At 60.2% G+C, this 56,409-nt stretch carries 56 protein-coding genes and 4 pseudogenes (1 of these 60 only partly in view); 29 read left to right on the top strand and 31 right to left on the bottom strand.

Features of this window, described 5'->3' with window-relative positions; all coding sequences use genetic code 11:
• Positions 1-1,092: the 3' portion of a TMEM43 family protein gene (locus JWR51_RS02460; RefSeq protein WP_299743222.1), read on the top strand. Its footprint begins 90 nt before the window's first position; only the last 1,092 of its 1,182 coding nucleotides appear in the window; the start codon falls outside the window, past its left edge; the stop codon is at positions 1,090-1,092.
• A gap of 385 nt (positions 1,093-1,477) precedes the next feature.
• Positions 1,478-1,804 (top strand): hypothetical protein, encoded by a 327-nt coding sequence (locus JWR51_RS02455; protein WP_299743219.1) that lies wholly within the window; start codon positions 1,478-1,480, stop codon positions 1,802-1,804.
• A 106-nt stretch (positions 1,805-1,910) separates the two neighbouring features.
• Here JWR51_RS02455 and JWR51_RS02450 read toward each other — a convergent pair whose 3' ends face one another.
• The gene (locus JWR51_RS02450) at positions 1,911-3,065 is read right to left on the bottom strand and encodes an NADH-dependent flavin oxidoreductase (protein WP_299743216.1); all 1,155 of its coding nucleotides are present in this window, start codon (positions 3,063-3,065) and stop codon (positions 1,911-1,913) included.
• Between the two features lie 115 nt (positions 3,066-3,180).
• Between JWR51_RS02450 and JWR51_RS02445 the strand changes: the two genes are divergently transcribed.
• Positions 3,181-4,077 carry a LysR family transcriptional regulator gene (locus tag JWR51_RS02445; RefSeq protein ID WP_299743213.1) on the top strand — a complete coding sequence of 299 codons (897 nt, stop codon included), beginning with the start codon at positions 3,181-3,183 and terminating at the stop codon, positions 4,075-4,077.
• A 29-nt stretch (positions 4,078-4,106) separates the two neighbouring features.
• On the opposite strand, the gene JWR51_RS02440 is transcribed toward JWR51_RS02445, so the two are convergent.
• Positions 4,107-4,544: a hypothetical protein gene (locus JWR51_RS02440; protein WP_299743210.1), complete on the bottom strand. Its 438-nt coding sequence runs from the start codon at positions 4,542-4,544 to the stop codon at positions 4,107-4,109.
• Positions 4,545-4,736: 192 nt separating this feature from the next.
• On the opposite strand from JWR51_RS02440, the gene JWR51_RS02435 reads away from it, so the two are divergent.
• The 4 genes from JWR51_RS02435 to JWR51_RS02420 are packed head-to-tail and all read left to right on the top strand — an operon-like array spanning position 4,737 to position 8,179.
• On the top strand, positions 4,737-5,927 hold the full coding sequence (locus JWR51_RS02435; RefSeq protein WP_299743208.1) for a CE1758 family FMN-dependent luciferase-like monooxygenase: 1,191 nt from the start codon (positions 4,737-4,739) through the stop codon (positions 5,925-5,927).
• A gap of 3 nt (positions 5,928-5,930) precedes the next feature.
• On the top strand, positions 5,931-6,386 hold the full coding sequence (locus tag JWR51_RS02430) for a MarR family transcriptional regulator (RefSeq protein ID WP_299743206.1): 456 nt from the start codon (positions 5,931-5,933) through the stop codon (positions 6,384-6,386).
• Positions 6,379-7,074: a CE1759 family FMN reductase gene (locus JWR51_RS02425; RefSeq protein WP_299743203.1), complete on the top strand. Its 696-nt coding sequence runs from the start codon at positions 6,379-6,381 to the stop codon at positions 7,072-7,074. The genes JWR51_RS02430 and JWR51_RS02425 overlap by 8 nt, the downstream gene beginning before the upstream one ends.
• A 52-nt stretch (positions 7,075-7,126) precedes the next feature.
• Positions 7,127-8,179 carry an LLM class flavin-dependent oxidoreductase gene (locus tag JWR51_RS02420; protein WP_299743200.1) on the top strand — a complete coding sequence of 351 codons (1,053 nt, stop codon included), beginning with the start codon at positions 7,127-7,129 and terminating at the stop codon, positions 8,177-8,179.
• A 432-nt stretch (positions 8,180-8,611) separates the two neighbouring features.
• Here the strand turns inward: JWR51_RS02420 and JWR51_RS02415 are convergent.
• Positions 8,612-9,219 (bottom strand): annotated as a pseudogene (locus tag JWR51_RS02415) (radical SAM protein); the annotation flags it as partial.
• Between the two features lie 534 nt (positions 9,220-9,753).
• Positions 9,754-10,026 (bottom strand): hypothetical protein, encoded by a 273-nt coding sequence (locus JWR51_RS02410; RefSeq protein WP_299743198.1) that lies wholly within the window; start codon positions 10,024-10,026, stop codon positions 9,754-9,756.
• Between the two features lie 391 nt (positions 10,027-10,417).
• Here JWR51_RS02410 and JWR51_RS02405 point away from each other — a divergent pair, with 391 nt between their 5' ends.
• The 3 genes from JWR51_RS02405 to JWR51_RS02395 all read left to right on the top strand — a co-directional run bounded on the left by JWR51_RS02405 (position 10,418) and on the right by JWR51_RS02395 (position 12,328).
• Entirely contained in the window at positions 10,418-10,750 is a 333-nt protein-coding gene (locus JWR51_RS02405; RefSeq protein WP_299743196.1) for a transcription initiation protein, read from the top strand.
• 205 nt (positions 10,751-10,955) lie between these two features.
• Complete coding sequence (locus JWR51_RS02400; protein ID WP_299743194.1) at positions 10,956-11,840, top strand: hypothetical protein; 885 nt, start codon at positions 10,956-10,958, stop codon at positions 11,838-11,840.
• 329 nt (positions 11,841-12,169) lie between these two features.
• On the top strand, positions 12,170-12,328 hold the full coding sequence (locus tag JWR51_RS02395) for a hypothetical protein (protein WP_299743191.1): 159 nt from the start codon (positions 12,170-12,172) through the stop codon (positions 12,326-12,328).
• A 21-nt stretch (positions 12,329-12,349) separates the two neighbouring features.
• Here JWR51_RS02395 and JWR51_RS02390 read toward each other — a convergent pair whose 3' ends face one another.
• Together JWR51_RS02390 and JWR51_RS02385 are read right to left on the bottom strand one after the other, a co-directional pair.
• Positions 12,350-12,781, bottom strand: a complete 432-nt coding sequence (locus JWR51_RS02390) for a hypothetical protein (RefSeq protein ID WP_299743188.1) — start codon at positions 12,779-12,781, stop codon at positions 12,350-12,352.
• A gap of 79 nt (positions 12,782-12,860) precedes the next feature.
• On the bottom strand, positions 12,861-13,457 hold the full coding sequence (locus tag JWR51_RS02385; protein ID WP_299743185.1) for a LuxR C-terminal-related transcriptional regulator: 597 nt from the start codon (positions 13,455-13,457) through the stop codon (positions 12,861-12,863).
• 142 nt (positions 13,458-13,599) lie between these two features.
• Between JWR51_RS02385 and JWR51_RS02380 the strand changes: the two genes are divergently transcribed.
• Genes JWR51_RS02380 through JWR51_RS02370 form a run of 3 tightly spaced genes read left to right on the top strand, consistent with a single transcriptional unit; the run spans position 13,600 to position 16,177 of the window.
• A complete protein-coding gene (locus JWR51_RS02380; protein WP_299743160.1) occupies positions 13,600-14,316 on the top strand; it encodes a CoA transferase subunit A in 717 nt (238 codons plus the stop codon).
• A gap of 1 nt (position 14,317) precedes the next feature.
• Complete coding sequence (locus JWR51_RS02375) at positions 14,318-14,974, top strand: 3-oxoacid CoA-transferase subunit B (RefSeq protein ID WP_299743157.1); 657 nt, start codon at positions 14,318-14,320, stop codon at positions 14,972-14,974.
• Between the two features lie 24 nt (positions 14,975-14,998).
• Positions 14,999-16,177, top strand: a complete 1,179-nt coding sequence (locus JWR51_RS02370) for an acetyl-CoA C-acetyltransferase (protein WP_299743155.1) — start codon at positions 14,999-15,001, stop codon at positions 16,175-16,177.
• A gap of 506 nt (positions 16,178-16,683) precedes the next feature.
• On the opposite strand, the gene JWR51_RS02365 is transcribed toward JWR51_RS02370, so the two are convergent.
• The 11 genes from JWR51_RS02365 to JWR51_RS02315 form a co-directional block, all read right to left on the bottom strand.
• Complete coding sequence (locus JWR51_RS02365; protein WP_299743153.1) at positions 16,684-17,628, bottom strand: SMP-30/gluconolactonase/LRE family protein; 945 nt, start codon at positions 17,626-17,628, stop codon at positions 16,684-16,686.
• Between the two features lie 52 nt (positions 17,629-17,680).
• Positions 17,681-18,736 carry a sn-glycerol-3-phosphate ABC transporter ATP-binding protein UgpC gene (ugpC, locus tag JWR51_RS02360; protein WP_299743150.1) on the bottom strand — a complete coding sequence of 352 codons (1,056 nt, stop codon included), beginning with the start codon at positions 18,734-18,736 and terminating at the stop codon, positions 17,681-17,683.
• A gap of 102 nt (positions 18,737-18,838) precedes the next feature.
• Positions 18,839-20,161: an extracellular solute-binding protein gene (locus JWR51_RS02355; protein WP_299743147.1), complete on the bottom strand. Its 1,323-nt coding sequence runs from the start codon at positions 20,159-20,161 to the stop codon at positions 18,839-18,841.
• Positions 20,162-20,283: 122 nt separating this feature from the next.
• Entirely contained in the window at positions 20,284-21,132 is an 849-nt protein-coding gene (locus JWR51_RS02350; RefSeq protein ID WP_299743144.1) for a carbohydrate ABC transporter permease, read from the bottom strand.
• On the bottom strand, positions 21,132-22,094 hold the full coding sequence (locus JWR51_RS02345) for a sugar ABC transporter permease (protein ID WP_299743141.1): 963 nt from the start codon (positions 22,092-22,094) through the stop codon (positions 21,132-21,134). Before JWR51_RS02345 ends, JWR51_RS02350 begins: the two co-directional genes overlap by 1 nt.
• A 252-nt stretch (positions 22,095-22,346) precedes the next feature.
• Complete coding sequence (locus JWR51_RS02340; RefSeq protein WP_299743137.1) at positions 22,347-23,042, bottom strand: GntR family transcriptional regulator; 696 nt, start codon at positions 23,040-23,042, stop codon at positions 22,347-22,349.
• A gap of 92 nt (positions 23,043-23,134) precedes the next feature.
• Positions 23,135-23,578 (bottom strand): heme-binding protein, encoded by a 444-nt coding sequence (locus tag JWR51_RS02335; protein ID WP_299743134.1) that lies wholly within the window; start codon positions 23,576-23,578, stop codon positions 23,135-23,137.
• Between the two features lie 18 nt (positions 23,579-23,596).
• Positions 23,597-24,484 carry a 3-keto-5-aminohexanoate cleavage protein gene (locus tag JWR51_RS02330; RefSeq protein ID WP_299743131.1) on the bottom strand — a complete coding sequence of 296 codons (888 nt, stop codon included), beginning with the start codon at positions 24,482-24,484 and terminating at the stop codon, positions 23,597-23,599.
• A 38-nt stretch (positions 24,485-24,522) separates the two neighbouring features.
• A complete protein-coding gene (locus JWR51_RS02325) occupies positions 24,523-25,368 on the bottom strand; it encodes an SDR family oxidoreductase (RefSeq protein ID WP_299743128.1) in 846 nt (281 codons plus the stop codon).
• Positions 25,369-25,417: 49 nt separating this feature from the next.
• A complete protein-coding gene (locus tag JWR51_RS02320; RefSeq protein ID WP_299743125.1) occupies positions 25,418-26,215 on the bottom strand; it encodes a glucose 1-dehydrogenase in 798 nt (265 codons plus the stop codon).
• A gap of 41 nt (positions 26,216-26,256) precedes the next feature.
• Positions 26,257-27,429: a mandelate racemase/muconate lactonizing enzyme family protein gene (locus JWR51_RS02315; protein ID WP_299743123.1), complete on the bottom strand. Its 1,173-nt coding sequence runs from the start codon at positions 27,427-27,429 to the stop codon at positions 26,257-26,259.
• A gap of 300 nt (positions 27,430-27,729) precedes the next feature.
• On the opposite strand from JWR51_RS02315, the gene kduI reads away from it, so the two are divergent.
• The gene (kduI, locus tag JWR51_RS02310; protein ID WP_299743121.1) at positions 27,730-28,566 is read left to right on the top strand and encodes a 5-dehydro-4-deoxy-D-glucuronate isomerase; all 837 of its coding nucleotides are present in this window, start codon (positions 27,730-27,732) and stop codon (positions 28,564-28,566) included.
• 5 nt (positions 28,567-28,571) lie between these two features.
• Complete coding sequence (gene kduD / locus JWR51_RS02305; RefSeq protein WP_299743808.1) at positions 28,572-29,327, top strand: 2-dehydro-3-deoxy-D-gluconate 5-dehydrogenase KduD; 756 nt, start codon at positions 28,572-28,574, stop codon at positions 29,325-29,327.
• Between the two features lie 57 nt (positions 29,328-29,384).
• Here the strand turns inward: kduD and JWR51_RS02300 are convergent, their stop codons facing one another.
• The 5 genes from JWR51_RS02300 to JWR51_RS02280 are packed head-to-tail and all read right to left on the bottom strand — an operon-like array spanning position 29,385 to position 34,965.
• Positions 29,385-29,780, bottom strand: a complete 396-nt coding sequence (locus JWR51_RS02300) for a hypothetical protein (protein WP_299743119.1) — start codon at positions 29,778-29,780, stop codon at positions 29,385-29,387.
• A 1-nt stretch (position 29,781) separates the two neighbouring features.
• Complete coding sequence (locus JWR51_RS02295) at positions 29,782-30,942, bottom strand: mandelate racemase/muconate lactonizing enzyme family protein (RefSeq protein ID WP_299743116.1); 1,161 nt, start codon at positions 30,940-30,942, stop codon at positions 29,782-29,784.
• 45 nt (positions 30,943-30,987) lie between these two features.
• Positions 30,988-32,094 (bottom strand): ABC transporter ATP-binding protein, encoded by a 1,107-nt coding sequence (locus JWR51_RS02290; RefSeq protein ID WP_299743113.1) that lies wholly within the window; start codon positions 32,092-32,094, stop codon positions 30,988-30,990.
• Between the two features lies 1 nt (position 32,095).
• Positions 32,096-33,826, bottom strand: coding sequence for an iron ABC transporter permease (locus JWR51_RS02285; RefSeq protein ID WP_299743110.1), 1,731 nt, complete (start codon positions 33,824-33,826; stop codon positions 32,096-32,098).
• Entirely contained in the window at positions 33,823-34,965 is a 1,143-nt protein-coding gene (locus tag JWR51_RS02280; RefSeq protein ID WP_299743107.1) for an extracellular solute-binding protein, read from the bottom strand. The genes JWR51_RS02285 and JWR51_RS02280 overlap by 4 nt, the downstream gene beginning before the upstream one ends.
• A gap of 133 nt (positions 34,966-35,098) precedes the next feature.
• Between JWR51_RS02280 and JWR51_RS02275 the strand changes: the two genes are divergently transcribed.
• On the top strand, positions 35,099-35,818 hold the full coding sequence (locus JWR51_RS02275) for a GntR family transcriptional regulator (RefSeq protein WP_299743104.1): 720 nt from the start codon (positions 35,099-35,101) through the stop codon (positions 35,816-35,818).
• Here the strand turns inward: JWR51_RS02275 and JWR51_RS02270 are convergent.
• Both JWR51_RS02270 and JWR51_RS02265 read right to left on the bottom strand, forming a co-directional pair.
• Positions 35,751-36,074: a hypothetical protein gene (locus JWR51_RS02270; protein WP_299743101.1), complete on the bottom strand. Its 324-nt coding sequence runs from the start codon at positions 36,072-36,074 to the stop codon at positions 35,751-35,753. The two genes, JWR51_RS02275 and JWR51_RS02270, sit on opposite strands and share 68 nt — an antisense overlap.
• Positions 36,075-36,280: 206 nt before the next feature.
• Positions 36,281-36,637, bottom strand: coding sequence for a hypothetical protein (locus JWR51_RS02265; RefSeq protein ID WP_299743099.1), 357 nt, complete (start codon positions 36,635-36,637; stop codon positions 36,281-36,283).
• Between the two features lie 39 nt (positions 36,638-36,676).
• Here JWR51_RS02265 and JWR51_RS02260 point away from each other — a divergent pair, with 39 nt between their 5' ends.
• From JWR51_RS02260 to JWR51_RS02250, 4 genes and pseudogenes are all read left to right on the top strand, one after another.
• Complete coding sequence (locus tag JWR51_RS02260; protein ID WP_299743097.1) at positions 36,677-37,507, top strand: mandelate racemase/muconate lactonizing enzyme family protein; 831 nt, start codon at positions 36,677-36,679, stop codon at positions 37,505-37,507.
• Positions 37,508-37,523: 16 nt separating this feature from the next.
• Positions 37,524-38,297: a GntR family transcriptional regulator gene (locus JWR51_RS02255; protein ID WP_299743806.1), complete on the top strand. Its 774-nt coding sequence runs from the start codon at positions 37,524-37,526 to the stop codon at positions 38,295-38,297.
• Positions 38,298-38,507: 210 nt separating this feature from the next.
• Positions 38,508-38,738: pseudogene (locus JWR51_RS24020) on the top strand (ABC transporter permease); the annotation flags it as partial.
• Positions 38,724-39,224 carry an ABC transporter permease gene (locus JWR51_RS02250; RefSeq protein ID WP_299743095.1) on the top strand — a complete coding sequence of 167 codons (501 nt, stop codon included), beginning with the start codon at positions 38,724-38,726 and terminating at the stop codon, positions 39,222-39,224. The pseudogene JWR51_RS24020 and the gene JWR51_RS02250, both read left to right, overlap by 15 nt.
• Before the next feature lie 36 nt (positions 39,225-39,260).
• Here JWR51_RS02250 and JWR51_RS02245 read toward each other — a convergent pair whose 3' ends face one another.
• Positions 39,261-39,926: a TetR/AcrR family transcriptional regulator gene (locus tag JWR51_RS02245; RefSeq protein ID WP_299743093.1), complete on the bottom strand. Its 666-nt coding sequence runs from the start codon at positions 39,924-39,926 to the stop codon at positions 39,261-39,263.
• Positions 39,927-40,028: 102 nt separating this feature from the next.
• Here JWR51_RS02245 and JWR51_RS02240 point away from each other — a divergent pair, with 102 nt between their 5' ends.
• Positions 40,029-40,394 carry a VOC family protein gene (locus JWR51_RS02240; protein ID WP_299743090.1) on the top strand — a complete coding sequence of 122 codons (366 nt, stop codon included), beginning with the start codon at positions 40,029-40,031 and terminating at the stop codon, positions 40,392-40,394.
• An 8-nt stretch (positions 40,395-40,402) separates the two neighbouring features.
• Positions 40,403-41,350, top strand: coding sequence for an alpha/beta hydrolase (locus tag JWR51_RS02235; RefSeq protein WP_299743087.1), 948 nt, complete (start codon positions 40,403-40,405; stop codon positions 41,348-41,350).
• 327 nt (positions 41,351-41,677) lie between these two features.
• Here JWR51_RS02235 and JWR51_RS02230 read toward each other — a convergent pair whose 3' ends face one another.
• The 3 genes from JWR51_RS02230 to JWR51_RS02220 form a co-directional block, all read right to left on the bottom strand.
• Positions 41,678-42,853 (bottom strand): S8 family serine peptidase, encoded by a 1,176-nt coding sequence (locus JWR51_RS02230; RefSeq protein WP_299743084.1) that lies wholly within the window; start codon positions 42,851-42,853, stop codon positions 41,678-41,680.
• Between the two features lie 114 nt (positions 42,854-42,967).
• Positions 42,968-44,332, bottom strand: coding sequence for a hypothetical protein (locus tag JWR51_RS02225; RefSeq protein WP_299743081.1), 1,365 nt, complete (start codon positions 44,330-44,332; stop codon positions 42,968-42,970).
• 20 nt (positions 44,333-44,352) lie between these two features.
• Positions 44,353-45,729, bottom strand: a complete 1,377-nt coding sequence (locus tag JWR51_RS02220; protein ID WP_299743078.1) for a hypothetical protein — start codon at positions 45,727-45,729, stop codon at positions 44,353-44,355.
• A 261-nt stretch (positions 45,730-45,990) separates the two neighbouring features.
• On the opposite strand from JWR51_RS02220, the gene JWR51_RS02215 reads away from it, so the two are divergent.
• Genes JWR51_RS02215 through JWR51_RS02205 form a run of 3 tightly spaced genes read left to right on the top strand, consistent with a single transcriptional unit; the run spans position 45,991 to position 51,123 of the window.
• Positions 45,991-47,763 (top strand): hypothetical protein, encoded by a 1,773-nt coding sequence (locus tag JWR51_RS02215; RefSeq protein WP_299743076.1) that lies wholly within the window; start codon positions 45,991-45,993, stop codon positions 47,761-47,763.
• Positions 47,760-48,500 carry a hypothetical protein gene (locus tag JWR51_RS02210; protein ID WP_299743073.1) on the top strand — a complete coding sequence of 247 codons (741 nt, stop codon included), beginning with the start codon at positions 47,760-47,762 and terminating at the stop codon, positions 48,498-48,500. Before JWR51_RS02215 ends, JWR51_RS02210 begins: the two co-directional genes overlap by 4 nt.
• A complete protein-coding gene (locus JWR51_RS02205; RefSeq protein WP_299743070.1) occupies positions 48,493-51,123 on the top strand; it encodes a hypothetical protein in 2,631 nt (876 codons plus the stop codon). The genes JWR51_RS02210 and JWR51_RS02205 overlap by 8 nt, the downstream gene beginning before the upstream one ends.
• A gap of 258 nt (positions 51,124-51,381) precedes the next feature.
• Here the strand turns inward: JWR51_RS02205 and JWR51_RS02200 are convergent, their stop codons facing one another.
• Positions 51,382-52,287 (bottom strand): LysR family transcriptional regulator, encoded by a 906-nt coding sequence (locus JWR51_RS02200; RefSeq protein ID WP_299743067.1) that lies wholly within the window; start codon positions 52,285-52,287, stop codon positions 51,382-51,384.
• Positions 52,288-52,421: 134 nt separating this feature from the next.
• Between JWR51_RS02200 and JWR51_RS02195 the strand changes: the two genes are divergently transcribed.
• From JWR51_RS02195 to JWR51_RS02180, 4 genes and pseudogenes are all read left to right on the top strand, one after another.
• Positions 52,422-53,417 (top strand): NAD(P)-dependent alcohol dehydrogenase, encoded by a 996-nt coding sequence (locus tag JWR51_RS02195; RefSeq protein WP_299743064.1) that lies wholly within the window; start codon positions 52,422-52,424, stop codon positions 53,415-53,417.
• Between the two features lie 81 nt (positions 53,418-53,498).
• Positions 53,499-53,786, top strand: coding sequence for a DUF1330 domain-containing protein (locus tag JWR51_RS02190; protein ID WP_299743061.1), 288 nt, complete (start codon positions 53,499-53,501; stop codon positions 53,784-53,786).
• Between the two features lie 13 nt (positions 53,787-53,799).
• Positions 53,800-54,038, top strand: a pseudogene (locus tag JWR51_RS02185) (DUF1348 family protein); the annotation flags it as partial.
• A 57-nt stretch (positions 54,039-54,095) separates the two neighbouring features.
• A pseudogene (locus JWR51_RS02180) lies at positions 54,096-54,374 on the top strand (exodeoxyribonuclease III); the annotation flags it as partial.
• 651 nt (positions 54,375-55,025) lie between these two features.
• Here JWR51_RS02180 and JWR51_RS02175 read toward each other — a convergent pair.
• Positions 55,026-55,472, bottom strand: coding sequence for a hypothetical protein (locus JWR51_RS02175; RefSeq protein WP_299743060.1), 447 nt, complete (start codon positions 55,470-55,472; stop codon positions 55,026-55,028).
• A 145-nt stretch (positions 55,473-55,617) separates the two neighbouring features.
• Positions 55,618-55,830 (bottom strand): cold-shock protein, encoded by a 213-nt coding sequence (locus tag JWR51_RS02170; RefSeq protein ID WP_299743057.1) that lies wholly within the window; start codon positions 55,828-55,830, stop codon positions 55,618-55,620.
• Between the last annotated feature and the right edge of the window lie 579 nt (positions 55,831-56,409).

Genomic DNA, 56,409 nt, shown 5'->3' with positions numbered 1-56,409 from the left:
ATCGTCGGCATGATCGCTTTGCTGTTCTGGAACGAGGGCCGCGCCGTCCAGACCGAGAAGACGCTGGCCGAAGGCGCAGGCGCCGTGGTGCTGGTGGAAAATGCGCCGGTTGACCCCGCCAATGAAGGCAAGCTGATCCATGTCACAGGCCCGGTCGTTACCGGTCAGGTGCTGACCGACGACGCCTTTGGCATTCAGGCCGAGGGCATTCGCCTCGTGCGCAATGTCGAAATGTTCCAGTGGGTCGAGGAGGAAAGCTCCAAGAAGCAGACGACGCTGGGCGGCGGGGAAGAAACCGTCACCACCTACGCCTACACGAAAGAGTGGAAGGAAGGGCGCGTCGATTCCTCCGAATTCAAGCAGCCCGACAACCACCAGAACCCGCAGGCCGCGCTCGATAGCCAGATTTTCCAGATCGATGATGGCAAGCTCGGCGATTTTGCGCTGACCGAAAGCGTGCTCGACGACGTTGGCGGCGCCAAGGATTATCCGATCAAGAGCGCCGATCTCGGTGCCGTGACGGCCGCCAACCCGCTGGGTGCGCCCGTATCGCTGATCGATGGCGTCATCGTGGCCGGCGAACAGCCGGCCGCGCCGAGCGTCGGTGATCTCAAGATCGCCTATCAGCTGATCCCGCTTGGCGATATCAGCGTCATCGCCCAGCAGTCGGGCGATAGCTTTGCGCCCTACCAGACCAAGGCGGGCGATACGCTCCAACTCGTCGATAGCGGCGTCGTCGCTGCACCGGCCATGTTCAAGGCGGCCGGGGATGAAAACAACGTCATCACCTGGATCATCCGTGGCATCGGCCTGTTGCTGCTTATCACCGGCTTTGCTCTCGTCACCGGCCCGCTCAGCGTCATCGCCAGCGTCATTCCGTTCCTCGGCTCGATCGTCGGCTTTGGCACCGGCATCATCGCCTGGATCATGGGCCTCGCCGTCGGCACGCTGACCATCGCGACTGCCTGGCTGTTCTATCGCCCCCTGCTGTCGTTGATCATCGTGGCCGTTGGAATCGCTCTGGTGTTCGGCATCATCCAGCTCGGCAAGGCTCGCACCAAGGGCAAGGCAGCCCCGGCTGCCGCCGCTTAGGAAAGACATCGACATGGTCCGAACCGCGCTCCACCTCGCTATCTTTTCGATATTGGTTCTTGGCGGTTCGGCCCTTGCGGAAGACGCCCCTGCCGCCGGGGTGCTCCGCACCTTTGGCGATTGGGCCGTCACTTGGACCGAGCAAGGATGGCTGAGATACCGCTTGCCTAGTGCGGGCTAGTTTCGGCGATATAATTTGCACCGGTCGGCGTCACGACGCGGGGGCTCGCCGAAAAGGCGTTTGTATTCCCTGCTGAATTGCGAGGTGCTCTTATAGCCTCAGCGTTGCGGCGTGCACCAGCCAGTAGCTCTAGAGTGCTTCGTCCATATCCATACCGTAAGCTATTGCGGCATAATAAAGGGGCCGAACACCATGCGACTACTAATGATCGTTGTAGCATTGCTGGCCACCACCTGCGCTACGTCGGCGCGGAATATCACCCGATGCTTGATCGAGGTGGACGGTACGACTTGGGCAGATGGCCCGTGCGAATTTAATCCCCTCGATGAGGGCTACGCCAGCTTCCAAGTCGTCGAAAAGGCCGAGCCTCAGACGTTCGCTTATATCTATGTGAACCAGTACGACGAGCCGACGCATGGTGTTTGGAATGGGGGTGAAGGCGCCACCCATGCCCATGATCGCCTCGGCGAGCTCCGCAAGGATGGCGCTTGCTGGGTGAACGAACGGGCAAAGGTGTGCGCTTGGCAGTGACCCGGTATTGCGGGAATTTCCGATATTGAGAGACGATGTGGTGAAGGGTAATCCACCCTCGGTATGGAGCCTTCGTGACGTCTGCTTCGCAGTGGCTCGTTTTCGATTATTCTGCTGCAGCGGCGTTTGCGGTCTTAAGTGTGAACCAACCAGTCATCGCTTGAATGATGCCCCAGAGTTTGCCTGGGATTTGGAGGTCCGAGACATCGGCGGGATCAAGTGCCATGGCAATGCTCGTATCGCTACCGGCTTTGGCAAGCTCGACCCAGTTGGGGTTGATGACAAGGCCGCGACCCACTGCAACAGCGGCAAGGCCGAGAGCCAGCGCCGTATCGGCCTGTGCAGGGATCAGTATCTGGCCTGCGGCAAAGACAGGAAGGCGCCCTGCCACGTGATTGAGGACGACCTGTATGATGGTCTCGGATCCCGAGCCGCCGATCGGCTTATTCTGGAGGACGCTACCGAGCGAGACATGCACGTAATCCACTTCGGCAGCAATCAGCCGGTCGATCAGAATGAGGCTGTCATCAATGCGCAGACCGTCCTCTTCAGGTTCTTCAACCGAAATACGATAGCCGAGTGCAAAAGGACGTGTGGCATGGGCCTCGGCGACGCGTTTGACTTCGGCCACGACTGCAAGCGCAAAGCGCATGCGGTTTTCAAGTGAGCCGCCCCACTGATCCTGGCGCTTGTTGTAGTGAGGGGAGAAGAAATTCTGGATCAGGAAGCCGTGGGCGCCATGCAGTTCGATGCCGTCGAACCCGGCCTCGATAGCCCGCCGCACGGCGTCGCCAAAGGCCTTGATCACGTCGATGACCTCGTTTTCACTCAATTCGCGAGGCTTGGTTTCGGCCGCAAAAACGTTTCCAACGATGCCCACGGTACTGGCACTCACCACCTCTTTGCTCGGCGTGAGCTCTGCAACTGCCTTGTTGCCAGCATGAAAAATCTGCAGCAGCGCAGGTGCACCGCCGCTCTTGGCGGCATCGGCAAGGCGACGAAGGCTTGGAATAAAACCGTCATCGAACGAAGCGAATTCGTCGGTGAAGCCAATGCCGTTTGCCTGCACTTGGGTACAGCCCGTAATGATCAGACCGGCACCACCTACACGCTTTTCATAGTAGGCCACTTCTTCGTCAGTGACCGTTCCATCGGCATTGCCGGACCAAGTGGTCATTGGCGCCATGACGACGCGGTTGCGCATGACAACGCCGCTGGGGAGGGTGAGAGGCGCAAAGAGCGCCTGGCGAGCTGAATTCATCTGAGACCTACATTCGTCTTGGTGCGCCCATACGGCGGCACGACGATAGATAGCCTGTGGCCCGATATGCGATTAGCCGCTATTGTTGTCTTGGGCTTATGTGCGCGGTGCATCAATGAAGCGCGAAGACCTCTATGATCTGGCGGCCTTCTCTGTGGTCGCTGAAAAGCGCAGTTTCACGCGGGCTGCCGCCGAATTGGGCATGTCTCAGTCCGCGCTCAGCCATGCCATCAAGTCGCTTGAGGAGAGACTCGGCGTTCGTCTGCTGTCGCGGACGACACGGTCGGTATCGGCCACCGACGCCGGCGAGCGCCTGCTGCGCTCGCTTCAGCCCGCCCTGGAAGAGATTGCGTCCAGCGTCGATGCCGTTGGCGCGATGAGCGGCACCCCTTCTGGCACATTGCGCCTCACGGCCACCGTTCATGCCTTGCGGGCCGTGGTCATGCCCAGGCTGCCGGCGTTTTTTGCCAGTCACCCTGATATACGGCTCGACATCATTGTCGACGACAACCTAATCGACATCGTCGCCGAGCGGATCGATGCCGGCATCAGATTTGGTGACATCGTCGAAAAGGACATGATTGCCGTTCGCATTGGCCCGGACGTCCCCATGATCGTGGTGGGCTCTCCATCATACTTCGCACGCTACGCGGCGCCCGAAACGCCACGCGGCCTGTCCGAGCATCGCTGCATTAATTACCGGCTGCTCAAGACTGGCGGCTTCTACGCTTGGGACTTCGAGGAACAAGGCCGTCCGTTCCAGGTCCGGGTAGAGGGGCCCCTGAGCTTTAATAATTCCGACATGATCCGGCAGTCGGCGCTTGAGGGCCACGGCCTAGCCTATGTGTATGTCGATGAAGTCGCCTATGATGTTGCTGCTGGCCGGCTGATCCCCATCCTGCAGGACTGGTGCCCGACATTTCCGGGCTACTACCTCTACCGCTCCAGCCGACGACAAACGCCACCGGCATTGGCGGCATTGATTGATGTTCTTCGGCACCGCAGCCGTTAAGGGCACTCTGGCATAGAGTGTCTACCCGTCTACAGATAGTGCCTGGTGACAAAGTTCCGGAAGGACCGGAAACGCTCGTTCCGGATGATCTCATCGCTGGCCAGCAGAGCCCGGACGTGTTCGGACCCGTCATAGCGGCCGCTCAGATAATTCGCATGCAGGGGATGCGCCGAGTTACCGATTTCAGCCAGGCCTTTGACCACAACCGCCCCATATCCGGGACCCATTCGATCCAATGCTGCTGCCAGGATAGCGGTGATCGTCGTTTGGTCAGGCATGCGAGAGTGGAAGACCCCGGCCACCGCATGGACTGTTAGAACCTGCAGAAAGCCTGCCACGTAAGGGTCGGCGAACACCTGGTTGGCCAGCTGCTTGGCTTCAACTCCACCGAGGCCGGCGAACATGGACCGTATGTATCGCTCGGCTTCATCAACTGCCGCAGCCCGTTTGTTTCCGAAACCGAACATGGCCATCCTCCGCGCTCTCGACACGGTGCCTGATTTCACGCTCGTCTGGAAGCCGCCGGTATCGACGCCCTGACTGGGGGGCTCAACGCTAAGGTCAGTCGAAGCGCCAGCAGGTCGACGAAACAGCCTCGCACTTGATATTTGCATGCGCACGCATATATCATGCAACAAATGATCTCTCAGGAGGCAGCAATGCAGTTCGGAATCTTCTCCGTCAGCGACGTGACCCGCAATCCGCTGACCGGCAGTACACCCAGCGAGGCCACGCGGATCGACGCCATCGTCCAGATCGCCAAGAAGGCCGACGAGGTCGGACTGGATGTCTTCGCCCTTGGCGAACATCACAATCCCCCCTTCTTTTCCTCCTCGCCGACGACTCTGCTTGCGAGCATTGCGGCGCAGACGAGGAACATCCTCCTCAGCACCTCGACGACCCTGATCACAACCAATGATCCTGTCCGCATCGCGGAGGACTATGCCATGCTCCAGCATGTCTCGAAGGGGCGCATGGACCTGATGCTCGGGCGCGGCAATACCGTGCCGGTCTATCCCTGGTTCGGCCAGGACATCCGCAATGGGGTCGCGCTGGCGCTTGAGCACTACAATCTCCTGCACAAGCTGTGGCGGGAGGATGTGGTGGACTGGGACGGCAAGTTCCGCACGCCGCTGCAGGGGTTCACCTCGTCACCACGCCCTCTGGATGACGTGCCCCCCTTTGTCTGGCACGGCTCGATCCGTACGCCTGAAATTGCCGAGCAGGCCGCTTACTACGGCAATGGTTTTTTCGCCAACAATGTCTTGGCAGCGAATTTCCATTTCGTGCCGCTGGTCAATTTCTACCGAGAGCGCTTCGCCCATTACGGGCACGGCACCAAAGAACAGGCCATTGTCGGGCTGGGCGGACAGGCTTTCATCGCCCGCAACTCGCAGGATGCCTTCGATAGCTTCCGGCCCTTCTTCGAGGGCAATCCGCTCTATGGCAACAGCTACGGGCTCGAGGACTTTGCCAAGGGCACCCCCCTGAGCGTCGGCAGCCCGCAGCAAGTGATCGACAAGACGCTGACCTTCCAGGAAGCCTTTGGCGACTATCAGCGCCAGCTCTGGGTCGTCGACGCCATGGGCCTGCCGCTGGACATGGCGCTGGAGCAGGTCGAACTGCTGGGCACCGAAGTGGTGCCGGTGCTGAGGCGTGAGATGGCAGCGCGACGCTCGGCCGGTGCCGCCGAGGCACCGACCCACCAAAGCCTGGTCGCCGCCAAATATGGCAGTGCCGCGCCCCGGCAGCCGACGCCCAATGCCAATCGCGGTGACAACCTGACGGGAGCGCGCCCCTATCAGGACACGGCCGAGGACGTGAGTGCCAAGCTCCCGCTGGTGGGCTAGGCCATGAAGGGACAGAACAAGCTTGCCAACGAGGCCTGGGAGGCACTGTTTCGCGCCCAGGCCACCATCGCCCGGGACTTCGTGGCGCGCGACATCTGGGGAGGGTTGGCCGAGAACGAATACGGCGTTCTCTATGCCCTCTCCGATGCGACGGCGGGCCTGCGCATGTCGGAGCTCGTCGGCGACGTGCTGCTCAGCCAGGCCGGCCTGTCCCGGCTGGTGGCCCGGCTCGAGGCCAAGGGGTTGATCGAGCGTTCGCTCGATCCCGAGGACGGAAGGGCCAGCGTATTGCGCCTGACGGCGGCGGGCCGGGGGCACCAGCGTCGCATCGGCGCCGCCCATGGCCGGCATGTCACCGAGCGCTTGTCCGAACAGCTTGACGAGACCCAGTTGGCAGTCCTGCGCGACCTCTGCCTACGTCTCGTCGGCAAAAAACCTGAAGGTAGTAACAATGCGTAATGTTCCGTCCGACACCCCGGTTCGCCTGGTCGTTATCAATGCCGGCGTCGGCGATCCGTCCACCACCCGCCTCTTGGCCGACCAGGTGGCGCAGAAGTCCATCGAGGCGTTCGAGGCCGCCGGTCTCAAAACAAGTCTCAGCGTCGTCGACCTGGCGCCACTGGCCGGTGACATTGCCCGCGCGATGGTCGCTGGCTTCCCGGGCGAGAAACTTGCCGAAGTGCTGGAAAAGCTGGCCGGAGCCGATGCCGTGATCGCTGCAGCGCCGGTCTATAAGGCTGGGCTCAGTGGGCTGTTCAAATCTTTCGTCGACCTGATGGACAATGATCTGCTGATTGCCCGCCCGATGATCCTTGTGGCCACCGCCGGCTCGGCGCGCCACGCCATGGTGCTGGACGACCATATGCGCGCGCTGTTTGCCTTCATGCGCGCACTGCCTGTTCCCACCGCCATCTTCGCCGCCCCGGAAGACTGGAGCGCCCCCGAGCTCAGCCGCCGGATTGCCCGAGCGGCCAGGGAACTTGCCGCCTTTGTCAGCAGCGGCGTCGGCCGCGACATCGCTGGAGAAGCCTGGGAGCAATATCAGCATCAGTTTGGCAGCAAAGCCGCGCGCACCGACCAAGGCGGTGAAATCGTCGACTTCGACACTGACCTGATGCGGCTCGCTACGGGCGGCGCCGCTAAGTGACCAATGCAGACGAATTTCAGCCGGCCCAAGTCGCCGGGGACAGGAATTGAAAATGACCGGGACAATCAACCCCAACTCAATCGAATTCGGCCTCGACTCGTTCGGCGAGGTCACCACCGACGGCTCCGGACGGCCGATGACCGACGCCGAAGCGGTGCGCCTTATGATCGACGAAGCGGTGCTGGCGGAAAGCGTCGGTATCGACAGCTTCAATATCGGCGAGCATTACCGGCCAGATATGGTAGATTCGGCGAGCCACGTTATCCTTGCCGCCATCGCCGGCAAGACCGAAACGTTGCGGCTCGGCACCGCCGTCACCGTGCTATCAACCCAGGATCCGGTCAGAGTCTACGCCAATTTCGCCACGCTCGACGCGGTGTCCAACGGGCGGGCGCAATTGATCGTCGGCCGCGCCTCTTCGATTGAGAGTTTCGCCTTGTTCGGGCTGGAACTCGATAATTACGAGACGCTGTTCGAGGAAAAGCTCGACCTGTTTACGCGGCTGCTTCGCGAGCAGCCGGTGAGCTGGGAGGGTACGACGCGGTCGGCCCTTTCCAACCAGTTCGTCCGGCCCGCGGTGGCGGCGGGCAACATCCCGACTTGGGTCGGGGTCGGTGGCAGCCCAGAATCCGTGGTACGTGCCGCCCGCTACGACCTGCCACTGATGCTCGCCATCATTGGCGGCGATCCGGGCCGCTTCCGGCCATTCGTTGATCTCTACTATGAGGCGATGGAGAAATACGGCCACGCCCCAAAGCCGGTTGGCATGCACTCAATCGGCCTCGTCGCCGAAACAGACGAGGCGGCACGCGCAGCGCATTGGCCCCATTATCGCGACGTGATGGCGCAGATGGTGAAAGAGCGCGGCTTCCATATGCCGACGTTCGAGTCGTACGAACGCGAAATCACCCAGGGCGCGCTATTCGTTGGTTCGCCGGAGACCGTGGCACAGAAGATCGCCGCCAATGCCAGGACACTGGACCTCAGCCGGTTCGATCTGAAGCACGATATCGGCAAGCTGCCGAGCACTGACCGTGCCCGGACGATCACGCTATTCGGACGGGAAGTGATCCCGAGGGTTCGGGAGTTGCTGCGGGCGGATTGAGCGAACGTTTCATCAGTCAGATGCGGAGATGGCCCAACTCCGTTCATCCGATGAGCATGTAAAGGAGTGGTCTGGACGTGTAATCCGGAGCGCGGATTTCCCAGCACACGATGACGTTCGTCGCCGGTCGAAACCCTTAGAGCAGAAAAAGGCGGGCCGGCAGGACGTCGGCGGCGCCTAGGCAAGCGATGATGTCAGCTGCCTGATCGCCCGTCAGCACCCGTTTGGGAATTGGACAAAGATCGGCCCGACACTGAACAGGACGATCACGACGTAGTCCTCCGCCCACGCCTTGAAGTCGGTCCATGGAATGTTTTGATAGGAATCATTCTGCCTGAGGCTCAGGTGGGTTGTGCTCCAGGAGATGGCAATTTCCTCCTGCATCGCCCGAGATTGCCAGAAGTAACGCAAGGCGGTGCGTTGTGACCGCCGCTTGCCGACCATGGTCACCGAGAGCACCACCACAACCAGGCCCTTCTTCGCCATGGGCGCCAAAATGTCGATATCCCGGGTCACCAGGTGGCTCTTGGTGGTGATGCCGAGCGGGTGGTTGAATTCCTGGAGCACTTCGAGAACCTGGCGGGTTATGCCCAGGCGCTTTTCAACGGGCTGGTAGCAATCCGTGTTCGCGCCCAGTTGCACCCGTTCGGGGGCATAGCCCGGCTTTGACAGCTCGTGCCTCAGAAGTTCGGCTGCATTAGGCTTGAAGAAGAGTTTAGTTTCGAAATCGAGCCCCGGCGATAGCCCAAGATAGGCGTGGGAAGGACGGGCGAAACAGTAGATGCAGCCGTGTTCGCACCCGCGGTACGGATTGATGGAGCGGTCAAAGCCCAAATCAGGGCTCTCGTTGCGCGAGAGGATCGTCTTGGCGGCTTCTGCTGTCAGCAACGCCTCGAGCTTGGTGCGCCGTCGCCTTCGTCTCGGTCCCAGCGATCGTCGAAATCTTCGGTTTGTAGCCTTTCGAAGCGCCCCGAGGCATTCGAACGCGAGGACCTGCCGCGCGCAAGAACGTCTTGACCGATCGATGCGTTTGTTGCCATTTTGTTCTTTTCGGGCAAAAGGCTTCCCCCGTCAACCCTCCCCTCAGCCTCCCGTCGCTGTTCGTCATTGCCTCTATATTTATGTTACCTATCCCCACGACGCATCTGGGCGGTTATCCACACAGCGTACTATGCGATCCGCTGGTGCTGCGATCACCCCATGTCATCACACGGAGTGACCGCTTAGCCGTGATCTAGAGTCCGCGGGAACCTGGATGGGAACGGCAGGGATCTGGAGGTCGTCGTTCCCTGCCGCCCCAATTTGCCAGGTCTGCCGGCTTAAGGCCTCAGCCGACTAGATCGGGTGGGCTTCGGCAACATGGCGTGAGGCGGTGACGACATTGTGGTCAGGATCATGGCATTTTCGATGGCGTGCCCCATAGGCTCATAGGCGGCCCTTGATGCCAACCGTCATTTCGTAACAGCCTGCTTCTGGACCTGAAGCGGTACAAGGTCGCTGGCGGGGCTATTCCCGCATGCTCAGGCGCGGCGCGACGCAATTACACCCCTGATCGCGGAAAATTGGACGTGGAGTTAGCTTTTGACAGCGTGGCGCACAAAACGGACACGATTTTGCTCTGCGAGAAGAAACGCATTGTAGCTGTGCCGCCAGGCTTCCCGCTGAACGTGTCCGTGCTCACGAGAGGTATTCGCCCAGAACTGCGGGCTGGCCGCTGATTTCGGCAAGGAGCTTTCGAGCACATCCTCAATCTCAGCGAATGTCATAACCAACTCGGGGACCTGTTGTTTCAACAAGTGATCTCTCAGCGGGTCATATTTCGCCAATTCCGTCTCCAGCTTCTGCACGAGGGCCATTCTGCCAGAAAATTTGGGGTCTCATCAAGAAGGATGGCAAATACCGTCAAAAGCTGTCCCAATCCCCCTCTAGCGCATTGCCCATGCTGGTCTTGGTCACCGGACCCCCGTTGGCCGCGATCAGATCCATCGGGGTCATGCTGACCTTCAAGCGGTGAACCGTCCACCTTTGAATCTGCGCCCGTGAACCACATCTGAAGCTGGCTCCGCGACGCCAGTTAAACTGGCGATGAGGTCGACCATCCCGTTCACCAGATCGCTCAGTTGCGGCGGGTAGGAAAGCTCGATCACCACTCGTCCTCGATTTCGAAGCCCCTGAATTCGCCACGTTTGGAACATCTTGGCGGACGGCCGGGTTAACCACCGGAGAGGAGACGCACCAATGCCCAAGTTCATAACGATCGGATACGGCGACCGCGAGGGTTACGACCAGACACCGGTAGCGGTCCGGGATGCGGCACATGCCCATGACTTAAAGCTGTTGCAGCGCGGCGCCCTAATAGGCGTTGCCGGAAATCCGGTTCAGGTTCGAAATCACGACGCCGCCGGGGTCAACACAACGGAGGGTGCCTTTATGGTATCCTCTCTCCCCGTTGCTGGCTTTGCCATAATCGAGGCCGCCGATCTTCAGGAAGCCATAGGTATAGTCTCCAAGGTGCCTTGCGCCGTCGCCCACGGAGTTGTTGAGGTCTGGCCTCTGGAACAGCTGAGCTAGCGAATTAGCCGCTGATCGGCGAGGGGTTGGGTTGTGTTGGAGCGCTCTACCGCTTTGGCGTCCTTAGAGTCTAGTTGGCCAAATCACAGCCGTCGCCGCAATACCGCGGAGGCCACGCTCCCGACAGCATGCAAGGGTCGCCCATCCCACAAGAACCACATCTGCGTCGGCGCGTTCACCTGGGAATGGCGGCGATGATAGCGCGATGACGACGAAGAGCACCGACAACGCAAAATCCCGGGATGAAGGTCCGCCAGGCGCGACGGCGGCCTTCCCTTATGACCGGATGACGGTCGAACACTTTCGCAAAGCGTTCCCCCGCGCGCGTTGGAGTGACGACCTCAAGGCCTGGTTCGTCCCAGGCAAAACCGCGGCTCGGCGCTTCGATCGATGGTGGGAGCGAGAATTTGCTGGATCGAACGCTTACGCCGATATGAGGGGACGCGACGCTTATGCTTTCGATCCGATCATTTCGAAATATCTCCTGGTCCATGACGAGCGGTTGGAGGTGCAGACGCCCTATTCGCGTACCGTTGTCGATAAAATGCGTGAGGTGCCTTTTGCTTCCTGGGACGGCGACCGTCGGGTTTGGACCGTCCCCTATCGATCTTACGAGGATCTACGCCGACACTGGAGCCAGATCGAAACCGCTGCTATTCGCAATGAACCAGAGGAGCGCAGGAAGCGTCAGGTGCAGAGGCGTGGCACCCCGCAGGAGCTGGCATCGCGTGCCCGGTCCGCAGAACGTCACCGCCGGCGCTATCCACTCCTGCCGGATGATCTTCCGCCGCTCGGCCGCCCTGTGATGACGCGGGGATACGGCGTGGTCGTCTTTACCGGCTGCGACGGCGAGGCTGCTGACCCGGAAATCCTGCGCACCCATTACGCCGACATGCCGGCTGACCCCGATTATGTCTGGGGCCAATGGCGTCCAGCCACGCTTGATGAACTCATCAAGACCTGGCCATCTCGTGCCGGCTCCAAGGCGGAGGTTCAAGCCGCAGTCTGGTGGCAGCCAACAATCGGTGAACTCAGGGCCGCCAGAAAGGCGGGTCGCGCGATGGAACGGAGGCGGATGCCCAAGGTCTAGCGTGTCCACCACCACATCGGACAGGAAACGGCCGCATCAAGGAAACACCGCCTCGCCAACCCGGCTTAAGGCCGAAGCCGACGCGTGACCGCCGTTGGCTCCTAAGAGCTGATCCGGTTCTTGGCGACGGCAAGGCGGATGACCAGTCTGTTGATTGCCACTGAGAAGTGACCCGCTAGGCGGGGATATTTCCATCGAGACTTCTCGGCGGAAATCAACAGCGTCTCGTCCTGCTCTCCACTTATCGCGAGTGCGAAAAGCTAGACTACCGCCCTCGATACCTGCTCGACATGATGGAGGAACTCGGTGCGATCGCTACCGTACGGGCATTGATCAACAGACCCATCTCCGATGGGTTCGTTCGCCTTCTCGAACTCCACCGTCTCGATCTGTCCGTCGAGGCGCTGGCCCTCGAGGATCGCTGGGCGGGACTGTTCACGCCGGCGGAACTGACCTCCTGCAGACGCCGTGTCGGCAAGGCCCGCTAGGTCCTGAGCAGCCAGGCATGGCTATTGTCCCCGCCTCTTCTCCATCGCCCCGAGGATGGCAACGGCGATCCCGATCGGCAGCAGCACCCATCCCGTCCACCACACCGGCTCTATGATGTCGATCTGCCGCTGCAGTACTTGATCGAAGAAGATCTCGATCAGCGACGGCAGGATCCCAGTAAGCGCTCCAATGGCAGCGACGATGATGAAATTCCCGATGCGGAGCAGTGTCGTGCTCCAGGTCCAGCGCAGCAGATCGATGACGCGATCCACCCACTCCTTCTTGTGCTGCAGGGCCGGCGTTTTGGTCAGATCGATGCCGACCACATCGACGTCGTCGAGCATGGGCACGTCGGTCTCACGCGCCTGCCACTGCCCCCGGGCGACCGCGACGGCATCCTCCAGCGTCGGCGATTTCGTCCACGGCCAGCGCCAGAGCTTCGAGCGAGCCATGTGCATCGGCGCTCCCAGGTGCTGTTCGCGAGATCGCGCCACACATCGGAGACCAAATTGTCATCGAGTACCGCTCATGTCATCGTTCTAATGATCCGAGCGCTACTTTGGTTTGCGACGACGTCCCGCTAACGGCAGGTACAGGCGCCCCTGTGAACCAGGCCACCAGCTCGGCCCCATTGTTCACCCCCACTGCACGCATTAGCCGCTGCCGATGAGCTTCGATCGTCCGCTTGGACAGCCGGAGTTCCGCCGCAATTGCTGCGCTGGTTTTACCTTGGCTGATTTGCGTTAGTACTTGGCGCTGTCGGTCAGTCAGGGACAGTGCGGAATCTATGACTGGGCGGCTCATGCGCTGATAACAATAGAGCGCTTCGGCAAAGGGGTCGACATCGCTCAACGTGCGGCCGTTGACCCGGCACCAGAACAGAACACCACCGGCCCCAATCATGACGCGCTCGTCGTGATAGGCTCGCCCCGCAGCAAGATTGGGGCGCCACATATCCCCTGTCAGTACAAAATCGGCCAGTTTTGGATAAAGGCGGGAGAAGCTCTGGTCGATCAGATCGAAGCGTTCGAGGCCGAACAGGGCGGCGAACTCTGCATTACAGTCGCGAATAACCCGGTAGGTCGCGTGCGCCATTGGCACCGGCATCTGGTCCAGATTGAAACTCAATCGACTGTGCGGCGGCGGTAGGTTCGTGCCAGGTGGGGCCATGCGGTATAAATACGACTAACGAGCGGTGCACTGCAAGGCCTAGCCTTGATCCGAGCGGAGGTGCGCAGAGACGCGGACGCCCCGAATAAGGAGGAGTTCCATGTCAAAAGTGTATAGCGGGGCGTCGCTGGCCCTAGCCGAGCTGATGCGTGACGACATGACCATCATGGCCGGCGGCTTCGGGCTTTGCGGCATTCCGTCGGCGCTGATCGGGGCGATCAAGTTGACCGGGGTGACCGGGTTGACGGTGATTTCCAACAATTGTGGCGTCGATGGCATCGGGCTGGGCGTGCTGCTGGAGGCCGGACAAATCCGCAAGATGATCTCATCCTACGTGGGCGAGAACAAGCTGTTCGCCGAGCAATATCTGTCGGGCAAGCTGGAAGTCGAATTCTCGCCGCAGGGCACGCTGGCCGAGCGCATCCGCGCGGGCGGAGCGGGCATTCCTGCGTTTTTCACCAAGACCGGCGTCGGCACCATCGTCGCCGAGGGCAAGGAAGTGCGCGAATTCGATGGCGAAAGCTATGTGATGGAGCGCGGGCTGACCGCCGATGTGGCGTTGGTGCATGCCTGGAAGGGCGATGCCGAGGGCAATCTGATCTATCGCAAGACGGCGCGCAATTTTAACCCGGTGGTGGCGACGGCGGGCAAGGTCACGGTCGCTGAAGTGGAGCATATGGCCGAGATCGGCGAGCTGGAATCCGACCAGATCCACACGCCGGGCATTTTCGTGTCGCGCATCGTGCATGTGCCCAATCCGGTCAAACATATCGAGCAAGTGCGCACGCGCAAGCGTGAGCTGGCGGGAGCGAACTGAGATGGCCTGGACACGCGAACAGATGGCGCAGCGCGCCGCGCGGGAGCTTCGGGACGGCTTCTATGTCAATCTGGGCATCGGCATTCCCACAATGGTGGCCAATTACATTCCTGGGGGGATGTCAGTGTGCCTGCAGAGCGAGAACGGCATGCTGGGCGTCGGGCCCTTTCCCTATGAGGGTGAGGAAGACGCCGATTTGATCAATGCCGGCAAGCAGACCATCACGGCGCTGCCGATGACCAGTTTCTTTTCCAGCGCCGATGGCTTTGGCATGATCCGGGGCGGACATATCGATCTGACCATTTTGGGGTCGATGCAGGTGGCGCGCAATGGCGATCTGGCGAACTGGACCATTCCCGGCAAGATGATCAAGGGCATGGGCGGCGCCATGGATCTGGTGGCAGGCGTCAAGCGCGTCGTAGTGGTGATGGAACATGAGGCCAAGGGCGAGCCAAAATTGCTGGAGCAATGCACATTGCCGCTCACCGGGCAGCGGGTCGCCGACATGGTGATCACCGATCTGGGCGTGTTCACGGTGGCGCGCAAGGGCGAGGCGAAGCTGACGCTGATAGCATTGGCGGATGGCGTGACGCTGGACGAAATCACCGCCAAGACGGCGGCCAAATTCGAGAATGGGCTGGACCGGGCAGCAGCCTGATCGCCAAAGCTTTAGGAGCTTGTCATGACCGACATCGTTATCGTCGGGGCTGCCCGCACGCCTGTGGGCACCTTTTTGGGTGGGCTGTCCACCGTGCCGGCGCATGAGCTGGGAGCGCTGGCGATCACAGCGGCGCTGGAGCGTGCCGGGGTTGAAAGGGATGCCGTGGATGAGGTTATCCTCGGGCAGATTCTGACCGCGGGCCAGGGGCAGAACCCAGCGCGGCAGGCGGCAATAAAGGCCGGGCTGCGGCAGGAGACCACCGCTTGGGGGGTGAACCAGCTTTGCGGATCGGGATTGCGGGCGGTGGCGCTGGGGATGCAGCAGATCGCTAATGGCGATGCCAGTGTGATCGTGGCGGGCGGGCAGGAATCGATGTCGCTGGCCCAGCATACCCAATATCTGCGGGTGCCAGCCAAGATGGGCAATATCGAGCTGATGGATACCCTGATGCGCGATGGGCTGCTCGACGCTTTCCACGGCTATCATATGGGGATCACGGCGGAGAACGTGGCCAAACAGTTCCGGATCGGTCGGGCGGCGCAGGATGCGCTGGCGGCCGGATCGCAGCGCAAGGCTGCGGCGGCACGCGGCGAAGGCCGGTTCGCCAATGAGATTTTCCCGGTGACGGTCAAGGGGCGCAAGGGAGATGTGGTGGTGGAGGCAGATGAGCACATCCGGCCCGACACCAATGCCGAGGTGCTGGCGAAGCTGCGGCCGGCGTTCGACGAAGACGGCACAGTGACGGCGGGCAATGCCTCGGGCATCAATGATGGGGCGGCGGCGTTGGTGCTGATGCATGCCGATGAGGCGGCGCGGCGCGGGCTGACGCCGCTGGCACATATTGCGTCCTGGGCCACAGCCGGGGTCGATCCGGCCCTGATGGGTACGGGGCCGATTCCATCATCGACCAAGGCGTTGGCGAAGGCTGGATGGGCGGCGGATGAGCTGGATTTGATCGAGGCCAATGAGGCATTCGCGGCGCAGGCTTGCGCGGTGAACCAGGCGATGGGCTGGGATCCGGAAAAGGTCAATGTCAATGGCGGCTCGATCGCGATCGGGCATCCGATTGGGGCTTCTGGGGCGCGGATTTTGGTGACGCTGCTGTATGAACTGGCGCGGCGGGATGTGCGCAAGGGGCTGGCGACGCTGTGTATTGGCGGCGGGATGGGGATTGCGATTTGCGTGGAGCGGGTGGCTTAAGCTCCGGCTCCGGCTCCGGCTCCGGCTCCGGCTCCGGCTCCGGCTCCGGCTCCGGCTCCGGCTCCGGCTCCGGCTCCGGCTCCGGCTCCGGCTCCGGCTCCGACGTCGGCCGGCCGGCCGGAATTGCTGGACCTGACATCTGGCGACACCTACGTCGGTCGGATGATCTTGAAAATCACGCTGCCGCATGATGTTTTCTGGGGTGGGCCTGATCCGTATCGCTGGCCGTGCCCGCAAGATCATGACCTTCGATGTCTTGCCCCAAAGCAGCTTGGCGATGCTCATTGGTATTTGCTTGCGGTCACCTTCGCCGACGCTGCGAGACGCAGCGCAAACCCGTGGCCGGCGACCGACCGAACATGTAGGTCCTCACGCCCGCTAGGGCGCGCGAAATTCCTGTTCCAACGCTGCAGGAATGCGTGGATCGGATTTGTTTGCAACAAACGACGCGAGCGCGTCCATATAGGATTGATGTGAAGGGCTCGGGCCGGCGAATGTGTGCCGTGTCAGCTGCCAAACGACGGCGCGTTGAGATACGCAAGAGGCAGCCCCGCTCTTGGCCAGTCGACCGCAATGAGATGCCCCTGGTCGGACAGGGTTATATACGCCGTCTTCAAGTCCTTCCCGCCAAAAGCAATATTGGTCGTTGAGGCGTCGCCCGTCTCGATCTGCTCCAGGAGTGTGCCGTCGGGAGAGATCACCGAGATTGCGCCTTTGACGAGCGTGGCGACGCAGATGTTGCCGCATGCTTCGACGGCCAGCGAATCGAAGAAAGCGTAACCGCCGAGGCCGTGAAGGCAGCTTCCAGCTTCATTCCGGTATACCGGCTGCCGTGGTTGGATCTTTCCGGCACCGACAACATCGAATGCCCAAAGACGCGCGGTCGTAGTTTCAGCCACATAGAGAAGCTTTTCGTCCGGCGACAGCCCGATACCGTTCGGAAACTGGAGAGGAAATATCACCTCGACGATTTCCGTCATCCCGGGCTTGATATAGTAGACCGAACCGTGGTCGGCGTCGCGGGGGCGTCGTTTACCGAAATCGGTGAACCACAGGCCACCATGGCTGTCGAATACGAGGTCGTTCGGCCCCAGCAGTCGGCGTCCGTTACAACTGTCAAAAACAGTCTCGACCTCGCCGGTCGATAGATCGACCCTTTGGATCGAGCCTCCAATGTAGTCGGCTGGGTTCAGCGGCCCCGGTCCCCAGCCGTCGGCGAACTGCTTCCAGCTAAACCCGCCGTTGTTGCAGACATAAATCTTGCCGTCAGGCCCCAAAGCCGCGCCGTTGGGGCCGCCGGCTATGCGGGCGATCACATCCTTGCGGCCATCGGCGCCTATTCGCGTCAACTGCTGCCGCCGTATCTCAACCAGTATAACCGATCCGTCCGGCATGGCGACCGGCCCCTCCGGAAAAGCCAAGTCCGTCGCCATCACGCGCATGCTGCACATTGGGTTCCCGGTCTTTGTCGAATGTCTTAGTACATACGGACATGGCTCAGCCTCAGAGCCGAACACCCGTACCCTTATCGAACAGATATATGCTGTTGTCTTTCGGTTGCAGGTAGATCGTATCGCCGGGAGCAACGCTCATTCTCTCGCGCACGAGAACGGTGACATCCTGGTTTCCAACCTTCGCGAATATATGCGTTTCGGACCCTGTCGGCTCGACCACCAAGACCACTGCTGGAATGCCAGTGGCCGCGATCGTCAAATGCTCCGGGCGTACTCCGTAGACCACGGCCTGATTGTCCTGCAGCGCAGCGGATGCAACGAGAGGAAGATCGATACCGTCTTCCGTTCGGGCGTTTCCTGCCCCCACATAGTGGCAATTGAGAAGGTTCATCGACGGCGAACCTATGAAACTGGCGACGAACACATTTGCCGGCGCGTCATAGATATCGAGCGGCGATCCGACCTGCTCGATAACTCCATCGCGCATGACAACGATCTTGTCAGCCATCGTCATCGCTTCGATCTGGTCATGGGTGACGTAGATGGTCGTCGTCCCCAGACGCTGGTGCAGATCCTTGATCTCGACGCGCATCTGCACCCTGAGCTTGGCATCAAGATTGGATAGAGGCTCATCGAACAGGAACACCAATGGATCGCGCACGATCGCGCGTCCCATCGCCACGCGCTGCCTCTGACCGCCCGAAAGCTGTTTTGGATAGCGATCCAGCAAATTCGTTAGGCCAAGAATCTCGGCAGCGCGCTTGACCTGTCGGGCAGTCTCCTCACGCGAGGTGCCTTTCAGACGCAGCGAAAAGGTCATGTTGTCCGAGACCGTCATATGCGGATAGAGCGCATAGTTCTGGAAAACCATCGCAATGTTGCGCTCTCGCGGCGTAATGTCATTAACGACACGATCGCCAATCCGCACGATACCCCCGGTAATCGTCTCGAGACCGGCGATCATGCGCAGCAATGTCGATTTGCCACAGCCGGACGGGCCGACCAGCACGACGAACTCGCCATCCTCGATCCGCGCACTCACGCCATGCAAAACCTCGACGTCGCCATAGGCTTTGCGCACGTTGTCGATGGTAACCTGGGCCACTCTATTCTCCCGATAATGCGGTATTCGTTTTGCCCATTTCCTAGGAAATCGGCTTGTGTATGCCCGGCAAACCCCGCGTGGATTTGCCGGGCATATGCGAGGCTACTTGATGATGCCTGCGCGACGCAGATTGCGCTGCCAGTCGTCCGCTACATCCCTAAGGGCGTCCTTCGCCGTCTTCTGCCCGAGCAAGGCTTCCGAGACGCCGGTGCGCAGCGACAGTTCAAGACCGTCCCAGGCCGCGTTCGACGAGATCGGGATACCGGTATTAATCGCTTCCGCCGCGGCGGCGGGCCAACCAAGCTTGGCAACCATGTCGGGATTGAGTAGGGACGAGCTGCGCGGTGGGGCATTGCCGCCTTCCATGGAGCGCAGCATCGCATCTTTGCTGCACGCCATGCGCAGGAATTCCGTCGCCCAGTCGGCGTTCTGGGAATACTTGGAGATCGCCATGAATTGGCCATCGATCAGAGTGCGGTTGTCCTCTTTTGTCGGGCTGCCAGGCATGGTCGACCAGGCCCAGCGGCCGGCCGTCTTCGACAGCTTCGGATCGTTGAACAGGGTGCCATAAGACGAGAAGGTCGCGGACATGGCATACTTGTCGTTCTGCGCGCCAGCGATAAGATCGTCGAACTCCCAGGTCATAGCTTCCGGCGGCACGACCTTTTCCTTTAACAGCAGGTCCGCATAGAACTGCAAGCCTTCGGCAGCCTTGTCGCTGTCGATGAAAATCTCACCGGTGTCAAAATCCACCAACCGCCCACCGGCCGAAAATATCCAGGGCACCGCATTGGTGAATGTCGCTGCACCCTGTTTGCCGGTGAGGCCAAAACCGTAGCGATCTGGCGGCGAGTTCACCGCCAAAGCCGCTTTCGCGAACTCCGCAAAGGTTTGCGGCGCTTGGGCGAACCCTGCCTGCGCCAGCAATTCCTTCTGATAGTGCAATATCTGTGCGGTCAGGCGGTAGGGAATGCCCACCAACTTGCCCTCATACGTACCGGCCTTCTTGCCGCCTTCGAGAAAATCGCCCCAGTCGAAGTCGGGATCGCGCTCAGTGATCTTTGCCGCCACCTCGTTGTGATCTAGCAGATGCGGCGCCATCCAGCCCGACATCTGCACTGACAGCATCGCGATATCGATACCAGTCGAGCCAGCGCTGAGCTCGGCCTTGAGGCGAGCACGCCAAGCGTCTACCGGCAACATGGTGAATTCGATCTTGATGCCGTTTTCCTTCTCGAAGGCCGGCGCCACTTCTTCGATCAGTGTACGCTTCCAGGCAATCGAGTTTTCGCAAACCAGAACCAGTTTTTCCGGCTTGTTTTGTCCCCATGCCTTTGGTGCCGCTAGTGCGACGAGACCAGCTGCGGCGCCGCCTTGCAGCACCTGCCTTCTATTGACATTAAGCCCTCCCAAAAATTTTCCCATGACGCTCACTCCTCTATTAATCATGACTCGGCCTCCCTTACGGCCACCTCTGGTCCTGCGCCGAGCGAGCAGTTCCTGGCCGTGAAAACGTTGTTTCGTTTCCCCCCTGTTTGAGGGCGCACTTATCCCTTGACCGCCCCGGAAGACAGTCCGGCCACAAGGTGGCCCTGGGCGAAGAACGAGAAGATCACCACGGGCAAGGTGACCAGCATGCCCGAAGCCGTTAGCCCCCCCCAATCCATGCCGGAGTCACCGGCATTGAAAGAGGCCATCATCACTGGCAATGTTTGTGTGTCATTGTTGGTCAGGACGGCGGCGAACATGAAGTCGTTCCATGCCAGTTGCAGGCATAGGATACTGGCCGCCACGAAGCCGGGTCGCGCCATCGGTAAGATGATGTGCGTGAACGCGGTAAATCGCGTTGCACCATCGATCCAGGCGCTTTCCTCCAGCTCGACCGGCAGGTCTTCGAAGTATCCGCGCATAATCCAGACGACCAACGGCAGGCTGAACGTGGTGTAGGCCAGCACCACGCTCAGCCGTGTAGTCGCCAGGCCAAGCTTACTGAAAATCACATACATCGGAACGAGCACCGCGATCGGCGGCAGCATCCGCATCACCAACAGCGCGAAGAACAGGAACGATCGGCCCTTGAATGGAAAGCGCGCGAAGGCGTAGGCGGCGGGAGCTCCGACGCAGAGCGACAGCAGCACCGCGCTTGTCGAAACGATCAGGGTATTGATGAAAGCCCTGGGGAAGTCTGACCGCGTCAGCACGTCCACATAGTTTTCAATTGTCGGCCACCACAGGTAGAGCGGCGGCGAGGCGAAGACCTGAAGACGCGTCTTCAGCGACAGTCCGAGCACCCACAGCACGGGAAACAGGAACACCATCACGAGAACCGTCAAGGCCACATAAATCAGCGCAGTTTCAAGTTTGCGCATGCGCGGCGAACCAACAACCACGGCCATTACAGCGTCTCCCGACGACGAACCACGACAATGAAGAACGTGCACAGGATCAACGATATCAACAGCATGATCCACGCCGCGGCCGCACCCATGTTGAAGTCGAACTGCACGAAGGACATCAGATAGGTGTACATCGACAGCACCATGGTGCTGTTCGCTGGTCCGCCGCCGGTCATTGCATAGATATTGTCGAAGGCGCGGAACTCGAAGATCGTCCGCAGCAGCAGCGCGACCAGTAGATACGGCCGCAACATCGGAAGAATGACATACCAGAAGGACTGCAGGCGATTGGCACCATCGATTGAGGCCGCCTCAAGCGGCTCGCTGGGCAATGAGCGCAGGCCCGCCAACAGGATCAGGGTGACATAGGTGGTGTTCTGCCACACGCCGACAACCCAGACGGCTATCAGCGCCGTAGATGGAGTGCCCAGCCAGACGGTCTGCGTGCCGAGCCATTGATTGATAACGCCGTGACTGGGGTCGAGCAGCAGCTTCCAGCACAACGCACCGACGATCGGGGTAATCATCATCGGAATGATGAGCGCGGTGCGAAAAATCCGCATGCCAGGCAGGTCGACATTTAACAGCAAGGCGATCGCCAGCCCGAACAGCATTTGCGCGGCAACGGACGCCGCCGTGTAGCCGAGCGTTATAAAGATCGCGCTCTTGAACACTGCATTGTGCAGGAGGTCATCGTAATTGGCGAGACCAGCGAATCTGCCCGAGAACAGCGCCCCATCAGGCCCGCCAATCGTAAAGCTCAGGTAGAGGGAGAACAGCAGCGGCACCCCAAACACACAGGCCATGAGGACAAAGGTCGGCAGAACGGCCGATGGCACGAAAAACCGATCGCCGTAGCGACTGAGAGCCTGACGCAACGCGCGCCATCTTTTTCGCGCTCCGCCGGCAGCCTCCGCCGGCTGAACAGTTGAACCGTCGCTCCCGCCCATACGCACACCCATCTAATCGCAGCTCTTTGTCTGCTCATGCTATACCCTGCCATACTATGACATTCGATCTGAATTTGCGCAAGAACGATTCGCTTAGCGACTCGACTTTCGACTTCACAATTCGATTGAAAATTGGGGGTATTTTACCGGGCGCGCAGGGCTTTGGCGCAGCGCAACGACGCCGCCAGCGTCCGACGCAACAGCGTTCTGTCACGCCGTTTTCTGGCTTCGTCAAGCATCAAGGATAGGTTTAACTGCGGCGGTTTATTCGAACAGATCGGCCCGGTCGACAAGCACCTTGGGCAGCGCCCGCAACACCTGCGTCAAATGATATCGCATCGCCTGGTCCGCGGCCTCGGCATCCTGGGTATCGATCGCCGCCAGGATCGCCTCATGCTGCTGGATCAGCCCCTCCATCGTCTCCCGGTCCCACAGGGTCAAATGGCAAACTCGATCCATGTGGCACTTGACGTCGATAACGAGCTGCCAAGCATGCTCGGCGTCGGCACCCGATGCCAGTGCTGCATGAAAGCTTTGATCATGGTCCTGGAACGCGGCAGGATCGTCGTCCCGCGCCGCCTTGCGCTGTGCATCCATGATAGAATCGAGGCTAGAGCGATACATTGGATCGAACCGCTCGCAGGCCCGGCGCACAATGGCGGTCTCGAGCGCTTCGCGGGTGAACCGCACCTGCATCATCTGCCGGGTGGAGATTTTCGCTACTACCGTGCCGCGCTGCGGCAACACGCGCACAAGGCCAATTTTCGAAAGTGCTATCATCGCCTCGCGCGCAGGCTGACGCGAGACACCAAAACGCAGTGCAACCTCCTTTTCGGACAGCCGAGTGCCGGGGGCCAATTGGAGCGTGACGATCGCGTGACGCAACGCCTGCTGAATCTGTTGTGAAGCGGAATCCGAGGACGGCTGCAATCCGGGTGAAACGAACCCTTCAGTGGTCATGTATCGCGCCTTTTCCTACCATACAACAACATACTTTAGCTGCAGCGACTTTGCCAGCGGCATCGAGCATTTAGATTTGCGCCTGGCGCTGTTCAAGCAGTTCGCTGGGCCGCAAGACTCTGCATAAAAGCTGCGACGGCGGCTCTGGCGATCTCGTCGTCTTGTTCTGCTGTTCCGCCACTTACTCCAATTCCCCCGATGCAGATGCCGTCTACGAGAATCGGCTGACCGCCCATAATTGTAACCAATTTGCCCGGAAACGCATTCTGCAGCCCAAAGGCGATATTGCCCGGCGCCGTCGTTACGCCATAGTCGCCGCTGGGGCGCTGATAGAGCGCCGACGTCCAGGCCTTTCCCTCGGCCACACCGACGCTGACAAGTTTCGCTCCATCCATCCTCAGTAAGGCTGACACTGTTCCACTCGCGTCGAAAACGGCAGCGGTAATCGCAAAGCCCATTTCGTTGGCAGATTGGACGGAATGTTCGACAAGAAAACTTGCATCCGCGTGAGCAAGCGCGATTGTTTGACGAGGCAAGAGCCCCTCCCCTATATATTATAAATAGACACTGTGGAGACCGAGTATTTCGCGGGCCTCATCGGGAGTCGCCACTTCGTAGCCTAAGTATCGGATGAGCTTGACCGCCTGCTCGACCTGTTGAGCATTGCTTGTCGCCAGGACGCCGGGTTCGATATAGAGGCTATCTTCCAGCCCGACGCGGACGCTGCCTCCCAGCAAAACCGCCTGTGCAATCGATCGATGTGGAAACGGCGATCCGAGATCCGCAGCTGACCAGTGAATGCCTGCCAAAGCATCCTTCATTGCGCTCATCGCGTGATAGGTGGCGGGTGCGCCCCAGCGGATACCGAGAACTATCTGGGCTAGCGCCGGCGTTTCGATATGGCCTTCCCGGATCAATTGCTTTGCGAGTTCGATATGGCCGAGTTCGAACACCTCGAGATCCGGCTTCGTGCCCGCCTTACGAATTCTATCGGCCATTTCGCGGAGCTCGCTCGGTGCATTCATGAAGACCAGCTTCTCGAAATTGACCGAGCCGACATCCAGGCTGCAGAGCTCGGGCCGCAGCAACTCCACATGCGCTACGCGCTGCGCTGCGGTCAAAATGTTGGAACCTTCGCCCGCCCGTCCCGGCATTGCCGGATCGAAAGCGTAAGTTCCGCCGCGTCCACAAGACAGCTCCAGAATGAGCTTCGAGTTTGCCGCATTTATCCGATTGACCACATCCTCGAACAAGTCGATGCGCCCCGACTGCTTGCCCGTCTCGGGCTCGCGTACGTGGATGTGGGCGATCGACGCGCCCGCCTGTTCAGCTTCCAGCGCCGCCATTGCAATCTGCTCGGGCGTCACTGGAACTGCGGGGTTGAGGCGGGGGGTGTCAGCACTGCCGGTCAGGGCACATGTTATGATAATCTTCTCGGACAATATCGGACTCCTGGGACGAAGCTGTTCACGCGTGCCGATCAGCCGGCGCTGATTTCCGCCTCAAGGGCGTCCACCAGCTCGCGACGGGCCTCCTTGCCTTGCGAGAAGCGGTTGCCAGTAATCACGCCCCCATCGACGACCAGATCGATACCGTTCACGAAGCTGCCCGCATCGGATGCGAGATAGAGAGCGGCTCGGGCAATATCCTCCGGCATGCCAGCGCGGGGGATCGGTTGCGCCGAGGCGAAACGCTTCGTGACGGTTTCCAGGAAGCGGTCGGCGATGTTCGGATCCACGCCGACACCTTTGGCGAAAACGCCGGTGACAATCGATCCCGGCGAAATACTGTTCACGCGAATATTGCTCTCGCCCAATTCGGCCGACACGCAGCGCGTTGCGTGAATGACGGCGGCCTTAGCCATAGAATACGTCTGCGAACTCAGGCCCGACCGATGCGCTGCGATGCTGCCGGTATTGAGGATGCAGCCGGAGCGCTGCGCCAGCATAATCGGCGCCACGAATTTCATCGCCAGCATGACTGCGCGCACCACCACGGCCATCTGCCCATCGAATTCCTCGATGTCCAGATCGACGATGCTGCGTTGGGGAATGCCATAGCCGGCATTGTTGAACAGGCAATCGATCCGGCCGAACTTGGCGGCAGTGCCCTCGATCAGGTTTTTAATGTCTGCAGCGTTTGCGGCGTCCGTCTTCACAAAGCTCGCCGATGGGCCGAGTTTTAGCACCAGCGACTCGCCTGCCTCGCTACGGCGGCCAGCAACAACGACAGTCGCGCCTTCCTCAACGAAGAGTTCCGCGGTCCGCGCCCCGATCCCGCTTGTACCGCCGACGATTATCGCGACCTTGCCCTCAAGTGCCTTCATTCGAAATTCTCCCGTATTTATCTATCTGCCATATGAGGCGGTACAGTTTTCAACGCCGGTTCGGCGATGGCGCTCCGCCGGTGGCCGAGCGGCCGCCGTCGAGCATCAAATGTGTGCCGGTAATATTTCCGGAGAGGGTGGAGCACAGATACAGCACTGCGTTCGCCACCTCTTCCGGCGTGCTGTACGCACCAGTTGGAATGCCGGCCCGAATGGCTGCTCCCATGGCTTGCGGATCTGTCGGATTGCGTTGCGCTTCGAGCGAACGCATCATCCGTGTTTCAACCGGGCCGGGACAGACGGCATTGATGCGTATGCCAAGGCGAGCCACATCCGCTGCCGCCGCCTTGGTAAGGCCGAGCACTCCGTGCTTTGAGGCGACATAGGCGGGCATACCGGACCCGCCGAATATCGACGTGATCGACGCGCTGTTCACAATGGTGCCGGCCTCCTGCCGGAGCATGACAGGCAGCACATGGCGCAGGCCAAGAAAGACGCCCTTGAGGTTCACGCCGATGACATGGTCGAACATCGCCTCGTCATAGTCCTGCGTCGGCGCGATCTCGCCTTCGATGCCGGCATTGTTGAAGAAACAATCGATGGTCCCGTAAGCATCCAAGGTCGCCTGCACATAACGGCGGACATCCTCTGACCTTGAGACATCGGCTCTGACGAAGAGGGCGGTTCCACCGTTTGCCCGGACGAGATCGGCGCTGCCTTGGCCATTTTCGTCGTCGATATCGACAACGATAACTTTGGCGCCCTTGCTGGCGAAATTAATCGCAGCGGCACGTCCGATATCGCCGCCGCCGCCGGTGATCAGCGCCACCTTACCTGTGAAATCCATGGAATATATCCGCCCTTGTCCAGCGCTTCGTTCAGGCCGTCTTACTTCGGCGCGCGTGCTCGCACCGCGGCTTCGTTGACCTCGACGCCCCAGCCCGGCCCCGTCGGTAGGGCCAGATTGCCGTTTTCGATTTTCGGTATGTTGAAAAACAGCTCGTCGCGCCATTTCACGCTGTCGACGTCGACTTCCATGATCCGAAAGTTCGGCGTGATCGCGCAGAAATGCGCGCTGATGGCCGTTGCGAGGTGGCCGTAATAATTATGCGGAGCTACATTGACCTCGTAGGCTTCCGCCATCGACGCCACTTTCATTGACTCGAGGAACCCGTTCCACAGCACATCGACGATGACGACGTCGGATGCATAGGCATTCAGAAACGGGCGATAGCCGCGCCGGCCGTTCACGGACTCGGACGAAGCAATGGGGCATGGGGCGCGGCTGCGAATGAGCGCGAGAGCCTGCGGATCCCACGTGTCGAATTCAAGCCAGGTCAGGTCGTAAGGCTCAACCGCCTTTGCGACCTTGAGCAGTCCTTCGGTCTTGAAGTGGTAGTTGACGTCGAGATAGAGGTCCATTTCGGGACCGGCGCCGTCTCGAAAAGCGGCAAGCGTATTGCGAACGGAGTCCAGCGTCCGCCGATCAACGTTCAATTCCGGCCAGCCCGGCGTCCGGCCCGCGCCGGGACCGAAGCCGACGAGTTTCTCACCGTCGAAGTCGAGAATGTTGGTCTTCAGACCCTTGTAACCGAGGGCTTTAACCTCCGCGCCCAGAGCCGCGATGTCGTCGTAAGTCCGGGCCTGCGGCGTGCCGACGTCCTCGTGATTTCTAACGCGATAGGTGCCGCAATGGGACCAGTAGACGGGGAAACTGGTCCGGATCGGGCCACCGAATAGCTCATAGACCGGCACGCCCAGCGCCTTGCCCTTGATATCAAGGAGCGCGTTCTCAATCGCCGCTATGGCGCGAAAGTTCATGCCGTTCGCCGCCTGCTGATGGCGGATATAGAGCAGAGACGTGATTGCCTGCACCGGCCTCGGGTCCATGCCAATCAAGGCCTCGGCCATGGCGTGAATGACCGGCGTCAGAGCGCGGCTGCCATCACCTTCGGTATATTCCGACCAGCCAATCAGTCCCTCGTCAGTGGTCACTTTTAAGAACGAGAAAGTTCTCCATCCCGCGTCGCAATGCAGGTCTTCGATTCTGGCAATCTTCACGTGTTGTCTCTGGGATCCGGCTGTTTCGGTTGAATGCTCTCTGCATCGGTGACAGTACCATACTGCAGCATTCCAGATGCGATGACAAGCGGATGCGAAGACGTTTTTCTCCGAAATTACAGGGCTATCGAGAAAACTGACAAGCGACCTATTTGCTGGAACGGGAGACAAACGTCGGGTCTCCCACTTGCTTTCGGCGAAGCGTGACGCAATACTACCATACAAGTGGTTGGCTATGGTATCCATGCGTAGGCATCAGGTCTGCAGCCGATTGTAAAAGGGAAGAGAAGGAAATATCCGATGAAAGTCGACGTAAGACACACTTCGCATCCAGAGGCAGTTCGCGGCTTCGATACGGAGACGCTGCGGCGCCACTTCCTGGTCGAAACCGTTTTTGCAGGCGGCGACGTCAGGCTTACCTATTCGCATTACGACCGCATGGTAATTGGCGGTGCCATGCCTGTAGGGGAGGCGCTGCCACTGTCTGCTCCTGCTGCAATCGGCCAGGCAACGTTCCTGGCAGAGCGCGAACTTGGTGTGCTGAATGTCGGTGGCAAGGGCTCCATCAGCGTCGATGGCAAGGCCTATGATCTTGCCAAATATGATTGCCTCTACATCGGCAAAGGCGCCACCGATATCCGCTTTGAAAGCGCGGACGCCAACGATCCTGCAAAGTTCTATCTTGTCTCGACGCCGGCGCATGCAAGCTACCCGACCGTGCTTCTGACGCGCGATCAGGCGCGCCATCAAACACCGGGCGAGGCAGAGACTGCCAACAAGCGGTCGATCTACCAATATATCCATCCCGAAGTCTGCCAATCCTGCCAGCTGACCATGGGCCTCACCATGCTTGAGGCTGGCAGCGTCTGGAACACCATGCCAAGCCACACCCATGACCGGCGCATGGAAGCCTATCTCTATTTTGATCTTGCTGCCGATCAGCGCGTCTTCCATCTTATGGGGGAGCCGCAGGAAACCCGACATATGCTCGTCGCAAACGAGCAGGCGATAATCTCCCCGCCCTGGTCGATCCATTCGGGCGCCGGCACCAAGAACTACAGCTTCATCTGGGCGATGGCCGGCGATAACAAGAGCTTCACCGATATGGACCATATCGCCGTTGGCGATTTGAGGTGAGTATCATGGCGAACCCATTTGATCTTTCCGACCGTGTCGCCATCGTCACCGGCGCCAATACGGGCATCGGCCAAGGCGTCGCCGTCGCGCTTGCGCAGGCGGGGGCGTCGATCGTCGCCGCCGGCCGTTCTTCGATGCACGAGACCGAGGCGATGATGAAGGAGGCAGGCACGCGCTTTCACATCGTCAAAGCCGATCTCAGCACGATCGAGCCGGTGAAGGCGATCGTTGCGGAGACGCTCAATGTCTTTGGCAGGCTCGATATCCTCGTCAACAATGCCGGCATTATCCGCCGTGCGGATGCGATCGATTTTACCGAAGACGACTGGGACGCCGTAATGGACGTCAACCTGAAAACAGCTTTCTTTCTGTCGCAGGCTGCTGGCCGTCATATGATCGCGACAGGCGGGGGTAAGATCATCAATATCGCTTCGATGCTTTCCTTCCAGGGCGGTATCCGCGTCCCCTCTTATACCGCTTCAAAGAGCGGCCTTGCCGGGCTGACGCGGCAACTCGCCTGCGAGTGGGCCGATAAGGGTGTCAATGTCAATGCAATCGCCCCCGGCTATTTTGCCACCAACAACACGGCGGCGCTCAGAGACGATCCCGACCGCTGCGCCAGCATCCTTTCGCGCATTCCGGCAGGCCGCTGGGGAACGCCCGCCGAACTGGGAGGCGCTGCAGTCTTTCTGGCATCAGGCGCATCCGATTATGTGCATGGCGTCGTCTTGCCGGTCGACGGTGGGTGGTTGGCGCGGTGAAGCCACGCTTGACTGAGGTGTGAGCTGTTGCCGGTTCGGCGGACATGCGGGCTATGACTATGGTCGGTGCTTCCTGTTCAGCCGGCCAGCCGCGCGGAAATCACCACGGCAATGGTCGGGGGCGCCGGAGTTTTCGCAGTTGGCAAAACGCGTCACACCGACGCTGCCCGAACCCGTTAGCGCGGGCGCGGGGCCGTTTGTCGGGCCCAAGAAAAACGAGTCCTTTAATAGGAAGTCCTTGCCGTCGGAATAGCCGACGATCAAGGGAATTGTGGCTCTTATCAAAGCCGACGCAAAATGCCCGAATGCACCTTCGATGACGGTGAAGGGCTCCGAACGGCGGGATTGAAGTTGCGCCGCCTTTTCGCGCACCCGCTTGGCGATCATCGTTCGAACGGTTCGCAGGACGGCCCCGTCGATAACTGCATTGTCAACATCGACGATGAAATGCACCCTACTGGTCAACCACCGAACCATCGATATGCAGCCGCGTGTCGATCCTGCGCGGACGGTAGGGAAAGCGTTCCCGCGCGCTGTGCTTCAGCTTGACGCCCAACCCCGGCGCATCGCTGATGCTGAGGAAGCCAGCTCCGTCGTGTGTTGGCGCGCCCTCGACCATGTCATCGGACGCCGGGCGCTTGTCGCGCACGTCGCTCCAAGTATCTGCCGGCAGTTCCTGAAGCACGAAGGTGGCACTGGTGGCCGCGATCTGCAGGCACGCCGCCGTGGATACCACGCTGAGCGGGTTGTGTGGCACCACCCCGATATGGGAGGCCTCCGCCAGTGCCGCGATCTTGCGGCCGCCCGAGATGCCACCCACGAGACAGATATCGGGCCGCACCAGTTGCACCGCCTTGCGCGCAATCAGCATCTGGAACTCCCAGATCGTGGTCAGCCGCTCGCCGGTGGCAATGGGGATGCCCAGCTTGGCGGCCACGTCACCCATTTCGTCAAAATTGTCCGGCGTCACTGGATCTTCGAGGAACAGGGGATGATAGGGCTCGATCGCCCGGCCGAACTGCACGGCCTCATAGGGGGTCAGGCGGCGATGGATCTCGATGCACAGATCCATGTCCGGTCCGGCGATTTCGCGATACCGGGCCACCGTCTCGACCGCGTCGCCGATTTTGCGGGCATAGCTTTGAAAAAACGGCTCCTCGCGCGGCGTATCGAGGAACGGGGTCAGATGACCCACGGCGGTAAAACCCTGTTCGCGGGCGCTCTTGACCCCGGCATACAGCTCTTCCTTGGTGCGTCCGAACACGTGGTAATAGGCGCGTGCCTTGTTGCGTACCTTGCCGCCAAGCAATTCGTGGATCGGCGCATTGTGGTGCTGGCCAAGGATGTCCCACAGCGCGATATCGATAGCGCTCAGCGCGCCCATGATCGCCGAACCGCGGAAATGGGCCCAGCGATACATGGATTGCCAATGATGCTCGATCAGGCGCGGGTCCTTGCCGATCAAGTATTCGGCGAACACTTCGACAGCACCAGCCGTCGCCTCAAGGAATGCCCAGGCTCCCGACTCGCCCAGCCCCACGATATCGTTGTCCGTGGTAATTTCAACGAAGAGGAAGCGATCGAGCTTGATGGTCTCGACCTTCACGATACGCATATAATTTTCCTTCTAGATTATTTGGCCGGACCTGGGCGCCCGGCATCAATTGGTTTTGGTGATGACGACGCAGCGGCAGTCGGCCGGGAGGATGACAGCGTTCAGCTTGTCGCCCTGCGGGCGATATTCGGTCAGCGCTCGGAGCCGACCGAGTTCGGTATCGCCGAGCACCTCTATCGTGGCGCCCTGGTAGAGAGTGTTGCGCTGGCTGAACGGCAGCACGAGCGCCTCTTTGGGCACGGCCGCTCCCTGCGGAACGATGGCCACTTTGTGCGGCCGCACGGCAATGGCGGCACGGGTACCGATCGTCATGATTCCATTGGACTGTGCCGCCACACGGGCAATGCCCAGATCGACTTCGGTGATGAAGCCGGCGCCATGCGCGCGCGAGGTCATGACTGTACCCTCAATGAGGTTGGAATTGCCGACGAACTCAGCCGCGTAGGCCGTGTCCGGCGCCTCGTAGATACCGTCGGGCGCTCCCTCCTGCTCGATGCGGCCCTTGCTGAGTAGAATGACCCGGTCGCTGAGCGACATGGCCTCGCTCTGATCGTGGGTGACCAGAATGGTCGTCAGCCCGAACTCACGATGCACGTCGGCCAACCAGGAGCGGGCGCGTTCGCGCAGTTGCGCGTCGAGATTGGAGAGCGGCTCGTCAAGCAGCAAAAGCTCCGCCCGATAGACCAGGGCCCGCGCAATCGCCACGCGTTGCTGTTGGCCGCCCGAGAGCTGGAATGGGAACCGGTCGGCCAGTGTCCCAAGCTCCAGCCGATCGAGAATGGCGCGCGCCTGCATCTCGCGTTCGGCACGCGGTATTTTCCGCAATTTCAACGGATAGGCCACATTCAGCAGCACGGTCATATGCGGCCACAGCGCGTAGGTCTGGAACACGTAGCCGATATTGCGACGCTCGGTCGGCATGTCGATGCCGGCCTTGCTATCGAACACCGTCCGCTTGCCGATCGACAGGACGCCGCCGCTGGGCTTGTCCAACCCGGCAATGAGGTTGAGGATCGTGGTCTTGCCACAACCGCTGGGTCCCAGCAGTGAGGTGAACGCGCCCGCCTCGATATTGAGGTCGATTGGTGTCAGCACTTCGACCGAGCCGTAGCTCTTGGTCACGCCCGACAATGAAACAGCGATCGTACCCACGTCAGTCCCTCGCATATACAAAAATGGCGACCGGCACGGTCAGGGCGATCTGCACCACGGCCAGGGCCGCCACGCTGCCCATATTGCCCATCAGGTTGAGCTGCAGCATGGTCGTGCCGATCACCTCGGTGCCTGGTCCGAACAGGAACGAGGCCGACGCGTACTCCTTGAAGAAGTAGACGAAGTAGATGAGGAAGCAGGCGATCAGCGCCGGCCGCAGCAGTGGAATGGTGACATCGCGCAGCGCCGTGAACCACGAGCCGCCCGATACCCGCGCCGCCCGCTCCAGATCGGCTCCGATCTGCAGAAACGCTGGGCTAATGGCGGCAAAGCCGGTCGGGAAGTAGCGAATGGTGAAGGCGATGATGAGAATAAGCAGCGTATGGCTGATGGCGCTGCCGCCCGGCACCGCGATCACCGCATAGAAGATGCCGATACCCACGATCAGCCCCGGCACGGCACGCGGCAGAAACGAAATCTGCTCGATCACAAGCCGCATTGTCGGCGTCGTGCGATAGGCGACGATCGTCGCCGCGCAGGTCAGCACCACCGCGATAAAGCCGCCCACCGTTGCGATCAGGAACGTGTTCACGATCGAGCGGACATAGCTCTCATAGCTGAAGATCAGCGCGAAATTGTCGAGCGTCCACACCTTCTCAATCGGGATCAACGGCGACAGGAAGGTGGTGAAAGAACGCAAGATGAGGAATGCGCAGGGGATCACCGACGCAATCAGCGAATAGAGCACCAGTATGGCCCACAGCACCCATGACCCTCGGGTCATCACGGCGCGTGCCGATCGTGCCGCGCGCCCGCCGACGGTGTTGAACCGCCTGATATCGCCTAGTACGCGCGACTGCAGCAGGATGATGATCTGGATGAAGACCAGCAGAAACACCGCAGTGGCCGCGACGATGCCGTAGTCGACCTTGGGCGACAGCACGCCATTGGTATAAAGATAAGAGGCCAGCACCTGGATACGCGACGGCTCGCCGATGATCAGCGGCACGGCCAGCAGGTCGACTGCCATGATGACGTTGAGCAGCACGCAGAACAGGACTGATGGGCGCAGCAGGGGCAGCACGATATCGAGCATAGCGCGGAACGGGCTGGCGCCTGCGGAGCGCGCCGAATTCTCCAGCGCACTTGGGATACTGCCGATAGCGCCGGCAAAATAGAGGTAGCTGATCGGCGCTTGGGCGACACCAGCGACCAGGCTCATGCCGCCGATCGAGTTGAGATTGGGCAGCCCGATGCCGAACAGCGTGCGGAACAGCAGCGTCGCATAGCCCCCGGGGCCATAGAGCATCGACCAGGCGAAGGCCAGGATCAGCGGCGACACGAACAATGGAAACAGGAAGCAAACCTTGAGCAGCCCGCGGGCCGGCAAGGCAATTCGGTCGATCAGCAAGCCAGCACCCAGGCCGATGAATGTCGAGATCACTGTGCTGAACAGCACAAACCAGGCGGTGTTGCCCAGAGCGCTCAGGAATGACGGATCGGCGAGGAGGCGGGTGAAATTGCCCAGCGTCCATTGCTGCCCAGTGTCGTAGAGCGGCCGGTCGATGAAGGCCTGATAGATAATGGGGACGGTCGGCGCGGCCAGCAGCACGAACAAGAATGCCGCAAAGCCCCAGCGACCGACCGCCGCCCATCCGGCCGCCCTTGGGCGACCGGTGTCAGGGGAGGAGAAAAACCGCGCTACCGCGCCCTGTGTAATGGATTTGGTCACGGCTGCTCGTTGAACAGTTTGGCGCTGAGTGCATTGAACTCGGGCAGTTTCTCCATCACGGCGCGGTCGGGCCGGATCAGCACGATATTGTCCGCACCCACCTGCTGTACCACGCGATCGTAGTTGAGCTTGGAGGTGAACGCGTCTGCATCGACATCCGAGCGGAACGGCACCAGCCCGCCGATACCGACGGCCTGCTGGCCATCACGCGACAGCAGGAAGTCGGTGAAGAGCCTCGCCGCGTTCGGATGCTGGGCCGATTTGACGATGGCGAAATTGCGCTCACCCATCGCCGCGCCGTCGGCATCGAAGGTCCAGCCGATCACCGAGGCCCGCGTCGGGTCCTGCAGCAGTGGGAAGAGGCTGATGCCCGAGATGAAATAGCCGGCCATATATTCGCCGGTGGTGATCTTTTCGAGCACCGGACCCACCGAGCGATAGAGCTCAGTCATGGGGCCGATGGTCTTGAAAGTGTCCAGCGCCTTCTGGCCACCATGCTCGGCATAGGCATTGTACATTGCCTGCGCAAAGCCGGTGGTATTGGGCCCGTAGCTGCCCATGCGCTTGTCGTAGCTCGCCGGATCCTTGGCGGCCGCGGCGGCGATGTCACTGAGGCTCTTGGGATACTGGTCGGGGGTCAGCAGCAGCTTGTTGTAAGCGATCACGAACGGATCGACCGAGATCGAATAGACGCCATCGAGCGGACGGCTCCAGTCGGGCACATTGGCCGCCTCGAGCGTCACATAGGGCTCGACCATGCCCTTGTCGGACAGCTCCAGCCAGTTCGGCGCGGACGACGAGAGCAGGATATCCGCCGTATTGGCTCCAGAGGCCGCGTCGGCATAGTGGCGCTCGAACACTTCGCTGGCACCCAGATCGAGCGTCTGTACGTTGATCCAGGGATATTTCGCCTTGAACGCCTCGAGCACCGGGCGCCAATTCACTTCACCAACATTGGAGAAGATCGTCAGCGCACTCTCGGCGCGCGATCCCTCGATGATGGCAGAATAGTCGGCAGGATAGCCTGCGGGCACATCCTGGGCCAGCGCCTGGCCTGCCGCCAGTGACAAGACGGTCAGTGCGACCGCCCCCTTGAGTACGGCGCGGCGCGTCGCCGTGCCTGACGTCCATTTAGGCATGTGAAATTCCTCCAGCTCGGCAATCGTTGTTGCCTCAACAGCAAGATTTGCGCAAATAGCAAAGTTCGTCAAGTTTGATATTTGCGCAAATCATGATACGTTCGGATTAGACGGTACAAGGGTGGAATTGACTGTGGCGGCCAAGACAGCAATGGGGCGGTACGAACAGGGGGCGGTAACGCCTCCCCTCAACGAACCGACCTATCTCCGGGTGAAGCGCGCCATTATCCACGATCTGGTGTCGCGCGCGATCACCCCGGGCCAGCGGCTGACCATCGAGGAGCTAACCACCCGCTATCAGGTCAGCCATATGCCGATCCGCGAGGCGTTGCGTCAGCTAGAAGGCGAAGGCATCCTAAAGTCACTTGCGCATCGCGGTTTCCGCGTCGAGCCGATGACCGAGGACTATGTCCGCAATATCTACGACATCCGCGTCGGCGTGGAATCGATGCTCGGACGCCGCGCCGCCGAGCGCGTCACCGATGCCGACCTCGTTGCTCTCGAGGAAATCCAGACGCGCTACGAGCACTTCGTGCTGGCCAATCAGCCAAGCGAGGCCGTGCAGGTCAATATTGCCTTCCACGCCCGGCTCTACTCGATCGCCGGCAACCCCGAGGCGCAGCAATTGCTGGAGGGTCGCACGCGCCTGGTCTGGTCGGTCGCCGACAGCCTCGACCGCTACTCTCCCTATGACCGCCAGCAGATCATTCCCGAGCACAGGCGCATCCTGACCACGCTGGCCGCCCGCCAGCCGACCGAGTGTGGTCAAGCCGTCTTCGACCACGTCACCAATGCCCGCGATCGGCTGCTGCATCGCCTCCGCAACGCCGAGCCGCCCTCCGAGGATATTTGAAGCGGCTTGCAGTGTTCTGCGTCAGCGCGAAGATGATCGCGGCACTGGCCGACGCAACGGGTTGCAGCGGAATATCGACGCCGTTCGACACCCAGAAGAACCGGCCAACTATCGCGTCTTCGCTTGCGTCGGTCATCTCTAACCCAACGGCTTTGCCGCCAACCGTGCCGCTATAAGTAATGGCGGCCGCATCGGCAGATGTGACCAGGGCGAAGACCATCAACAGCCCCAAGGGCAGTTTTGCAGAAAGGATCATGACAAATTCCGGATGTTGACCGCGTCAATGGGCGGACGTGTCATCCGTTGCCTAGTAGGGCGGCAGTGAACTCAGCCTGAACGGCACGTCCGTATCGCTGGGCTTCGACGCAAGATGCCGCCGTAGCCTCACCAGTGGAAGGATACGTACACGGCAAGGCTCCGCCCTTGCGAGTCGCGCGGACGCTTTGCGGGTCGAACGAACGGCTAACCGCCTGTGCCGTCATCCATGAAATTGCCGGTCATCGCCTCGTAGGCTCGAGTGCAGATATCCCATCGCGGACAGCTGTCGACGACGCCGATCGGCACGAAAATAAGAGCCATGACGAGGCCAATCTGTAGCACCAGGCCTTCAGGTCGAAGCCTTCTGCCAACCAGTCCTTTGCACAGGGAGTATAGGCCTTGGGCAACAATCAGCCAGTTCATGACCTCCTTAAGTTGTCTGGTGGCGATGTCATATGGCGTTATGTAGCCATCGGGAAAGCCGAGCATCGACAGGGCGGTGAAGCACATGAAGGCCAGCAAAAGGGAAAGCAGCCCCCAGGCCACGGAGGCGATGCGCATTCTAACGATCATTGGTTGGTCCTTGTCAGAGGCGAGCGAGTGGCACGCGGCAATGAAACCCGCGCTCTGTCCTCAATCGATCTGGCTTTGTGGGACATCAAGGCCAAACTGGCTGGACTGCCGCTCTACCGGCTGCTGGGTGGTTTCCGCAAGAAAATCCCGGTCTACATTGCGGGCGGTTATTACGCGCCCGACAAGGGCCTCAAGGAATTGCAGCACGAAATGGCAGGCTACGTTGGCCTGGGCGCCAAGGCCGTCAAGATGAAGATCGGTGCCGTGCCGATCAAGGACGATATCGCTCGGGTCAAGGCGGTACGCGAGGCCATCGGCCCCGATATCAGGCTGCTGCTTGACGCCAACTGCGCCTATCGCGCCTATGAAGCGATCCAGTTCGCCAAGCGAGCGGAGGAGTTCGATCCCTTCTGGTTCGAAGAGGCCGTGCAGCCCGACGATTACGATGGTTTCGGCAAGATCGCCGCGCAGACCACCATTCCGCTGGCCACCGGCGAGAACGAATATACCAAGCACGGCTTCCGCGACCTGATCAACACCAAGGCCATCGCCATCCTCAACCCGGACGCCCGCTATATGGGCGGCATCACCGAGTTCATGAAGGTTGCGGCGATGGCGCAGGCCCATGGCTTGGACATTGCGCCCCATGGCGACCAACAGGCGCATCTGCATCTGCTGGCGGCGATCCCCAACGCGCTGATGCTCGAATACTATCCGCCCAAGGTGATGGCCAGCGCCGAGGGTGTCTATCTCTATACGCCCACGCTCGACAGCGATGGCACAGTGACCGTGTCCGAGCAGCCGGGGGTTGGCCTTGAGCCCCGTCCCGAGGCGCTGGAGCCGTTCCGCATCGGCTAGAAGCGGCTTGGTGGCTATGGTAGACAAACGTCGTAGTCGCCAGCGCGGCTGCGACTTTGCAGATGCTTGGAGGCGCCGATTGAGTTCAGTTTTGCTTGATGCATTTGCGCATTCGGACACCAGCTATCGCCGGGTTGCGGACACGATTCGCGATCGCATCATCGCTGGAACCTATTCCCCCAGCATGCGTCTCAAGGTGCCCCAGCTCTGCCTCGATCTGGGGGTGAGTTCCAATCCAGTGCGCGAGGCGCTGCAGCAATTGCAGGGCGAAGGCCTGGTCGTGATCGCCCCCAACAAGGGTGCCACGGTCCGCTCGATAGACGGACGTCTTATCCGGGAAATCTACGAGGTCAATGCAGTCCTCGATGCCTTTTTTGCCGGTCGGGCGGCGCAGATCGCGTCCGATGAGCAAATCATGGAATTGATCGCCATTCATAGGAAGCTCGAGCAGGCCATGCTCAAGAGCGATGACCAGAAGCGATCCGACCACAATCACCGCTTCCACGCCCTGCTCGGCGAAATATCGGGCAATCGAGAAGCCTTAACCGTCAGATTGCGGCACCGCAATCTGATGCGGGCCATGCGCATGAAGTACGGATTTTCGACTAACAGGGAAAGTCTGGTGCTGAACGAGCACGAGGAGATCATTTCTGCGATTTCCGCGCGCGACGTGCCACGTGCGGAGATCGCAGCCAAGATGCACTGTCTGCGATCATGCGACGACATTATCAGTCAAGCGTCCATCGAGCCGGCCCCAATCGCCGGTCTGGAACAGGTCGGCGCGCGATAGCCGCACCCAACGCGCGCTCGCCACAGCAATGTTCGGAACAGGACGTAAGTGGACTGACCGGTTCTGGTCCTCTCAGATTAGGAGCGGGCCTACAAAGGGACCAGCGTAGGGATAAGCATCCTGCTTGGCACGCTATTGCCGGACCAATGAAGGGTCAAGCAGTGGAATGAGTAATCAGCAGCCGCGTTCTAATACCCCACCGTCGTCCTCGGCGCCCGCGCCGCCGCCCGGCTAGGCATCGGTCCCAACCTCATCGGTCAGCCGATCTGGCTAGGCGGCCGCTGGTTCACCGTCGTCGGTATTCTGGAGCCGGTATCGCTGGTCCCCGCGCTCGATCTTTGTGCGCTGATCGGCTGGCCGGCCGGCGAGCGCTACCTCGACTTCGAGGGCGACGTCACCACGCTCTATGTCCGCGCCAAGCCCACCGTGGTCGAAGCCGCCCGCGACCTTCTCGCCCGCACCGCCAATCCCGAACAGCCCAACGAGGTTGACGTATCCCGGCTGTCCGACGCGCTCGCGGCCGAAGCGGCGGCAGACGTCGCCTTCACCGGGCTGCTCCTCGGTCTCGGCGCGGTCGCCCTTCTGGTCGGCGGCATCGGTGTCGCCAATACTATGGTGATCTCGGTGCTGGAGCGGCGCGCGGAGATTGGCTTGCGGCGCTCGCAAGGGGCCACCCGTGGCCATATCCGCATCCAGTTCTTCAGCGAGGCCCTCCTACTGGCCCTGCTCGGTGGCGCCAGCGGCATCCTGATCGGCTGGCTGGTGACCATCGTCTACGCCCGGCTGCAGGGTTGGCCTGTCGACATCCCGCTCTGGGTCGCTGCCGGCGGCACGGGTGCAACGCTGGTCATTGGCGGTATTGCCGGCCTCTATCCCGCCATCCGCGCCGCCCGCCTCGCGCCGACTGAGGCGTTGAGCGTCGCCTGATAGAGATTGCACCAGAACCCCTTCGGTTCCGGCGACCTAGCGCTGGTCCGGATGCAGATACGCAGCAAGGAAAGTGGCGATGGCGGCAGCGACATGCCGCTTGATTTCCGCCGGCGTCGGAATGGCATCGTTGCCCAGCATCATCACCCGGTTGACCGGGTCGCCCATCAACAGCCAGTTGAGCTGCGCTGCCGCGACCAAGGGATCATCGAGAACCAGCAGTTTCTTGTCCGCCAGCGATTCAAACACTGTCGCCATCACCTCGAGCGCCCGCCCCGCACCCCCCGAATAGAGTTGGCGGGCCAGACTGGGAAAGCGCTGGGCCTCGGCAATAACCAGCCGCCGCAGCTGCATCAAGCCGGGAGTCAGCGCCACGGTCAGCAGGCGTTTGCCGTAGTCGAGCAGGTAGGCCTTGAGTTCCTCACTATTTTCCACCTGCGGCAAATCATGATGCACAGTGGCGGCGGCGGCGCCCATCATCTGGCTGATGACGGCCGTAAACAGCGCCTCCTTGCTGGTGAAATGCTTGTAGACCGTTTGCTTGGACACCCCGGAGCGCAGCGCGATCTCGTCCATGCTGGCGCCGGCATAGCCGGTATCGAGGAACACCGCGGCGGCCGCCGCGACGATCGCCGCCTGCTTGCGCTCCGAGCGCGTTCCGGGCGCCTGGTTGGCCTCGACCACGGTTTCGGGTGCCGACATTTTTCAAACTCCATACTGAACCCTCCTTGACATAATCATACTGCACCGTCTAGTTCTAGTAACAGAACTGAACGGTCTAGTTTGATTTGAGGAGTAGGGAAGATGCATATCCAGTTCTCCGAATTGCCCGTCACCGACCAGGATCGGGCCAAGCAGTTTTATAGTGATGCGCTCGCCTGCAGCGTCGTGGCCGATACCGCCATGAGCAGGGACGGCTGGCGCTGGATCGAGCTCGGCCTGCCGGGCGCAGAGACCAACCTGCATTTCATCCGCCGGACCGATGACAAGCCAGCCGCCGAGCCGGTGCTCGTGCTGGTGGTCGACGACGTTGCCGGCACGGTGGCCAGTCTGCGGCACCGTGGCGTCGATATCGTCACCGAGCCGCACAGCCCCGTCTGGGAGCCCAGCAAAACTGTCGCCGAATTCCGCGACAGCGAGGGCAATCGTCTCGTCCTGTCGAACGCGTGAGCCCCGCCATGACCCTTGCAACCCGACTGCTCTTCGCGACGGCCCTGCTGTCGCTGCCGATCGCCATGCCCGCCATCGCCCAGGATTTTACACAACAAGGAGTGCCTCCCATGACCAAGACCACCCAATCCGGCCTACTGAAGGTGCCCGGTGCCACGCTCTATTACGAAGAGCTCGGCTCAGGCCCGACCTTGCTGGTCATTCCCGGCGGACCGCAGGATGCGGGCGTGTTCGCAGCGCTCGCCGCTGTGCTGGCCGGCCGGTTTCATGTCGTAACCTATGATCCGCGCGGCAATTCCCGCACCACTTTTGACGGTGCGCCGACCCCGCTCGATGTCGATCAGCAGGCCGACGACGCGGCGGCGCTGATCGCTCATGTCGGCGGCCCGGCCTATGTGTTTGGGACCAGCGGCGGGGCGCAAATCGGCCTCAACCTGGCGGCGCGCCACCCCGACCAGGTCGTGGTTCTGGTGGCCCATGAGCCGCCGTCGATGATGCTCATGACCGATCCAGAACCTCTAGTGGCAAATGCGCAGGCATTGCACCAAACCTACAAGGCCCATGGCGTCGATGCGGCGATGGGGCAATTTTTCGCCGAAGCTGGACTCGAAGGCGGCGCGGCGCCGGGGGAAGAAACCTCCGCTTTCGATCCGGCCAACCTGCCACCTGAGGCGGCTGAAACTTTCACGCGGGTGAGCGGCAATTTCGACTACTGGCTGGACCAGGGCATGCTGCCGCTGTCGCTCTACACCCCTGACGTCGCAACGCTCAAAACCGGCTCGTCCAAAATCGTCGTGGCCATCGGTGAGCAATCGGCAGGGCAGCCAATATCCGACATGAGCTTGGCGCTCGCCACTGCCTTGGGCGTGCAACCGGTCAGCCTGCCCGGCGACCATGTGGGGTTTGAAAGCCAGCCCGCTGCATTTGCCCAGCGCCTGGAAGCATCGTTCAAGTAGGCCACCCCGCAGGCCCTTGGGCCTGCCCCAATGCACTGCTCTTGCTCGCAGGAGCGGTGGCGGGATCTGTCGGCCAATTGCCGAAGCATCCGGGGGTCGGCGGGCGCTTCATGTTGCTGGTGGGCGGGTCATCCCATCCAGAATCCAATGAGCATAGGTTAATATGACCGCTATTGCATTCCGCTCGCTGGAAGCAGGCAGGCCGGTTCCGGTCTCAGCGAGCACATTCCACAACCGATATTATGCGAATCCGGGGGCGGAAAACGGGATGGGACCTCAGGGCTCCTGGACCTAACGCGACTTTGCAGTCGGCTAGGCGCCCTTCGATTAGAGGCTACTTATCGCCGCAAAACAGTCTAGGAAGCCAACGCCAAATTTGGAGTCCCGACCGAGCGGACCAAAGTCGCGACTTGTGGTCTTGAGAACAGACCGAATTTGCGATGGCGTCAGATCGGGCCGCAGTTGCTTGACTAGCGCACACGCGCCGGCAATCTGGGGTGCTGCAAAACTAGTGCCTGAGCCAGGCGCCGCATACCCTCCCGGGAGAAGCGACAATACGCTATTCCCTGGTGCGACAAGCTCAACGGCCCGCTCTTCTGGGAGATCATCCGGGCCGTAGGACGAGGATTGCCACCAAGTTTGATCAGCGTTTGTCGCGCCGACCGCGACGATGGCCGGACAACGTCCCGGATTTGTCACCCACGGCTTGGGCCGATTGCCTGAGTTGCCAGAAATTCCAATGACGATACAGCCCGCCTTGGTCAACTCTTCGGCCGCGCGCCCCAATTCCTCCCACGGTGCCTCATGGGGCTCGTCTGCGCCCGCAAAATCCCACTGGCTCAGCGAAACAACGTGAAGTTTCTTCTCGACGGCCCACGCCATGGCCGCGATAAGAGACTCCTCGCTGCCTGTACCGCCTTTGTTGGTGCGCATCGCATAGAGGTCGCAGTCTGGAGCCACCCCAACCATCCCCGTATTTCCGGTTCGGCAACCCACTATGGCGGCGCAAAATGTCCCATGCGGGTCGTCTGTTCCCCACCACTCGGTTGTTTCGGGATGGAACGTTTGCCCTTCGACGATTGGCAAGTCTGCTATGTCGCGGTCGATCTCGCTGTCAATAATCCCAACCCGCACCCCACGCCCGGTCGTCCTCGACCAGCTTTTCTCGGCATTGATAAGAGGAATGTGCCAAGGGGGTGCCCCTGGGACAGCCATAGGAGACGCAAAGTCTCTCGAGATGGGTGACCCTTGCACTTTCCTAGTGCGCCTCACGCCGTAAATCTCGCCACGTTGACGCAAGGCCGCGGCCTCATCCTCTTCTAGAACGAGACTGGCTACAGATATGAAGGGGAACGCGAGGATTACGTCGGACGCGAGACCCTGCGCTTCTGCAGCAAGGTGCTGGACACCGTCTACAATGCCCTGCCTGGGCCTTCCCAAGGTGCTAGCCATGGATGATCGCTCCTTCACGGATCGGTCAAATGTCACCAGATAGCGGTCCAACTTCGCCTCCAACTAGATGGATAGGTATGTCGCGTGCCGTGCCCAACCCGACCATGGCTGGCCAAGTTGCCGCGGCCCGCCGGCGCGTCGTGTGCCGCATGCACAGAGAGGAGGCTAACGGTGCACATGCCGCGTCGTTTCGACAGGTGCGTCGGACGTTGGGCCGGCACTGAAAGGTGTCGCACCCTGACAAGGATTTTTGTCGCCGAATCCAAGCACCGACTCGATCGATGAAGCGAGCTGAAGGGAATAGTCGAGCGACACAAGCTGAGCGCTCGATGGCTCAAGGACACAAGTCTGCTGGTTGACGCGGCCGAAAGGTACGGACCCGTCAAAATTGCGGAACCAGATCAATTTCTCCGCATCCGTATTGCACGAACCGAATGGGAGGATGTCAGCGGCGTTGGCCGGGTGTTGCGCTGTGCCGTGGCAACTGAGGCAGCCGGAGCGGGGATTATCGATGGGACCGTTGATCCTTCCCGCCCAGCCAAGGTGCGTAGCGGCATATGGCGGCGCTTGGTCGGAAAGAATGCTCTCCTCGAGGAGTGTCCCGGCCGCCACCATTGCGGGTGTCACGCCCTCATCGTTGCCCCAGCTTAGGCCGACCGGGCGCATCTTCATCCACGGATCGGCGTCCGGGGCGTTGCGATCGTAGGCCAACGTTCCAAACACCCACCCGGTGGGCGACTCGGGATCAGCCACTGCCACGTCCATCTGCATGAGTCGGACCGGGACTGGTCCGCTGGCCGTGCTGATTGTCCAGGTTGGTGCGCCTAGCAGGGGCGAGGCCGCCGGGTTTTGAAAGTCGTCATCTTTAGCCGCGCTGAACAGGATCTTGAAAGTCATGGCCCCGTCTTCAAAGTGGGCCTGCGTCAGGTCGGGCGTGTTGGAATTCCACACTGCACCGATCGTTTTGGCACCCACCTCGTTGTAGAAGCCGATGGCGTAGTTAGCGACGCGCACGCCCTGCTTGATGCCGAGCTCCGGGCCATTTATCGGCCGCTCTGCGGTGAGCCCGTGAAACGGCTCCCGCGGCGACGGCCCGAAATTCATGAACGGGACGTGGTACCAATTCCGGACGGTGTTCTGCGCGGGGTCAAAACCCGCAGTGATCATGCCTTCGTAGGCGTAATCGCGCAGGGCATAGAGAAAGGCGTTGGTCTCGTCGACTCCCTCGGCATAGTCGAAGGCCTTCCAGGGAAAGGCAGTCTCGCTGACAGAGGTCGGATAGTCTTGCGCGAGCGTAAACCAGCGTTGCTCGGGGTTGTTTGCCAGCAAGGCTGGTGAAACGATGAAGTCTGGGAAAGGGCCCGAGCATTGTGCAACGTGATCCGGAAGGTTGACCGCAGGTTCGCCCTTTTCCGTGACGTCCAAGCATTCAGTACCTGCGGCACAACCCGATGCGGCCCAAGCCACACCCGAAGACTGTACCGACAGGATGGCGATTGACAAAGACAAGACGGCGGCAAGTTCCCTCATAGTGTCCCCCGGGCCTTTAGCTAAAATCCCAACTTCTCGATCTCGTACGTGCCGTCTGCGGTTGCGGTAATAACGATGGTGCCCTCCCACCCGGTGCCGTAGACGGCTCGTTCGACAACCACGTCCTCAAAGGGCTGATCGGCGCCGGACGAGCCCCAGTACACAGGCGCATCGGGCCGAAGGTCGGCAACGACAGATGGCTCCTCCTGAAGAATGGCCAACGTCTCGACGTTGGGATGCCCATGAGCTTTCGCGCTCCGAGAGCCCGTGCCATCGTCTCTCCCCATGGAAATCACGGCTATCTCAGGGGATACGGCTTTCAGCAACGGGTCGGAGGTATCGCCCCGTGCGCCGTGGTGGCTGACGAGAAGAACATCCGCATCGAGCACTCCCGGATTTTCCTCATACTCCCCCAGCAACGCTTCGATGCCTTTGTCCATTAGGTCGCCGAGAAACAGGAACGACGCCTGGCCATAGTCGATGCGAACAAGCACGCTGTGATTGTTGGGGTTATTGAAGGCGTCCTGCGTACCCAAGATCGCTTTGGGCGTAGCGCCCCAGAACGCGCTAATCGTTGCGCACTCAAATGGGTCGACCGCGCTGTTCGTCGCGCCGGATGCTGTCGACTGATCCTCGAACTCGATCTTCGCGTAGGGGATGGACTCGGCCCATTCATGGAACTCTGCCTGCATGCGCAGGCCTCCAAGATCCCCTTCCTGGCCGTTGTCGACGAACCCGTCGATCTGCGACGGGTCAAACAACTCCATGAGTTTCTTGGTGCCAAGGATGTGGTCGTCATGAGCGTGGCTTAGATAGAGGGCATTGATGCGATTGTCGTACTGCGGGTGCTCCTCGAGAAACTTCAGGAGATATTCTGCGAAAAGGCCCGGGCCATCGACGCCGTCCCTGCCGCCCCCGACGTCGATGACCGCCAGGCCGCACGGGAGTTCGACAATTGCTCCGGCACCTTGGCCCACGAACACGAAATGCACCTTCATCGGCGGCATTCCCGCCGCGACTGGGGACGGACCAACGCCGTTGAGTGGCTGTAGTGACGCCGGCTGGGAGCCGTACAGAGCGCGGACGCTGCGAAGCAGTGGAAGGTCAACCGGGATTTGCCTCTGCAGCGGTTCTACAGGTAGCGACAAAAGGTCTCCGCTTGGCTTGAACGCGTCCTGGCTGAAGAGCAACAAGTCAGTAGGGATCGCCAGTCCCGCATTGGGCCTGGCGATGTAGAGAGGGAGGCCGTCCCGCTCAGAGCTACGAGGCATGTATCCCGGCCCGAAAACCTCTTCACCGTTCTCGTCGATGTAGACCCCGGTTGGGTCGAGTGTCGGCTGGGCAACGGCTGGCCCCGCCAGGGAAAGCAGCGCCACGGCCACCCAGAGACAACGCATCGGGTCCTCCGACGTCATCGTGCCAATAATTGGCACCGGCGAAGCAAGGTTAACTGGAGAGATAGTGGAATAAAATAGGGATTTCTCTCAATAGGACAGGTTTGTAGTCGTCAGCAGAGGCAAAACGACACCGCCCATGATCTTGTGGCGCCAAATCAGGAGACCGGGCATGAAAAGCATTCGGCCATGAACCGGCTGCGTTTAGACCTACCTAGCTCGAGCGAAAACATTCATTGACGGCCCGTCTCTGGACGGATGACAATGCAAACTATTGACTCTTATAGTGATCATTGGCCGGGGGGCAGGTTGGCTGGAGTAGAACAACAATGGTCGCGCGGGGATTTCCTCGAGGCTGCCCGGATCAATCATCCTAAGGCTGGTGGCAAGGTGTTCACGGTGGGCCCTTACGGCCACCGTGTCGGTTTTGCCTTCCAGCAGGCCAGAGCTTTCATGCTTGCTGCGGCCTTCGCCGACGAGTTCGACAATATGAATCCAAGTCTTACTCGTGCCAGTGCTCCATTGGCTGTCTTGGGTGGGGGCGTCGCAGGTATAACTATGACGGCCGCATTGCACTCACTCGGTTTCACCAACCTCACCTTGTTTGAGCGCAAGGCCAACGTTTTGATGGATCAGGCATACGCTAGCCACCGCATCGTTCACCCGGCGTACAACACGTGGCCACTGACCCACGAATTCGCTTCAACAACCCGTTTCCCATTCCTCAACTGGTTCGCTGGTCCTTGCGACAAGGTGGTCAAAGCATTGCGCGCGGAGTGGGAATCCGAGTGGCTGGGAAGGCTTCAGACCAACACCGTCCGATCCGGAACGATTGTGAAGAAGGTAGTCCGCGAGACCTCGGGTGATCGCATCGAAGTGCATTACACCCAGCATCCGCGCCACCCTAAAAGGGAGACCTTTGACTACGTCTTCGTGACGCTGGGTTTCGGGAGCGAGAAGGGAGTTGCGTTGTCGGACAACACCTCCGGGCGCTACTGGAACGTCGACACTATTCGCCAGGTAGCCGAGGACCACGAAAAGCCGAGCCTGCTCTGCGTAGGAGATGGGGATGGAGCCCTCATCGATTGCGCACGCATGGCATACCGATGCAACGTTTTCGACTTGGCGACCCGATTGATGGCCAAGCTCAGCTCGGACGGCGACAGGCCGCCCGACCACCGGGACTGGAAGCGTCGCAAGACGGCTAAGGAACAGGAGATCTGCGATGCGGAAAACCGTGCTTCGGATCGCGGGGTTTCCCCCGAAAAGGGAGCCGAGCTGCTCGACGAGTTCTATCGGGGTTTCGTCAAGCGCCTATCACCGGACGAAAGTAAGATCCTTGAAGATTTTCGGATAAAACCTGAGGGTTTCTTTTCAAAGCGGGAGCTCCATCTAGTGGCTCGAGGAAAGTCGCCCTTCAGACCTGGCAATGCGCCAATCAACAAGTTGATTGTTGCTTACCTCCTTGAAAAGAAATCCGTCATCTACCACCGAGGAGACTTCGTAGAAGCTACTAAAACGGCGCCAGCCAAACTGGTAGTTCCGTCGGGTTGTCCACAATTCAACGACTTCGACTACCGTGTCGTTCGCATTGGAGCCGATCCTCCGGCAGAGATGCTTTTCCGCGGCATCAAGAAAACCCACAATACGGCGCTCCACTTGAAAGTCACGGACTATCATCCCGGCGCAATCGCGCCTGACGAGTTCTTAAGAGGTCTGAATCAAGAGGATTTTCAAAAGCAGAAGCCGGGCACCCTGCACCACACTGAAAAGATGAAGCCGATGATTGGTCAGTTCCTCGGCACCTACTGCAAGGACCCAAAGGGAGGCCCAGCGGCCCGTGTTTCTTACGGAAAATATCAAGGCGGCGGTCTTATCGTGGTCGAGCAGCATCAGGATCTGACACGTGCAGCTAACAAGGTGGGAGGTTTCGACTGGCAACTATTCGGCATTCCGATCGTGTCCGAGGACATCAACCGAAAAGCCGAGCGCGAAAATCCTACCTTTGATCCGTCAGTTCAGGGGAATGGCCGATGAGTTTCAAGCTCAACGCCAATATGGTCCTCAGTGCGCCAGGGGCACTTGTGTCGGCACGACTGTCGTTCATCGCCATCGACAACGCTCGGCGCTTGTTCGGGATCTGCCCGAAGTTCGTCGCAAGAGCCATAAAGGGCGCGGGAGCATTCTCCTGTGGCGGGGCCACGTTCAATTCAAACGGGCCTACGCTCGTCGCTCGAGGGCCGTCCTTACAAGCTTCGAGCCTTATCGGGTATTTCGGCCTGGCGCCAAGGCAGGAGATTGACCTGAAAATCCCCCGGCGAACTTCGTCGCCTTTCGACGTACTGGGGACACCTGTTTTCGTCCACGGGGCGCCCCGCAACTCGACGCTGGTCCTAGATCGAATTGGAGTTTCGGTACCAGCGCCGGACGCAGGCGATCTAATAGAAGGCTTCCTCGAACTCCAATCCGAGGATGCATCGATACCTACCAACGGCACTCTGCTCGTCGATGGTGACGGGCGCGGCGTGTGCATTCTGGTAGGGAGGGTGGGGGCTTCGTATCTAGCAGTAGGCCTGGAGGATTGCCTCGTTGCTCTAGGCCTAGGACCGATCGCTCATCCCGAACAGATCATGGATTTCGGCGAGGAGATTGGAGCAGATGATGAGGTGCATCACTCGCTGATCGCTAAAAGCGCCGAGAGCGCCAATGCGGCTCCAAGCGGGCAACTTCTCGACATCCTGAGCGAATTCGAAGTGGGCGCGACCTATGGTTGAACGGGGCTCTTACATTGGTGAGCAATTTCTGGCGCGCGCTGCATTCCTTAGACGGGAAATGCAGGGACGAGAAGCGGCGAACATCTGGTTGAAGGGGAACATCGCATCCGGCCCCCAAAGTGCACCGAAACGCTTAGTCTTCCTGTTCGACACCAACGTCCTCATCTCCTATTGCGCGCCTTGGCTGGCTGGGGCGAGCGGAGAAAGGGGGCGAACGATTTTCCCTGGTCAATGGGCAACGGGCCCGGACAGTGAGAAGGTCAGGGAACGTTTGGGCGATCGGCATACGACGCTGACCTTGAAGGCGCTTGCTGAATTCGCAATGATCAACGCCCCTGACGCAGGTAGGCAATGGCAAGAGCAGGGGCTGGATGAAGAGTTGGCACCCATTCGTCAACCAACCCTAATGTTTGGAGCCCACTACGACGAATCAAAGGACATCTACCGCGGAGTAGCAGCTAAGGCCCAGCAGATCGTTCGCTCCCTCGGGCACGAAGACGTCATAAGGCGAGAGGCCCAACTGGCCACCAACGTCATGGTGCTGCTCCGTTCCGAACATGTCGCTGAAGATGCCCCTCCCTCTGTAAGGGCACTAAACCTCGTTGATTTTTTGATCTCCAGGCAGATGGGTCGACGGCTCAGAGGGGCGGCGAGGGAGTGGGATCGGTACGTCCGACTATCTTTGAGCACGGGCGGGGTGTACCCGGCTTCGCAGGCAAAGGACCTGCTAGGCGACCATGACAACCTGAGCCACGCATTCAGTGTGTTCAATGGTGATCTCAGCGAGGGCGAGCTTGGGTTGCGCGAAGACTTAGTCAGCTATTGGCGTCGGATGGTGGAGCGGCAGAAGGGGCGGCCGAACGATCCCCGTCTCGCGACTGATGCTGAGGCTCTGGCAGACCTGTTCCTCGTCAACAAGCGACTGCAGGAAAAGGGGGACGAGGCCCGAGTGGTTCTCGTTACAGGCGATGAGAATTTGGTGAAGGCAACGTACGGGGGCGTGACGCTTTCTCGCGCATCCATCCGAGAGCCCGATCTGCGCGACTATCTAGTCTCGCAGAGCTCTCCAATGGCTACCGATTTCTCTCTTCGTTACGTTCGGCACCTGTGGGCATACATCGAAGATGCATTGATCGGGCGAGATGCCCTCAAGGATTCCCATGTTGCCGATTTTTTCAATGGGTTGCTCGCCAAAGGCGCCGAGCGGACAAGCTTTTCTGCAGAGTTGACCGAACGGATCGCCTTGTTTCCCAAGGAACATCAGGATCTTATCCCGTCCCTGGAGCGCATTAATGTCGCGCTAAGCGATTGGATAGATCTTTCGACGAGCGGGACTTTCCAATCGGGCCTCAATGACTTCGCTATTAACGACGAGTTTCGCCAGACGATCTTGGACATCGTGTTGAAGTCCGATGCCAAGCTAGAATGGTCAGCTATGCTCCGGTTAATCCAAGAACAGATCGACCAGGAACAGGACAGGCTTACGACCAATCTGTCCGACACGGGCATTGCGCCGCTCGTTAAGGCGGGTCTGCTTGGTGCACGAAATCCGCCGGATCTGAACTTCGCCTCCTTTCCTATCACTCAATCCATCTTCACTAAGCTGGCGCACGGAGCTTACGGTGATGCCAAGGACTTTGAGCGCGACTTCGCTAGCATCAAGGACGACTGCGTCCTACCAGTTGATAGAGGCCAGATAGACGACCGACAGCTCTCCTACTTGAAGTACGTTGTCCTTGGAGCGGCATTTGCGAGCGCAGACAAATGGTCAGTCGCATTGGAACATGCGGCCATGGCCAGAGCGATCCTCGACCGGCGCGAGGCCCCCATTCCGCCCATCCCACACGGAAGAGAAGGCGAAAAATCGACTAAGGTGATCACCGGGCGGGAGGCGCTGTTCCTCTCCGCCACAGCTCAGCGCATCGTGGCGGAGACCGATGCGGATTTGGAAACTGCACGGACTTACTTGGTACGAGCTGAGCGCGCATTGGGCAGCAACCCCGAGACGAACCCGACGGAGCGCTTCGCCCACAAGGTTAGATTCGACGGTGAGCGCCTGGCGCTTGGCCTAGCCCGATATTACCTTGAACGAAGCCTCACCAATTTTCAGTGCGACGATCTGTACGACGCAGCGCTCACTCATGCTCGGGTGGTGGCGAAATTGCCGATGTCGGAACACTGGCAGGGTCCTGCGCGCGATATTGCTCGCGTGTCGATCGCCATAAACCTGGTGCAGATCTCGGCGATCAGTACCTTCCGCACTTTTGAAGGATGGGGTCGACCGGACGACGCCATCGACATAGTGCGCCACGTACCCGAATACTTGCAGGTGGTAAAAAGCTTGGTCCGGCTACCCGAGGGACTGCGTGGGCCTGGGGGGTCGGAAAGCACTGGTACCCTCACGTGCTCGAATTTGATGACTGCTTACTATATTGCGGGGGCTCTAATTGCTCGTTCTAGTGGAGGCGAGGTCAGCAAGCAGGTGAGCACTGAACAGCTTATGGCGTCCTTTCCATCGATGCAGACGTCGGTCGTCACCAAATATGATCCCTGGCGCTACCAGCGGCTGCTGGAATTCTGCAATCGGATTTCTTTGCCACCATACGCAGGAAATGCCGACTGAGACCGCGAACATCTCAAAGCGGTAGAAGGTGCCTTCCAGTTCGCTACTTCTTCTTTGGTTGACCAAGATGAGGAAGATTGAGTTGGCTAGTTGAGCCCCTCAGTTGCACCTGAGGTACCTCGTCAGGAGCTAACCTCGTTTAACGATGGGAAACGGCATGTGCCGTGTATGGACGGCTCTCCGTTGGCAAGGGTTTTTTGAGGCATTTGCGCTCGGTGATGATAGCCAACTCGGCGGCGAAAGCGGACTCGAAGCATGCTAAGCAACTGCCGTGGGTAAATAGTCGGCGGCGCTCACCGGATGACGCATACGCGTGACCGCAAACTCGATAAACGCGCGTAGTTTGGGTAGCGCCTGGCTGCGGCTTGGATGATAGAGCGAGAGGCCGGGCACATCTTCGCCAAAAGCGTCGAGCGCGGTCTCAAGCGCCCCGGTGTCCAGATAAGGCAGCGCGAGCGAACGCGGCAGGCGGAACAATCCAACGCCCCGGAGTGCCGCCCTGATGCACAAATCAACATCGTTGATCACCAGGGGACCGGTGACCGCGATGGTGACGGGCCGTCCCTGAGCGACAAATCGCCAGTGGTCCGCACCGCTCGCGTCAGTCCGATAAAGGATGCAGCGGAAGCTGTGCAGATCTTCGGGGCGCACCGGCCGGCCTTGCGCCTTGAAGACACCTGGTGTCCCCACCACGACAAACCGCTCGGCAGGCGTCAGACGAACGGAGACCATATCCAGTTCGACGAAATCGCCGAGTCGTATGCCCGCGTCATACCCTTCCGCGACGATATCGATCGGACGATCCTCGCCGGTGAGTTCCAGTTGGATTTGCGGGTGGGCGGCCAAAAAATCGGGCAGCAGGCGGTTGATCAGCAACGGCAGTGACGCCCGCGGCGCATTGATGCGCAGCTTTCCCCGCACCTCACCACCTAGGCCACCAGCGGCGTCGATGCCCGCGCTCAACATATCCGCGGCCGGCCGTGCGTGGGCAAGAAGCCGTTCGCCAGCCTCCGTCAGGTTTACGCTTCTGGTCGTCCGAACAAAAAGCGGTGCGCCGATCCGGACCTCAAGGTTCCGAATGGCTTGGCTGACAGCGGAAGGCGTCACCCCGAGCCGCGCGGCCGCGGCCCGAAACCCCCGCAGTTCAGCAACAGCCAGAAACATGACCACGCCGTCCATACGCGTTCGATCTATTGTGAAGTCTGATTGCACAGGCCGTACCGATATAGATCGATTATCAAACAATAATGCTCCCGGTAAAAGGAAATCACAAGGCATCAAACCAAGGAGCAAGATCCATGCGGTCATTCCACATCAACGGTTTTAGCGGACCCGACAACCTGATCGTCAAAGAGAGCGAGATTCCAAAGCCCAGCCGAGGTGAAGTCCTAGTCCGCGTCAGGGCGTCGTCGCTCAATTTCCGCGATCTGATCATCTTTGCCGGCCAATATCAGCCGCCCATTCAGTTTGGCCGCGTGCCGTTGTCGGATGGCGCCGGTGAAATCGAGGCGCTCGGTGAAGGCGTCAAGCGCTTCCGGGTCGGGGACAAGGTCGTCAATTCCTTTCTTCCCAACTGGTTTGGTGGAACGCTGAACGCGCAACACGAGCAGTGGGTCGTCGATCACGATGGCTGGCTGACGGAATACAAAGTGGTCAATGCCGAATTCCTTGTTCCCATGCCATCTCACATGAGCTTCGAGGAAGGCGCTACGCTTTCCTGCGCCGCAGTGACGGCCTGGTCGGCACTTGCGGGTGTTCGCGCCGGCGACGTGGTACTCACTCAGGGCACCGGTGGCGTGTCACTGTTCGCCGTACAGCTGGCAGTTGCGCTTGGCGCCAGGGTGATTTCGACGACCTCCACCCACGAGAAGGCGCAGACGCTTCGCAGGCTCGGCGCGCACGATGTCATCGATTACAATGCGACGCCCGACTGGGGTGACGCGGTCCGCGAGCTCACCAACGGCCGCGGCGTCGATCGCGTTGTCGAGGTGGGCGGCCCCGCGACTCTGCCCCAGTCGATGAAGGCCTCTGCAGTTGGAGGGGAAATCTCCATCGTTGGCATCCTGGCAGGGTATGCAGGTGGGGTCGACTTCATGACCATGTTCATGAGCCGGGTCAGCTTTCGCGCGGTAACAATTGGAAGCCGCCGGGACCTCGAGGACATGTGCCGGGCGATGGAACAGCATGGCATCCGGCCGGTAATCGATAGCGTCTACACCTTCGACGATGCCAAGGCAGCCGTTACGCACTACGGCGCGCGCAATATCGTAGGCAAGGTCGTCATTCAGCACTGATCGCTTGCCGGACTCAATAGAGCGGGCGGGGCATGAGCAATCGCCTTGTCAGCCGCACTTGGTCTCATCGGAGAAGCGCGAATGACCGCCTATGTCATCTATATCCGCGAGCAAACATACGATCAGGGGGAGCTGGATATCTACGTCAATTCTGTAGGACCAGTGCTCGAAAAGTTCCGAATGCGGTTCCTTGCCGCGAATGGCAGACTGGAGGTGTTGGAAGGGCCAACACCTGAGGCCGTGGCGATCGCCGAATTTGCAACAATCGATGCGGCCTTAGCCTGGTATCGCAGCTCAGACTATCAGGCCGTCGCGCAGCACCGCTTCAAGGGCGCGTCCTATCGAGGCTTTGTCGTTGAGGGTCTGTAACGGCGTAAGCGCCATCGTTTCGTTCGCAGGTAGCGTTCGGATCTCGGTCCACTTCGCCTACGAATTGCGTGACGCCAGCGGCGGGTGGTTTCGATCCTACGGCAACGAGAATTGGGAGTTCGAAGCTGGCGGGCCGACGCAGCGGCGCTTCGCCTCGATCAACGACCTGCCGATCACCGAGGCGGATCGCAAATTCCACTGGCCGTTCGGCCACGGTCCGACGATCATCGGGGCCCGAGCGATCTTGCCCTCATGTCGCCCTGTATTGCGGCGTCGATTCCGGCCCGAGGTCAGAGCGGCTTATGGGATCTTGTGTCCCAATGATGGACCGATGCTCTGCGAACAATGCATCCCAGCGAGAAGATCTACACCTTCTGGGACTACTTCAGGAATGCCTTCGGCAGAGATGCCGGCTTGCGCATCGACCATCTGCTGCTATCTCCAGACCTCGCGCTTTGGCTCGACAGTGCCGGCGTCGATCGTGAGGTGCGCTCGTGGGAGAAGTCCAGCGATCACGCACCGACCTGGCTCACCCTAACCGACGTATCTCCTCGTCGAAGACTGAAGACCGGCTCGAGGGCGGCATGATGTGAACGCCATCCGAATTCTGATCACTATACACTGCGTGACGACGATTCTCTGTGCATCGAGACCAACATGCCCACCAATCACGCTCCCGCAATCTTGAAATGGCGAGAGGACGTTGACCGCCTTGAGGGCGGATTGTCGGACTCTCTTCGGTCTTCTACCGTTTCGACCATGCTGTTCGGGTGCAACCAGTGGATACGCACACATGCCAAGTCCGCCTCTCCGGAAGAGGTGGCACGGATCGAGGACATCAGGTCAGAACTCGAGCTCTGGCTGGCTGAACGTGGGCTAACCTTTTCCGGCTAGAGGTGGCCAGCGTTTCTACTCATAGTTGGCCGAACCAGCGTAAGGACGTGGCGCCGGTTTAGAGGGCGACAGCGCAACCAGTGCTGCTTGTCAGGGAGATGGTGGAACAGGGCGCCAACCGGCATCGGGACCACGGCCACTTTTGATAGTGTCGCGCCGTGCTGGTCTGTCAGCCTCCACCTTAGGGACGGACGAAGCGCAGCTTACCGACCGACATGGGGGCGCATTGCTGACGGAAACTGGATCGACTGAGTACTGGCGGGCACTTGGGGCTGAAGTCACAAAGCCCAATGTGCATGCGTCTGCGGTTGTGACCTGGTGATGTAAGCAATTAGTGACCAGTTCCTAGCCTAGCCTGGACCGCCAACTTTTGGGCAGGGCGACACCAAAGCTTTCGAGGCGCGTCCGGGCCGCCTGCACCACGCTGTCGTCAAAACTGTCGGCGAATTCCAGCACGATATATTCGCCAGTAAACTCCGCCATGCCGGCGTCAATCACGGCCAGGAAACCTGGCGTGACGCCCTTGGCCGTCGCCCAATCCGCAAGCGCGACGAGAGGGCCCTTGGTTTCGATCTTCATGCGCACCTTGGTTTCGCGCTGGGCGCGACCAATCTTGAGCTTGCGGGTTTCCTCATAGGCCGTCACCGCCTGCCAGAGCCGCCGCACCATCGGATCCGGATAGCCGTCCCCACCCAATTCGAAGATGCGGCGCAGGCAGAGGCGGGCGAGACCTTCTTCGTTTCTGTCCAGCGCATTCTGCATCAGCACCCGAATGCGCTTCGGATCGCTCATCGTGGATGGATCTGCTGCCATATGTTTTACTTGTTGTCCTCAACGAAAAGGCTCGCCGAAGCGAGCCCTGCAACTTAGCATAAGATACCGATCTTGCTGGATCGATTGGCCCGTCTCGCGGCGGGCCCATGCACCAGATGCCTTATTAGAGTAGCGTAAGGTTGACTGCGGACTCTTTGCCGTCGCGGCCTTTCTCGACGTCGTAGGTTACCTTGTCGTTTTCGTATAGGCCCTGCAGGCCCGACTGCTGAACGGCAGAAACGTGGACGAAGGCATCCTTGCCGCCACCTTCAGGCGAGATGAACCCGAAGCCCTTAGTGGCATTGAAGAATTTAACAGTGCCCGTGATGCTGCCCATTGAAGTAGTCCTTTGAAGCTCGATGCCTAGGCGCGAGCGTTACCCGCCAGCAACATGCTGTCGGCGCGTAGAAACTTTCGCCTTCTGAAGCAATGAGCCAATGACCGGAGATGACCGGCAGGGCAGCCGTCGTAGGCTGAAAACGTGTGATCATGTTTATGCAGGTCAATGGTCTACAAAGCAAGCTCGGGGGCTCCAAACAATGGTCCCTGCTCTTCTTGCTGAATTTGGCAGACAGCAGGGCAAATTGCTGTGATCCGATATCACTGAGACACTTATCAATGCGGAGCAGACCGCCGCCATATCGCGCGTCCAACCGCCTTTGGGTCCAGCAAATGCAGATCGCACGCCCACATTGAGGTCCGCACCATGGCCCCGGAAAGATGGTGTATCGCGGCGGCTGCGGCGCGATCTGAGATCGGGAAGCTGCAGCCCCTTCATATACGATGCTGGCGAGGTCGCACCTGACCTCTGCATCGAGGGAAGGAGCAACGGCGATGGCACATTTCGTGGGACTGGACGTGTCGGTGTTGGAGACGGCGGTGTGCGTCGTCGATGAGGCTGGCAAGGTCGTTTGCG

This window comes from Devosia sp., assembly GCF_028290625.1.
GTDB lineage: Bacteria > Pseudomonadota > Alphaproteobacteria > Rhizobiales > Devosiaceae > Devosia.
This window is presented reverse-complemented; position numbering and strand designations above follow the sequence as displayed.

Coding starts and splice junctions, on each gene's coding strand:
- JWR51_RS02235 (WP_299743087.1), top strand. CDS start 40,403: ATGACCCTTGCAACCCGACTGCTCTTCGCGACGGCCCTGCTGTCGCTG.
- JWR51_RS02325 (WP_299743128.1), bottom strand. CDS start 25,368: ATGAAGGCACTTGAGGGCAAGGTCGCGATAATCGTCGGCGGTACAAGC.
- JWR51_RS02170 (WP_299743057.1), bottom strand. CDS start 55,830: ATGGGCAGCATCACGGGCACTGTTAAATTCTTCAATGCCACTAAGGGC.
- JWR51_RS02370 (WP_299743155.1), top strand. CDS start 14,999: ATGACCGACATCGTTATCGTCGGGGCTGCCCGCACGCCTGTGGGCACC.
- JWR51_RS02380 (WP_299743160.1), top strand. CDS start 13,600: ATGTCAAAAGTGTATAGCGGGGCGTCGCTGGCCCTAGCCGAGCTGATG.
- JWR51_RS02220 (WP_299743078.1), bottom strand. CDS start 45,729: ATGCGTTGTCTCTGGGTGGCCGTGGCGCTGCTTTCCCTGGCGGGGCCA.
- JWR51_RS02345 (WP_299743141.1), bottom strand. CDS start 22,094: ATGGGTGTGCGTATGGGCGGGAGCGACGGTTCAACTGTTCAGCCGGCG.
- JWR51_RS02455 (WP_299743219.1), top strand. CDS start 1,478: ATGATCGTTGTAGCATTGCTGGCCACCACCTGCGCTACGTCGGCGCGG.
- JWR51_RS02205 (WP_299743070.1), top strand. CDS start 48,493: ATGGTTGAACGGGGCTCTTACATTGGTGAGCAATTTCTGGCGCGCGCT.
- JWR51_RS02225 (WP_299743081.1), bottom strand. CDS start 44,332: ATGAGGGAACTTGCCGCCGTCTTGTCTTTGTCAATCGCCATCCTGTCG.
- JWR51_RS02445 (WP_299743213.1), top strand. CDS start 3,181: ATGAAGCGCGAAGACCTCTATGATCTGGCGGCCTTCTCTGTGGTCGCT.
- JWR51_RS02280 (WP_299743107.1), bottom strand. CDS start 34,965: ATGCCTAAATGGACGTCAGGCACGGCGACGCGCCGCGCCGTACTCAAG.
- JWR51_RS02175 (WP_299743060.1), bottom strand. CDS start 55,472: ATGAGCGATCCGAAGCGCATTCGGGTGCTGATGCAGAATGCGCTGGAC.
- JWR51_RS02355 (WP_299743147.1), bottom strand. CDS start 20,161: ATGGGAAAATTTTTGGGAGGGCTTAATGTCAATAGAAGGCAGGTGCTG.
- JWR51_RS02190 (WP_299743061.1), top strand. CDS start 53,499: ATGACCGCCTATGTCATCTATATCCGCGAGCAAACATACGATCAGGGG.
- kduD (WP_299743808.1), top strand. CDS start 28,572: ATGGCGAACCCATTTGATCTTTCCGACCGTGTCGCCATCGTCACCGGC.
- JWR51_RS02420 (WP_299743200.1), top strand. CDS start 7,127: ATGACCGGGACAATCAACCCCAACTCAATCGAATTCGGCCTCGACTCG.
- JWR51_RS02430 (WP_299743206.1), top strand. CDS start 5,931: ATGAAGGGACAGAACAAGCTTGCCAACGAGGCCTGGGAGGCACTGTTT.
- JWR51_RS02210 (WP_299743073.1), top strand. CDS start 47,760: ATGAGTTTCAAGCTCAACGCCAATATGGTCCTCAGTGCGCCAGGGGCA.
- JWR51_RS02295 (WP_299743116.1), bottom strand. CDS start 30,942: ATGCGTATCGTGAAGGTCGAGACCATCAAGCTCGATCGCTTCCTCTTC.
- JWR51_RS02240 (WP_299743090.1), top strand. CDS start 40,029: ATGCATATCCAGTTCTCCGAATTGCCCGTCACCGACCAGGATCGGGCC.
- JWR51_RS02215 (WP_299743076.1), top strand. CDS start 45,991: ATGCAAACTATTGACTCTTATAGTGATCATTGGCCGGGGGGCAGGTTG.
- JWR51_RS02405 (WP_299743196.1), top strand. CDS start 10,418: ATGCCCAAGTTCATAACGATCGGATACGGCGACCGCGAGGGTTACGAC.
- JWR51_RS02450 (WP_299743216.1), bottom strand. CDS start 3,065: ATGAATTCAGCTCGCCAGGCGCTCTTTGCGCCTCTCACCCTCCCCAGC.
- JWR51_RS02245 (WP_299743093.1), bottom strand. CDS start 39,926: ATGTCGGCACCCGAAACCGTGGTCGAGGCCAACCAGGCGCCCGGAACG.
- JWR51_RS02350 (WP_299743144.1), bottom strand. CDS start 21,132: ATGGCCGTGGTTGTTGGTTCGCCGCGCATGCGCAAACTTGAAACTGCG.
- JWR51_RS02265 (WP_299743099.1), bottom strand. CDS start 36,637: ATGCGCATCGCCTCCGTGGCCTGGGGGCTGCTTTCCCTTTTGCTGGCC.
- JWR51_RS02440 (WP_299743210.1), bottom strand. CDS start 4,544: ATGTTCGGTTTCGGAAACAAACGGGCTGCGGCAGTTGATGAAGCCGAG.
- JWR51_RS02365 (WP_299743153.1), bottom strand. CDS start 17,628: ATGTGCAGCATGCGCGTGATGGCGACGGACTTGGCTTTTCCGGAGGGG.
- JWR51_RS02340 (WP_299743137.1), bottom strand. CDS start 23,042: ATGACCACTGAAGGGTTCGTTTCACCCGGATTGCAGCCGTCCTCGGAT.
- JWR51_RS02400 (WP_299743194.1), top strand. CDS start 10,956: ATGACGACGAAGAGCACCGACAACGCAAAATCCCGGGATGAAGGTCCG.
- JWR51_RS02390 (WP_299743188.1), bottom strand. CDS start 12,781: ATGGCTCGCTCGAAGCTCTGGCGCTGGCCGTGGACGAAATCGCCGACG.
- JWR51_RS02425 (WP_299743203.1), top strand. CDS start 6,379: ATGCGTAATGTTCCGTCCGACACCCCGGTTCGCCTGGTCGTTATCAAT.
- JWR51_RS02255 (WP_299743806.1), top strand. CDS start 37,524: ATGGTAGACAAACGTCGTAGTCGCCAGCGCGGCTGCGACTTTGCAGAT.
- JWR51_RS02320 (WP_299743125.1), bottom strand. CDS start 26,215: ATGGATTTCACAGGTAAGGTGGCGCTGATCACCGGCGGCGGCGGCGAT.
- JWR51_RS02200 (WP_299743067.1), bottom strand. CDS start 52,287: ATGTTTCTGGCTGTTGCTGAACTGCGGGGGTTTCGGGCCGCGGCCGCG.
- JWR51_RS02195 (WP_299743064.1), top strand. CDS start 52,422: ATGCGGTCATTCCACATCAACGGTTTTAGCGGACCCGACAACCTGATC.
- JWR51_RS02435 (WP_299743208.1), top strand. CDS start 4,737: ATGCAGTTCGGAATCTTCTCCGTCAGCGACGTGACCCGCAATCCGCTG.
- kduI (WP_299743121.1), top strand. CDS start 27,730: ATGAAAGTCGACGTAAGACACACTTCGCATCCAGAGGCAGTTCGCGGC.
- JWR51_RS02375 (WP_299743157.1), top strand. CDS start 14,318: ATGGCCTGGACACGCGAACAGATGGCGCAGCGCGCCGCGCGGGAGCTT.
- JWR51_RS02270 (WP_299743101.1), bottom strand. CDS start 36,074: ATGATCCTTTCTGCAAAACTGCCCTTGGGGCTGTTGATGGTCTTCGCC.